Origin of the sequence: Devosia sp. MC532 (assembly GCF_016461625.1) — a bacterium.
In the GTDB taxonomy this organism is placed as follows: Bacteria; Pseudomonadota; Alphaproteobacteria; order Rhizobiales; family Devosiaceae; genus Devosia.
Genome location: NZ_JAEMNZ010000016.1, coordinates 1 through 41952 on the forward strand (window position 1 = coordinate 1; position 41952 = coordinate 41952).

Consider the following 41952-nt stretch of genomic DNA (forward strand, 5'->3'; position numbering starts at 1 on the left):
CAGCAAGTCCGGCCTTCCGGCAAACCTCGGCCACCGGCGTACCGTCTTCCGCCTGCTTCAAAATGAACGCGATCTGCGCCTCGGTAAACTTGGACGTCTTCATCGAAATCTCCATATCCCGACCAAGGGATCATAATTGGAAAATTCCAGTTCAAAATGGTCCGAATTAGTGGGAGCACGTCACGTCTCAACGCCTAGAGATGGCCGGGAAAGCAATGGCGTTGAAAGGGTGAATAGCTGCTAGCGTGCAGGACCTTCGAGCTCAGCGAGACCTGCTATCATGACAGCGTTAAGCTAAATGACGAAAGCGTACAACTTGTCGATCTCCTGGTAATCTTCTAGGGGAAAGCAGAAGGCGAAACGGATGCGACGAAGTCATTGCGATATAGACACTTTATAGCGGACTGCACGTCCCGCGCAGCGCGCTTCAAGTTACTCTCCAAAAATGAAAATCCTTGTCCCCGCGACAAGTATGGGGATAAAACCAAACACGGTTATGGCGCAGCGAAGCAAAAACTTCTCGCGCAATCGCCTTTCTACCACCCTGACAAGCAAAGGATAAATTGCCAGAAGTGTAAAAAGGGATACACGTTCCGCGGCAGCGCTTGCGAGCATGGCTGCCGCAGCTATGTTCGTGTGTAAAGCGAGAGTCACAAGTAATGCGATCGTGCTTCGCAAATTACGATGAGCGCGCTCTAAGAAAAAAATAGCCCCACAACAAACAGTCAAGATACCGACGTAGGCCCATTCCAATCGCGCGCCCGTTTCCACTCCGGACTTGGTATCACCACCGACAAAAATTGCCACCGGTATCAAAACAATTCCAGCAATAAATGCTACCTGCCGATATTTAGTGAACATTGGCATAAGAAAAATAAACACAGCCGCTACGTTGTGACTGAGCATTGATAGCAATGAAAATGCCACCCCTTTATATGACTTTCGATCATAAATAGCCGAAATAGCAGCAATGAAAAATATTGAACCAGCAAACTGTCGGTAAACATTCTGCATACCCATAATAAATGGGAAAAACGAAATTACTGATATATATGCATACTGAGGCAACCTCAGTCGCTTAAAGGAAAAAAACATTACAGACATGAGAACAACATCCATAACTACAAATGATATTACCTCCGAGCCCGTAATACTCCACAATAACCGATGCCCATACCAAACTACAGGCTCGCGTAGATAATAAGGTGCATCAAAAATGTAGTGCATACTCGCCGCATACACTGCCATATCCACATCAAATCCGCTAAGACGAATGATTACTGACAGTGCTACATAAGTCGCAAAACATACCACAGTGAATGTACCCGCGGATAAAGGGTTGGGCCTAACAGCTAACGCGCAAGCAAGTCCAACAACGGCGATATAAGCTGCAAGCTCCATTGCAAGCTCCATCATAGGAAAGGTGAGCTATTAAAAGCCGAGCCCGCGACATGAGATACTTTGACAACCATCTTCGATGACTAAATTTTCTACTGCTGATCGCGACAACAGAAATGGATCAACAGATGTTCATCAAATACCAAATTTTGCACTTGCTGCCCCTATCGCGCCACTATTGGCCAGTTTTCCGACGTCGCCACCCAACCACGAACGACCTACCACAAGCCAATAGCAGGAACAGGCCGCACGCAGCCCCTAGCGGTAACAGTTGCCTCATTATGGAGGTTGGCCGTGGCACTTCGCGGCTTTCTACCGCTACCAACTTTATCATGCCGGAATCCAGCCCCTTCAAAAATGCTCTGGCAGTGGCATAACTGTCAAAGGCAGCTGAGTTTTGGTTTATTAAGGGTGTAATTTCGTCCACCCAAGCCCTCGTTTGGTTCAACAGCAGCCCCTCGACTTCGGCGATAACCGCGATGACTGCCTTTTCGGAGCCTGCTTCCTGCACGGACAAGACTACCTGACTGGCGGCTCCGCTTGGGAGCACACGAGCCCCGCTTTCCATAGCCGTGGCACTTAGAATTTCAACGATCTGCACGTCGCTCCAAACAACGTTGCCACCAGGGAAGACCGAAAGAATAATCTCCTTTGACGGCGGAGCATCTCCTGCCCTCCACATGTACGCTGACCCGGCTAATCCCAGGATCAAGAAGGCTGCTGCCATCCATTTAAATGACCAAAGCCAATCTGCTATGTCATAAACATCGATATCTTTGTCTTGCGGCACACTTCCCTCCAAGCAAAACCTCACAGCTCATTCCTTACACACGAGCCTGCACCATCTCAACCGCACAAATCAGAGTTGGACGGCCCCAAGCCCGGTCGTCAGGCCCCACCTATCCTTGAGCAGAGGAAGCAGCTTATGAGTACACAGAGATTTACGCCAGAATTCAAATAATATGCCGTCAGAAGGGTAGTTGAACGCTGCTATCGTGTTCTGCATGTCTCGGCACGTATAGGCGTGCCGGCCCATAGCCTTCATAATTGGGTGAAGGCCGTTTCCCCCGCCCGATCCGAGCAGCAATCGCAGGAACTTCTTGAAGCCAAGAGCGAGGTGCCTCGCCTGCACTCGCAATTACGCCGCGCGGAGGAGGAGCGGGATCCCTAAGAAGCCGCGCGATACCTTGCCAAGGAGCTCCAGTGAAGTACGTCTCCATGAACGAACTACACCACGACTACTCCATCACGTTGATGTGCCGTGTTTCGCGGATGGCTCGCGCCGGTTTCTAAGCATGGCTGCACGAGCTGGTCAGCGATCATGCCAGGGAAGATGCACGCCTGCTCGACCTCATCCGCGCCCCTACCACGCCAGCGATGGCGTTTATGGCGCGCGCCGCATCTTCGGTGACTTGCGCGAAATTGGCGAAGTCTGAGGCTTTCCACCATGGCGAACGCATTATGGCTGACAACGTCAGCAAGCCGGTGCGCAGCTATAAGAAGCTTTGAGGCATTTCTGGCCGCCCTTCGATTGTAGCTCCAAGCCACCTGCAACGTTTCTTCACCGTGGGTTCACCCAACAAGGTCTGGGCCACCGACATAACCTATTTCTGAACCTGGCAGGGCTGGCGGTCGTCGTGGACCTGTTCGCGCTTAGGCTGGTGGGCTCGCCGATGAAGCTCTGCCTCTTAAAGGAACAAACTATGAATGTGCTGTTGATGGCCGTCTCGCGCAGAATGCCTGCTAGCAGCGTCCTTGCTCACTCCGATCAGGGAATCCAATATGGCAGCGACGACTTCTAGCGCATCTGTCGGGGCAATAACCTCGAACCCAACATGGACCCACTGGCCAACTGCCAGGACAATGCCGTCGCCGAGTCACTTTTCGTGAGCCTGAATGCGAGCGCATTTGAAAAAACGCATCTACAAAACACGCGACCTCGCCCGAACCGCGATCTTCGACCATAAGCGGTCTTCAACAACCGAGCCCGCCGCCGCTTGGGCCTGGGAGTTATATGCCAAACCAGGAGCCGTTCAGTAAGTGGCTCCCCGAAGGTAGGGGCAGCAAAACCATGAGTTACCTTGAGCCAAATCCACCCGCCAGAGTTACACCAGAACGCCTACTTCGAGCATTACAACCGAAACGTCCCGCATCAATGGCTCGATCGTTACCTCATTGAGAGTATCGATGAGGTGCAGGACATCGAAACACCTTGACTATGGCCCTACAAAAACAAACGGCCCAATATGGATATCGGTGGCATTACGCCCGCACACAAACTGAAAGTGTCCGCTCGAATTCAATCGCGGCTCCCCTCTAGAAACGGAGGGATTACCACAGGGAGCCTGATACTAGTCAGGTAAATGACAATGGCGTCTTTTTTCTTTAAGGCGCCGGAGCGGTACCATTTCACTGTTTTAGAAATCGAAGACGTAATGTACTTCGCTTCCCTTCGATCGCGAAGCACTTTATGGCCTTATATGAAATCTGTCACAGGAAGCATCACCCTTCCTCATCGTGGGTACGAGACAATGAGCACCAGAAAAACAGCCTTGATCACCGGCGTAACAGGCCAAGATGGTGCCTATCTCGCCCGCCTTTTGCTCGATAAGGGGTATATTGTCCACGGCATCAAGCGGCGCTCCTCTTCTTTCAATACCGGCCGCATCGAGGATATTTATCAGGATCCGCATGAGCAGGATCCTCGCTTCTTTTTGCACCACGGTGATCTTACGGATTCCACCAATCTTATCCGCATTGTCCAAGAAACTCAGCCCGACGAGATCTATAATCTAGCAGCACAAAGCCATGTTCACGTGAGTTTTGAAACGCCGGAATACACCGCAAATGCCGACGGCATAGGTACGCTCCGACTGCTTGAAGCTATCCGTATTCTTGGACTTGAGGGTAAGACCCGGTTCTATCAGGCATCGACCTCTGAACTCTATGGTCTTGTGCAGGAAACGCCTCAGCGCGAAACCACCCCTTTCTACCCACGCTCTCCTTACGCAGCTGCAAAGCTATATGCCTACTGGATTGTGGTGAACTACCGCGAAGCGTACGGCATGCACGCGAGCAACGGCATCCTCTTCAACCATGAGAGCCCCCTCCGTGGCGAAACGTTTGTCACCCGCAAGATCACACGCGCTGTCGCTGCCATCCATCTTGGCCTTCAAGCTCGACTGTATCTCGGCAACCTAGACGCGAAGCGCGACTGGGGACATGCAAGAGAATATGTCGAAGGTATGTGGTTGATGCTGCAACAGGACAAACCAGACGACTACGTTCTGGCCACAGGAGAAACGACAGCAGTTCGTGATTTCGTCGAGTGGAGTTTTGCCGATGTCGGGATCAAGGTCGAATGGCACGGCTCAGGTGTTGACGAGAAGGGCTTTGACGCCGCTACCGGTAAATGCCTCGTAGAAGTCGATCCGCGTTATTTCCGACCAACTGAGGTTGAGCTTTTGTTAGGTGATCCGAAAAAAGCCAAAGAAAAACTCGGATGGACACACAAGACAACCGTCCGCGCTTTGGCCGCTGAAATGGTGCAATCAGATCTAGCTCTGATGCAAAGTGAAAAGGCTGCCCGACACTCATGAGTTACGATTTAAAAGGCAAACGCATCTGGGTTGCTGGTCATCGTGGTATGGTCGGCAGCGCCGTTGTCCGGCGCTTGGCAACCGAAAATTGCGAGGTCATTACAGCGGGCCGCGATACTGTGGACCTAAAGCGGCAGTCAACAGTGGAGCGCTTCCTTGACGAAGCGCGACCTGACGCAATCGTCATGGCGGCCGCGAAGGTTGGTGGTATCTTGGCGAATGATACTCAACCGGCAGAATTCCTATACGATAACCTAATTATCGAGGCGAACATAATACAAGCTGCTCACGCTGCTGACGTGAATCGCTTCTTGTTTCTCGGCTCATCTTGCATCTATCCCAAACTAGCTGCTCAACCCATCAGTGAAGTTGCGCTTCTTACGGGGCCCCTTGAGCCAACCAACGAATGGTACGCTGTTGCCAAAATTGCTGGGATCAAGCTGGCCCAAGCGTATCGCAAGCAATATGGTCGTGACTATGTTAGCGCTATGCCGACAAATCTTTACGGCTCCGGCGACAATTTTGATCTCAACTCAAGTCACGTCTTGCCCGCCCTTATTCGCAAGGCGCACGAAGCCAAAGTCACCGGCGCGAAATCTATTACCGTCTGGGGTACAGGCAGCCCTCGGCGAGAATTTCTTCACGCGGATGATTGTGCAGACGCACTCGTGTTTTTGCTCAAGAACTACTCCGAGGCCGAACACGTCAATGTCGGATCGGGAGAAGACGTTACGATATTGGAGCTAACTCAGCTTGTGTGCGAGATCATTGGCTTCAAAGGGGAAATCGTGCACGATCTATCAAAACCCGACGGTACACCCCGGAAGCTGATGAGCGCTGACAAGCTGACGAGCCTTGGATGGAGGCCACACATCTCCCTACGGGACGGGATAGCAACCACCTATAAGTGGTACTTGCAGCAACTATAAAATTTTTCGTGGTCAGGTCAAAAATGCCAAGGGGGTAGACGGGTGAGCCCCTCCCTGAATATGACTTCAATTTGCTATCTTTAGAAATTTCTATCTTGCGTGCATGGGATTGCAGCACCCCATGCACGCAATCCCATCTGGTCAAACATTATTAAGAATTTCGAACACGACTAGTCATTCGCCCAATCAATCTAAAAAGTGTATTTCGCGTTACAGACAAAACTTGCCCCTCCCACCAGCGTTGACGAACTGCCTTCAAGACTGTTTTTCGTGCAACTCCGGCGGGCACAGCATAGCTCCCACATACTCCAACCGAGCACTGCCCGTCGTCGCAGAAATCTGACGCCGAAGCAGATCAGGGCAGCGGGTAGCTACGATGTGCAAATGGCCATTACCATCAGTGATGAGAGCAAAAATCTTCATCTGAGCCTCCCCTACGCCAGCTGGCCGAAACGACACCAATCGCCAATGGCGATGGGCCGATTAATCAAGCGAATGAGCGGGAGGAAGGTTTGGCTGCAGCAAGCATCCTTGGCACAGCCAATTGTGCCAGATTTGTGCCAGATCATGTGCGGAAGCGTAGCAAGGTACAAATTCACGGACTCACGAAATGCTAAAGCATTGTATTTGCGTGAGTATTTGGCGCACCCGGCGAGATTCGAACTCACGACCTCTGCCTTCGGAGGGCAAGATCCCGACTTTTACCGGCGCTCCGCCATACTCCATAAAGATCTGATTTCTCGGAACTTCCTGACTTTATTATGACGCATTAGCACTGAGCATCTTCCAATTTCCGGTCGCGGTGGTTACTATGTGGTTACGCGGGAGAGGTGCTTGATGGCTAGTAAGATCACAAAAAGCTTGGTCGATAAGGCGGAGATATCGGGAGCCGATTACTTCCTATGGGATACCGACCTTAAGGGCTTCGGGCTGAAGGTATCCGCTGGCGGTCGCAAGTCCTACGTCTGCAAATACAGGGTGGGCCGTGGAAGAGCTGCGCCCACACGCCGCGTGACGATAGGTGCCCACGGCTCTCCTTGGACACCAGACGCCGCTAGAGAAGAAGCACGCCGCATTCTTGGATTAGCCGCCAATGGGCGCGACCCTGCTGGAGAAAAACAGAGGTCGCGAACCGAGCTGACCGTGTCCGAACTTTGTGAACTGTACATCGAGAAGGGGATCGGGTCGAAGAAAGCCAGTACCATAGCTACCGACAAAGGCAGAATTGAACGCCACATTGTCCCGTTGATCGGCAAGCTGAAGCTGTCCCAGGTTACCAAAAGCGTCGTCAAAACCTTACTGGAGGACATAGCTAAAGGTAAATCTGCGGATGACGTAAAGACGGGCACCCGCGGTCGAGCCATTGTAACAGGCGGCAAGGGTACTGCGTCGCGGACAGTAGGCTTGCTGGGTGGGATTTTCACATTCGCAGGTGAGCTTGGCTTAGTCGACACAAACCCGGTGCACGGCGTGAAACGCTATCGGGACAACAAGAACCAGCGTTTTCTTACCCACGAAGAGTTCTTTCTACTCGGACGAGCACTCAAACAAGTCGAAACCACCGCGCATCCCTACGCGGTTGCAATAATACGGCTTCTCGCGCTCACCGGAACGCGCAAGGGCGAGATCGAAATGCTAAAATGGTCGGAAGTGGATCTAGTCACAGGCTACCTCCACCTCGCGGACTCCAAGACTGGCGCGAAGAGCTTGCCTCTCAACGACGGAGCGCTAACTATTCTCCAGCAACTTCCCAAAACTAACGGATACGTATTCCCTGCCACCGTTGGCACTGGCCATTATAGCGGCACCCCCAAGGTGTGGCGTCAGGTTCGCGACGCAGCAGGACTACCAAACTTACGGCTGCATGATCTCAGGCACAGTTTCGCAAGCGTGGCCGTGTCTCAAGGAACCAGCTTGCCTATTATTGGCGGATTGCTCGGGCACTCTGAGCCCAGCACGACTAACAGGTACGCGCACCTGCACAATGATCCGGTAAAAGCCGCGTCTCAAGCCGTTTCTGACGCGATAGCCAATTCCATCTTGTAATTGTTCAGGAGAACGCCATGAGCCCTTTAGAACTGGCATTAGCAACAGCCCTCAAGGTTCACCAGGGGCAGACAGATAAAGGCGGCGCTCCGTATATCTTGCATCCGATCAGGGTGATGATGCAGCTAGAGAGCGACGCCGAGCGCATCGTAGGCCTCTTGCACGACAGCGTGGAAGATTGCGTTTGGTACACGCTCGATAAGGTGGAAGATGACTTCGGCACCGAAATTCGCGCCGCGGTGGATGCGATTACCAAACGCGCGGGCGAGGACTACCCAGAGTATCTGCAGCGGGTGAAGGCGAACGAGATCGCCCGGAAGGTGAAGCTGGCCGATCTCAACGACAACTCTGACACCGGCCGCTTAGGCCGCGAGGTCGATGCCTCCGACCTTAAGCGTCTCGAAAAGTACGCATTCGCGCACACGTTCTTGAGCGCTTGAGCTCAGGCGACATTAACGTTCGCGCTGGTGTTGATTTTTTCAATCAGCTCGAACAGGCGGTCTGTATGCTCGATAGTGAAGACCTGTTCTGGGCCTGAGGGCGCAATGTCTTTGAACGGGCTTGCGTAAAGAAGGCGGGGATCCATCGTCCCTTTTTCAGTTAAGTGCTCTATGACGAGCTCAACGAATTCCACCTGATCTGCCGTTACCGTGCCAGAGGCGATAAAGTTACTGAATTCGGCCGCGACCGCAGCTCGCTCTAGCCCCACGAGTGAACGGATGAACCGCCCCAGACCGCTGCTCAGCTCGGCGGCCTTTTCTATCTGCGCCTTATCTCCGACACCTGCGGCCAGTAACAGCGCTTCAAGCTGCTCAAGGTCCACCTTCGTCAATGGGAGCCCCCTGCGTAGCTTCTGCAACGTCAGATTATCCTCATGCTCGAGCAAGAAGCGGCGTGCCTTGCGCTTGAAGCGAGCGAAATCAACCGAACCAATCTGTGGCAGCTCTATATTTACGTTTTGGCCGATCTCATCGGCAAAGTCGGAATAGACAATCCCGCGCTTTGATTTTTCAACGTGCTGCACAAGATTGCGAAGACGTAACCGCACCAGCTCAAGAAGTGGAACGGTCACACCTTCCCACCAGGCGTCTGTTTGAATTTCGAGAATAAATTCTTGCTGAGACGCTACCACCGGGATGGTGAATTGCTCTTCAAGCGCAGAGACAATCTCGAGAAGCTGTTTGCGATAGCGATCGAAGCTCTTGCTGGTCCGCAGCAGAGAAAGCTGTAGGTTGAGCATCAGCAGGTCGAAGCGCTTGGCAGCCTCGTTACCGAGTTTGCGATCGGTAGGGAGGCCTGCGACTTCGTCAACAAGCTCCTGTTGCGCAGCCTGGTCGATCGCGAGCCAACTCTCCGGACTCTGGAATTTCTCGACCGCGCGGCGATGCGGCCGCACAATGAAATTGTCGGGGTTCATGCCAGCAACGTAGTCGCGCAACGCATCGAGCGTGATGGCGCGAACGGAAGCCTCGTCATGCGGCGCGGGAGCGTCTCCAGCTGGACCGAGCGTAGCCTGCTCGCTTTCACCGAACTCTCTCCCACCCTCGCCTTTTTCCTTCTCGTCAAGAGCCATGACGAGGTCCAGTCGCGCCCCAAACAGCCGCTCGGACAGGCTCTTCCCAGTCGCCCCCTCGGTCGGCTTGGGATTCTGGCTGAAGAACTCTAGGTTCTGGCAGAAGTCAAAAACGTAGAAGCATTCCTTGTCCCGACCTGGTCCGAAAAGGTCCTCGCAAAGTCGCGTACCGCGACCGAGGATCTGCCAGAATTTGGTCTTGGAGCGGATCAGCTTGAACAGCACCAGATTGACCACTTCCGGCACGTCGATGCCGGTATCGAGCATGTCCACCGAGATCGCGATGTGCGGGTTTTTGTCCTTGGTTGAAAAGTCGTCGATCAGGTTTTGGGCATATTCGGTCTTGAAGGTGATCACCCGCGCGAAATGGCCAGCCAAGGCGGGGTAATTCACATTGAACCGCTTTTCGATGAACTCGGCATGCGCCTGGTTCTTGGCGAAGATGATGGTCTTGCCCAGCCGGTCGCCACCCTCCACCTTAAGGCCGTTGGTCATCACATGGGCCAACACCTTGTCGACAGTGTCAGTGTTAAACAACCACTTGTTGATTGCTTGCGCGTCGACGCTGTCGGGGATCTCATCCTCATCCCATTCCAGCATGTCCCACTGGTCTTTTTCCGCGTCGCTCAGGCTCTCATATTTGATGCCCTCGCGCTGGAATTTCAGCGGAACAGACACGGCCTCCGGCGGTACCAGATATTCGTCGGCAACTGCCTGCTCGAGGGAATAGTAATCCGTCGGCACGCCGTCCTCGAGTTCAAACAGGCTATAGGTGTTGCGGTCGATTTCGTCGCGTGGCGTCGCAGTCAGCCCCACCAGCAGGCTGTCGAAATAGTCAAAGATGGCGCCATAGCGCTGATAAACCGAACGGTGCGCCTCATCGATGATGATGAGATCGAAATGTCCCACGCCAAAATGGCGCCCCTCCTCGCGCTTCTGGTCGATCAGGCCCATCATTGTAGGATAGGTCGAAACATAGACGCGGCCTTTGGTGGATTTTTCGGTGACAAGGTTCACCGGAGCGGCATCCGGCAAGTGTTCCTTGAACGCAGCCACGGCCTGGTTCACCAGCGCCACACGGTCGGCAAGGAAGAGGATGCGCTTGGCCCAATTGGCTTTCATCAAGAGGTCAGCCAGCGCGATAACCGTGCGCGTCTTTCCCGAGCCGGTGGCCATCACCAGCAGGCCCTTGCGTTGGCGATCCGTCTCAAAACTCTGGGCGATGCGCGAGATGGCGCGACGCTGGTAATAACGTCCGACAATTGACTTGTTGATGTCGGCTTCGAGCAGTGGTCGACGTGAACGCCGCCGCTCGATCAGCAGCGCCAGCTCGTCCTTTTTGAGAAAGCCCTGGATAGCGCGCGGCGGATAGCGCGCGTCATCCCAGATCCAGTGCTCATAGCCATTGGTGTAGAAGATCACCGGGCGTTGACCGAATTTGGCTTCCAGCCCATCGGCATAGAGCTTGGCCTGTTGCTGGCCAACGCGCGGGTCGCGCTTGGTGCGTTTCGCTTCGATAACGGCCAGCGGTTTGCCGTCATCGCCCCACAGCACATAGTCGGCATAACCCACGCCCTGATTGTTGGGCATGCCATCGATGGGGTATTCGCGCTTTTCTGCGCTCTCCAGCGACCACCCCGCTTCATTGAGCAGCAGGTCAATATAGGCATCGCGGGTTTGCGCTTCGTCGTAGTCGTGGCGGATTGGTGCGGCTGCGTTTTCGCGCTTGGCCGCTGCCAGCTCGGCGCGCAGCGCGGCCAGTTCCGCGACAATGTCCGACTGCGCTTCAGCCGGAACGCTGCGCAATTGCTCGATCTGGCGGCGCAGCTCTTCATTGGCTTCGTCGCGTGCCGCAAGCTCGGCGTTGAGCTGTTGCAGCTGCGCAAAGCTGCGCTTGAGCACGTCATCGCGGCGCGTCAGCTCTGCAGGGTCAAATTGCAGATCAGCCCTTGGACGGGTCTTGCGGGCATAGGTGGCGGCGAGCCAGAAGGTGACGTGGAAGAGGTCGGCAATGGCCTGGCTTACCTGCGTTTTGGCCGGCTCTCTCGCCTCGTGCGCCGCCTGATTACCCAGCTTGGTGATGAGGCGGATTTTGGAAAACACCGCTTCGCCCACCAGCGCCTTGAAGCTGGGTTCGTGCGTTAGCGCCGCCAGATTGGTTTCATAGGGAAAGCGCAGCGAAGCGTCGTGCTTGTAGAGCCAGTGAACGGCGACCTCGACCGTCTTGCGCGCATAGATCGCCGCCGCCCCCGGCGCTGAAAGCCCATGCCGCTCCGCCTCCTTGGCCAGGGCGAAAATCTCGGGAAATTCGTCTGCAAGAAAGGCGAAGTTGCTCATGGGCGAATCTCGCTCAGGTTTGGGAAATGTTCGATCAGGGCATTTTTGACTAACTGCCAGTCATCGTGGTCGAGCGGCGCATTGCTGGAAACGGTGTTCAGGACTTCGTAGCCAGACGCCGTAAGTTCACGAGCAAGCTTTGCCTCTAAAGCAGCCGCCCGATTCCTAAATGCAACATGCCGAGTAAACGCGTCCCTATAGTGGGGTGCTTGACCATGGAGAAAATCCGGATGTCGTTCTACCTCTGGGAAGATGGGCCCTAACGCAATCATCCTGAACGTGTCGTAATGCCAGGTGTCTTTTTCTGGGTATCGTTTCCGAAGGTGCTTCAGCAGAGCGTTTGTGTTGTCCGCGTCACCTAGGTGCTGACCGAAGCGACGATAGACAGAGGACGCATACGGGCTGGAGTTGTCGCCAGTTCGCCCGACGTAATAGAGATCCTCGCCATCAACCGGAACTTGCCAAACATAAAGCCAGAAGCCTCTTTGCGTCATGCGTGCGGGCAAATCGACGACATAAGTTTCAGGCATTTTGCCCCCTCAAAGTTGACCAGAAAACGCGCGGTGTTGGAGAGAGGAAAACAAGTCTTGGATTACTGAAAGAGACCCGTTGTAACGGCTTTGCCGCGCCCGAATCCGCTCGACTGTCTCGGAATATCGTCTCTGAGATGCCTGATCCGGGATCAAAATCGGAATAGCCTGCATTTCTTTAGCATTAATGTTTGCCATCCCAACGATGCTCTTAGCCATACCCCTCAAGGTCTTCTTTCCGTGCGGCGAGTTTAGATAACCTGAAACATACTCGGGAGAAAATTCAGACTTAGTCCTGGCTCTAACGAGATAGCCGGCAAATGCGTAGGGTTCATCTCTGTCGAATACGGCCGTTTTGCCCACCAACTCTGCGCTGTTAGTGCGATTGAAGAGAATATCTCCCCGCCTAACTGTGTAGCGATCGATCTCGTCTTCCGACAAGTCGATGTATTTGAGATCAGCGTAGTCCATCTGGCCATTGTTGGTGAGGTTCCCCATTCGGAGCATTGGATAAGCCCCAATTTGCCCGGCCTTGCCGCTGCTGCCATAGGTAGCACTTTCAAGAAGGTCGCCTATCTTGCCTACTGGAAGCCCTAGCCGGTTATGCGCAGGGTCCCCAAACATCTCCACAAAGATCGACTGCGTCAGGCTGTCGAGCAATGCGATGGCGCGTTTGCGCTTCTGGCGCAGCGCATCGGCCTTGTCCAAAATCGCCGCAATCCGCCGCTGCTCGCCGAGTGGCGGGAGGGGGACCCTAGTTTTGCGTATCTTGTCTTGGCTTATATTGGGCTGCGCGCCCCCCGCAGCCATGCTGACTAGCTGCGGCACCTTTGCTTCTAATGCACGAAAAAGATATCTGGTGTCCGCGCTAGAGGGGTCAGGACGTATATTACAGATAGCTTGATTGGTCGCAGCGTCGCACCCGAGAATGGCAAGGCGCCCGACAGTGGCACCATACATAGCAACTAGCAATGCGCCCGCGGGAACTAGCTTTGCGGAGCTATTGTGCAAGCCCAACTCCGAGATATGCTCCTCGGTATCTAGGATAAGACCTTCTCGAAGTTCGCCTGACTTAACCCAGGGTATTTCACCACCATAAAATTCGTCTCTAGAACGATCCGGAGTTCCACCGCTGCCAGTTTGGCAGAAGTCGCCGATCGCAACTTCATTTGGCCAAAGACAGCTCACAGCATTGCCTCCAGCTCATCCAGCCCCAGAGCGATTTCCGCCTCCAGCATCTTCAGCTCCGCAATGATCTCCTTTGGCGCGCGGTGCTCCACCGCTTCGTGCACCACTTCTTTGTAGCGGTTGATGGAAAGGTCATAATCCGCCGCAGCAATGTCAGCCTTCGGCACCGCGAAACTCTGCTCGGTGCGGACGCGCTCCCGCTCGCTGCCAGCGCGCTGCCCCCAACGCGCCAAAACGTCCGGCAGATTGTTCTTGCCATGCTCTTCTTCTGCCAGCGCCCCCTCTGGCACCGGTCCAAATTTGTCGGCGCTGACCAGCATCTGACGCTTGTCATCTAGGCTCAGTCCATCGGCCTGCACATCATAGAACCAGACATGGTCGGTGCCGCCCGAATTGGTCTTGGTGAAGATGACAATAGCAGTCGACACACCCGCATAGGGCCGAAACACGCCCGAGGGCAGCTTGATGATGGCGTCAAGCTTGTGATCTTCCACCAGCATCTTGCGGATGGCCTTATGAGCAGTGGACGAGCCAAACATCACGCCATCAGGCACAATCACCGCAGCACGCCCACCGGGTTTGAGCAGTTTTAGGAACAGGGCCATGAACAGCAGTTCGGTCTTTTTGGTTTTGACCGTCTTGAGCAAATCCTTGGACGTCGTTTCGTAATCGAGAGATCCGGCAAACGGCGGGTTGGCAAGGATGAGCGAATAGGCGTCGGCATCATTCGCCGCGCCCTCGGCGAGGCTGTCTCGATAGCGCAGATTGGCGCCTTCAACGCCGTGCAAAGCCATGTTCATAGAGCCAATGCGCAGCATGGTGCTGTCGAAATCGAAACCGTTGAACATGGTCTCGTGGAAGTGCTTGCGCAGCTCTTCGTCGCGGAAAATGCCGGGGTGATGCTTGCGCACATACTCGCCCGCCGCCACGAGAAACCCGGCTGTGCCAGCTGCCGGGTCGACAATGACATCCTTCGGACCAGGCTCCATAAGTTCAACCATCAGCTGAATGATGTGGCGCGGCGTGCGGAACTGGCCGTTCGTGCCGGCGCTGGCGATCTTGCCCAGCATATATTCATAGAGATCACCCTTGGTGTCGCGATCGTCCATCGGGATGTCATCGAGCATGTCGACGACCTTTGCCAGCAGCGCCGGCGTAGGAATGGTGAAACGCGCGCCCTTCATATGCTCGGCATGGCTGGTTCCGGCCTCACCCATTTCGCGCAGGAAGGGGAATACATGCTCCGAGACGATGGTGAACATCTCGGCCGGTGCCCGCTCCTTGAACACGCTCCAGCGCAAATCGCGATAGGCGCGGCCGCGGCTATCGTTACCTTCCGGGTAGACAGCAGAAACCGAGGCAGTGCCAAAACGAGTTAGCTGACGCTCATAGTTCGTTTGCGCATCATCTAACCCGCGCACAAACAGCAAGTAAGTGATCTGCTCAATGACTTCGAGCGGGTTAGAAATACCGCCTGTCCAAAAGGCATTCCAAACAGCATCGATCTTTGATCGCAATTCACCGGTTATCACGGCAGTTCCTTAAGATATAAACTTGAGGGAGTTAAACCTGAGCACGACGGAAGCTCAATGGCGCATCGCTCCAAATATGCATTTATGCCGGTTCCAGAGTTGCCAAACCGTTCCGTGCGCCTAGATTTCTCGGAAGCGAGGAAATTAGTTGCCACGTTATTTAGAGAGCCGCAGCTTGAAGCCATGTATGACCGGCGTGAGGTCCCTCTGTCGCGAGAGCAATTTCCAATCGAGCACTTTCGCGACCTGCCACCGCGTGACAAGCACTACATAGCGTGGCTTTTTGCAGGGCCAGTGATCTTAGACGGCTTAGCACTGGCGAAATTCTCAAGTTATCTGCACGACCCCGTCAGCGGGATCCTAATGATGGTTCCGACCGAATATTGGAAGCAGGCTGGACTGGACTACCCGGTCGACAGCCGCATCCAAATCTTGGCGTCGCTATTTTACGATGCCAGCGTCTATGCCTCCGCTCCCCTGTTCCTCGTTCAGCAAGACCTTGCCGCTGCGTTTTCGAGCACCCCAAAAGCGCGGGCGGGTAGACAGCCCAAATACGACTGGGAGGGGTTCGCAAACCATTTGGGAGACCTCCTAGTGGATAGAGGGATGCCAATGGTTGGCGATCCAGGCTGGTCCTCTCAATCTGATGTGGAGACTGAAATGGCCAGATGGTGCCTCAGTGCTTGGGGGCAAGAACCTAGCCCGTCCGTAATTCGGCATTACGTAAAGCAATCCCTCAACAAGTTTTCGGCCGAGCGAACAGGCTGATAATCGATTTCCGGCAATTTCCGGCCAAATCGGCGGAATTGTCTCTACGGTCCGCGCATGTTCTCGGCGGTCTTCAACCGACACCACGAGATTGAAAATGAACGACTACAATGCGCTACTGGATGCCAAAGCCGCAGCGAACTTGCTCGCCCTCTCACCGTCCACACTCGCAAAACTGCGCATCTACGGTGGCGGGCCTCGCTACTTAAAATTAGGCCGCCGCGTAGCCTACGCACGAGAAGACCTGGATGCTTGGCTCGACCAGAACAGAAGGGCGAGCACTTCTGACCTGACGAAATAGGCTCATCAGCCGGGAGGTGAACTAAGCGCCTCCCGAACCTTCCTCTAGCGAAGGCCAAAAACATTGCCCCCAAGTAACCCAAACAAGTTTAAGCGTGATAACAGCCCTCCAGGGCCATTCGTATGGATCACCAGAAGCATGCTCGAGTCGGATGCATGGCATAGGTTATCTATTGCTGCCCACTCGATCCTTATGCGTATTGAAATTGAGCATCTGGCACATGGCGGTCAGGAGAACGGGCGGCTCACCTGTACCTACGACGATTTTGTTAAATTTGGTGTGCGCCGCAGAAGCATCCCCTCAGCACTGACTGAACTCCAAGAACGCGGCATCATCAGAATAACGAGCGCTGGACGTCGCTCTTCTGGGCTCATGCGCCACCCTAATCAGTACTACCTAACGTGGCTACCTAGCGCTGACGGTGAAATGCCAACCAACGACTGGAAGCGATACAGGCGACGTTGATGAGCTCAACGTATCCCTCCAAAATATATATAGCAGGGGCGGGAACGCCCCCAAGCTTTACTCTTCCTTGCGCTTACTGATGATGCAGTTAGGGTCACATTCGCCCCTAGCAGCAGTCAAAAACCGCCCCTAGGGGAACAAGTTTTGACACCACTACACGCGGGCGCGCGTAAAGGGACGAAAGTGCCCCTAGGGAAGCACCGCAAAGCCGTCCTGTATCACCCCCTAAAGAGCGCGCACCTATTCCCGGTAGGCGAGAATAAAACCGAAGAAGCCGCGCGGTGGTTACCATGTGGTTACTACGCGCGATTAGCAACGCACAGTGATCCAGCTAAGTCATTGAAATTATTGGTGCACCCGGCGAGATTCGAACTCACGACCTCTGCCTTCGGAGGGCAGCGCTCTATCCAGCTGAGCTACGGGTGCAGGCCGGAATCGGGAGGTAGACCCCGATGAATGAGCGGCAAACTAATGGAACTATGGCGCTTTCGCAACCAGCGATGTGGCCCCTTGGGTTCTCTCCACACCTCGTGGCGCCGAGGGGCATATCTATGGCACTTGGCTGGCCTTTATGGGCCTGAGCCTTGGCATCGGAATGGCCGAGCACGGGCCGCGCGCCCCAAAACCTACTGACAGCGTGTGCCAATTTCTGCAGTATGACCAAGGTGTTTATGGAATGCGAGGGAAGCGATGAGCCTAGTAACAGGCCCCGATGGTGCGCCGCGCTGCGGCTGGTGCGGGGAAATCGCCGAATTCATTCCCTATCACGACCATGAATGGGGTTTCCCCGTTGTCGATGACCGCAGGCTGTTTGAGAAAATCAGCCTTGAAGGGTTTCAGTCGGGCCTCTCTTGGCGGACGATCCTTAATAAGCGCGAAAATTTTCGGTGTGGCTTTGCCAATTTTGAAATCGACGCGGTCGCCCAGTTCACCCAAGACGATGTCGAGCGCCTTTTGCAGAATAGCGGCATTGTTCGACACCGGGGAAAGATCGAGGCGGTGATCAATAATGCGCAACGGGCGCAGGAGTTGATCAAAGAGGCCGGCTCGATTGCAGGCTTTGTCTGGCAGTATGAGGCGAAAACGCAGAGCCCGCCGCAGAGCCAGACGACATCGGCTGAGGCGATTGCCCTTTCAAAGGCGTTCAAGAAACGCGGCTGGAAGTTTGTCGGCCCGACGACCGTCTTCGCCTTCATGCAGGCGATGGGCCTCGTCAATGACCATCATGAAGGCTGCGTGACCCGCGCAAAGGCAGCTGAGGCCCGCGCCGCTTTTTCGCCACCACAAATAAAATAAAGGCGGCTCTGCGCCGCCTTTTGGGCAAGCCTAATTAGGCCTGCGCGCGCACTTCGACCAGCTCGACATCGAAAATAAGGTCTTTGCCAGCCATCGGATGGTTAGCGTCGACCGTGATGGTCTCATCATCCATATCGATCACGGTGATCGTCACAAGGCTGCCATCGGGACCACGGGCCTGCAGTTGCGTGCCGAGCTCCAGGGGGATGCCAGCGGGGACGAAATTGCGGCTCATCACCTGAACCGCCTCGTCGTGGTGGGGACCGTAGGCATCGGCCGCCGGAATGGTGACAGTGGACTTATCGCCGACACGCATCTGCGCAACGTGACGGTCTAGCCCCGGAATAACCTGACCAACCCCGTGGGTGAATTCCAAAGGTTCACGCCCCTCGGAACTGTCAAACACAGTCCCATCGGGAAAGCGCCCGGTGTAATGAATGCGAATGATATCGCCGGTCTGAGGTGTACTCATGGATCGGCCTTTCGGTATAGTGTTTCCAGACGGGCTGGAACGTTTAGGACTGTCGCGGCCTATCGCTTAACCCCTCTTTAAGCCTAAGGCCCTAGAGGGCGGGGCAGGTTCAATGGCTCGCAACGATGAAACCCATTAGGGTTTACTGGCCATATCCAAGACTCTGGGCGAGATCGTGGCCGCAAGAAGCGCCCGAATGCTCGGTCCGATCACACTTGCTGCGCTCGCGTGGCTCCGCCCCAAAGCCGCCGCGTTTTGCGCATACGGCATTTTTACAGACGGGTAATCTGGGAATGCGAATGACGGCACGGCCGCTTACCATCACCGCCACCTTGATCCTAGCCACTGTGCTGGCGGGGTGCTCCTTTGCTGGCATTAAGCCAATGGCGGGGAACCGAGCGGGACAAACTGCAGCTGCTGCACTCGAGCAGGCTGTGGCAACGCCAACGCCGGCCGGCCATGTGCCGAAAGCGGCGGCGGTTCCAACAGCACCTGCCGATGTGGTGATGGCCTATGCCGACACACGCGGCAAGATCAATGCGCTGGTGACCCATTACGCGGCCCAGTACAATGTGCCTGAAAGCCTGATCCACCGCGTGATCGTGCGCGAAAGCACCTATAATCCCGCAGCCCGCAATGGCCCCTATTACGGCCTTATGCAGATTAGCCACGCAACCGCGCGCGGCATGGGCTACCGAGGCGAACCCGCAGGCCTATTGGATGCCGAAACCAATATGCGTTATGCCGTGCGCTATCTGGCTGGGGCTTACATGACCGCTGGTGGCGATCCTGACCGGTCGGTGCAATATTATGCACGGGGCTATTACTACGACGCCAAGCGTCTCGGCCTCGTTGAAAAGGCTGGCCTGCGTTAAGTTTAGCCCTCGCGGCCCAAGAGTTTATTGAGAATAGTGTCGAGTTCGTCGAGCTGGTAGGGCTTTTCCAAGCGCGGTAGATCGCTGGATTGGTTGTGCGGCAGCTCGGCATAACCGGTGACCAAAAGAACCTTCAGGCCCGGGCGGAGCTTTTGCGCGGCTTCCGCCAATTCGATGCCTGTAATGCCGGGCATCGAATAGTCTGTCATCAGAACACTGATGTCAGCGCGTTCTTCGAGCATTTTCAGCGCCTCGGCGCCAGAATAAGCCTCAATTGCGATGTGCCCAAGTTCGGCAAGCAGATCCACCGTATTCATGGTGATCAATGCATCATCATCGGCCACCAAAATTGTAGCCTGCCCCACAGTCGTCGTCATAGGTGAACGCCCCCTCCTCAGCCATGCGCGCTCTTGCGGCGCATTAGGGCTAACACACTGACCTATAGCCTATGAGAGGCCGAGCTCTTCGTCTATGGGAAAATCATCCTGTTTTACAACGTGATAGGGCTTACTGACACGGTTAGGCATTTAGCAGTGCCAAGTCAGGCGTCCGCGGTTAAACTGGACCCAATCTCGAAACGGGAATCGTCTCATGCATCTTTTGCTCGTTGATGGCTCGGGCTACATCTTCCGTGCCTTCTTCGCCCTACCCCAGCTGAACCGCAAATCTGACGGACTGCCTGTCGGCTGCGTGCAGGGGTTCTGCAATATGCTGTTCAAGCTCACCCAGGATATGGAGGGGGACGATCGCCCCACCCATATGGCCGTAATCTTTGACGCCAAGGGCAAGACCTTCCGCGACCAGATTTATGATCAGTATAAAGCGCAGCGCCCGCCTGCACCTGAAGAGCTGGTGCCGCAGTTTCCGCTGACCCGTTCGGCGACCCGCGCTTTCTCCATCCCCTCCATTGAAATGGAAGGCTGGGAAGCCGACGACATTTTGGCGACCTATGCCCGCATGGGCCGCGAGCAGGGCTTTAAGGTCACGATCGTTTCGTCGGACAAGGATCTGATGCAGCTGGTTGAGCCCGATGGTTCGATCCGCTTGCTCGACACTATCGCCCGCCCCGGCCAGCCGCCGCTGCGCTGGATTGGCCCCGATGAAGTGTTCACCAAGTTTGGCGTGACCCCGGACAAGGTTATCGACGTGCAGGCGCTGTGTGGCGACACGGTCGACAACGTGCCCGGTGTGCCGGGCATTGGGCAGAAGACGGCTGCAGAGCTGATCAATACCTATGGCGATCTCGAAACGCTGCTGGAGAAGGCTGGCGAAATTAAGCAACCTGCGCGTCGCCAGAAGCTGATCGACAACGCCGAACTGGCCCGTATCTCTAAGCGCCTCGTAACGCTCTCGCAGGACGTGCCGGTGGAACTCGACATCGACGCCTTGGTGCGTCAGCCGATGGAGCCGGGCAACCTCTTCCCCTTCCTCAAGGCGATGGAATTTGCCACTATCACCAAGCGTTTGGCGGCTCATCTTGATGCCAACCCAGACGATTTCGAGGCGGACCCTGAGCTCCGGGCTGGCGGCGACACGCCGCTGGAAGGCGCGCCAGAAAAGTCCAAATCCCTCTCCGTGGCCAAGGCCAAACTTGCGGCAAATGCGGTCCCGGGCACTGGCCCAGAGCGTCACGCCGCTGAAGAGCATGCGCGGGTCAAAGCCATTCCGGTCAATTATGATGCCTATCGCATAATCACCACCGAAGCTGACCTCGCGGCGATGATCGAAAAGATCATCGACAAGGGGCTCGTTTCGATCGACACCGAAACCACCGGGCTGGATCCGCAATCGGCGGATTTGGTGGGCGTCTGTCTTTCGACCGAAATTGGCGAGGGCATTTATATTCCGGTTGGTCACAGCAAGGCTGGCGACCTGTTGGAAGGCGGCGGCCTTGTCGACGGGCAATTGCCGATCCGCACCGTGCTCGACATGCTCAAGCCGGTTCTCGAAAACCCTGCCATTCTCAAGATCGGGCAGAACTGCAAATACGACATCGAGATTTTAGCCAATCTCGGGATCGCTATGGCCCCGATTGATGACACCATGCTCATCTCTTATGCGCTCGATGGTCCGCGCTATAACGGCATGGATGTGTTGGCCGATCATTGGCTGGAGCATAAAACCATTACCTTTGGTGAGCTGGCGGGGACCGGCAAAAACCAGAAGACCTTTGATCAGCTCGAGATTGCTGCCGCAGCGCGCTACGCCGCCGAAGATGCCGACGTGACGCTGCGCCTCTGGCATGTGCTGAAACCACGTCTAGCAGCAGAAAACGCCACGACGGTTTATGAAACTCTGGAGCGCCCGCTGGCGCCAGTTCTGGCGCGTATGGAAGCGCGTGGGGTGACGGTTGACCGGCAAATGCTGGCGCGCCTTTCGGGCGATTTCTCCCAGCGCGCGGCAGCGTTTGAAGCGGAAGCCTATGAGCTGGCCGGGCAGAGCTTTAATCTTGGATCGCCCAAGCAGCTTGGCGAAATCCTCTTTGATAAAATGGGCCTCGAGGGCGGCACAAAGACCAAGACGGGCGCTTGGTCGACGGGCGCGGATGTGCTCGAAGACCTCGCCGCCAAGGGCATTCCGCTAGCCCGCACCATCGTGGATTGGCGTCAGCTCTCCAAGCTCAAGAGCACCTATACCGATGCTCTGCCGACGTTTATCAATCGGCGGACGGGCCGCGTTCACACCTCTTATCAGCAGGCTTCCGTGCTGACGGGTCGCTTGTCGTCGAACGAGCCGAACTTGCAGAACATTCCAGTGCGTACGGCAGACGGCCGCAAGATCCGTCAGGCCTTTGTCGCGCCCGAAGGCAAGACACTGATCTCGGCCGACTATAGCCAGATCGAGCTGCGCGTTTTGGCCCATATTGCCAATATTGGATCGCTCAAGGATGCGTTCGAAGAGGGCCTCGACATTCACGCGATGACCGCTTCGGAAATGTTTGGCGTGCCGGTGGAAGGCATGCCGAGCGACGTGCGCCGTCGCGCCAAGGCAATCAACTTTGGCATTATCTACGGGATTTCAGCCTTTGGCCTAGCCAATCAGCTGGGCATCGGGCGCGGCGAAGCAGGCGACTATATCAAGACCTATTTCGAGCGCTTCCCGGGCATTAAGGACTATATGGAAGCCCAGAAGTCGCGCGTCAAAACCGACGGGTATGTGACGACGATCTTTGGCCGGAAAATCCAGTTCCCCAATGCAAAGTCGAGCAATCCATCCGAACGCGCCTTTGTTGAGCGGGCCTCGATCAACGCGCCTATTCAGGGCTCGGCGGCTGACATTATCCGCCGTGCCATGATCCGTATGGAGCCCGAACTGGCGAAGGCCGGGATCGAGGCCGACATGCTGCTGCAGGTTCATGACGAACTGATCTTTGAAGTTCCAGAGGGCACTGAGGATAAGGCTATCCCGGTGATCAAGCGGGTGATGGAAACCGCATCAGAACCCGCTGTGCGCCTGACCGTGCCGATCCAGGTGGACGCGCACGCAGCCAAGAACTGGGACGAGGCGCACTAAGCGCCTCGCCTAAACCTCGAAGAATCAAATTTCGGGTGAGGGGCGATCCTCGCCGTGCGGGCGGCGTGGCAGCTCCCCCTTCCTCTGAATGAGATTGCCGATATGCGCGTAAACCAGTTCTGAGCGTCTAGCGAATGGCGTTTCGTCGGCCACATTATACATCGAGCCGTTGCGCAGCGATAAAAGAGCAACTGACACGCATCCATGCTCGCGCATCGGGCTGACAAAAGGCGCTAGGCAGGCTTTTACCATCTCTTCGTCCAGAGACGGCTTTATTGTGTTCCACAAGTGAACTGCGACCGTTCCGCCCTCTGAAACTACTCCAAAATTTGGTTTAAAAATAACAGAATAAAGCCCATCAGCGCTGGTGTATCGCGCTTCTGGCAGCTCAATAAAATTCATTGACCGCCCGTCAATCCAGCGATTTAGCGCAGTGATCCCAGTCAGTGCAGAAGCGCGTTCTGCAGGCTTCTTAATTTCCTTGATCTGTTCGAGAATTGTCGAAACTGGGACTTTCCCAAGGCAAAAGTCCGAACAAAGTGCGCGTAACCTCTTGTGAAAATCGTAACCTCCTCCGCTAGGCGCAAACCGCTTTCGTATCTCAGAAAGTTGAGGGCGCTCATTCAAATGAACGACCTTCAGAAATGCGGAAAACCCGAAGTTAGTCATTATTAGCGCCTCAAACTTCCATGAACGGAATTATTATGGACCTCAGCAAATAACAGGCACTTTCATAACACTTATTAAGTCGATTCCCAACAAAGAGAATTTCACACCACCAAATCACCTCCGATTAACATCAAATTCATGCAACGCTGTCTCTTTATTCAGAAATTTCGCAGTATCCTCCGGGGCATTGATTGGTTTTTGATGAGAACGGACGTCATCATGACAGTGACTGACGACACAATTGCCAAATGCAACGCTGTGACCTTTGCGGCCGGTCAGGCGACAAGCGAATTGATGGGCGAATTTGGCAAGAAGATCGGATTTCAAGAAACTATTGATTATCCGCGCTTTGCCGAGAATGAGGCCAAGGGGCTCAATTTCTTCCTTGTGCACGGATCGATCCCGGACGCCAATAAGCTCAGGCTTATTCGGGCCCTGCGCTCGCACCCCGATGTGATGCGCCGGTTTGCGCCGGTGGTGTGCCTGCTCTCCGGCGGGCCACGGCATCAGGTGGTGCCGCTGGTGGAGATGGGGTTTGACGAGGTGCTGTTCCTCGTCGACAGCGTCGACTCCATGCGCGCCAAGCTCAATGCTCAGCTGAACCACCGGCTGATGTATGTGCAGACGTCCAAATATTTTGGGCCAGACAGGCGGCGGATCGAACTTGTGGATCGCAATGATCCACGCCGCAAATATGGTGGCTCAGAATTTCGGCGGATTATGGTGGTGCGTAACCCCACCAGCGGGATCGAGACGCTGGAAGCGCTCTGATCAGAGCGTGAGGCGCACCAATCGCCCGTCCCCACCCTTGGGAATGCTGAGTGTGACCGTGAGATTTGCCGCTTTGGCAATATCGGGGGCGCGCTCGGCCCATTCGACCAAGACGATGGCGCTGGGATCGTCGAGCAGCCCCAATTCATCGGCTTCGCTTTCATCGGCGAGGCGATAAAGATCGGCATGCATGACAGGCCCCTTGGGCGTGTCATAGGGCTGGATGATAGCGAAGGTGGGGGATGGAACCTCCAACTCCGGATCACCGGCCAGAGCGCGGATAATGGCGCGGGCAAGAGCGGTTTTGCCAGCGCCGAGGTCGCCTTCAAGACGCACGATCATGCCCGGTTGCAGCTCGGCCGCAAGGGTTGCGCCAAATTCTGCCGTAGCCGCGTCGTCAGGAAGGAAGAGGTCCATTATTCGGCCACACCCGCCAAGGCGCTATCACGCGGCAGATTGACGATGATGCGGCTGCCCTTGGGCTCACGGCGTTCAGCCGAGATGGTGCCGCCATGCAGGTTCACAAAGGTGCGCACGATGGAGAGGCCAAGCCCGGCGCCGCGCTGACGGCCGCCAGCGGCAGGAGTATCCAGACGGGTCAGGATCGCCGACTTCAGCTCGTCGGTGAGGCCTGGGCCTTCATCTTCGATGACGAACAGCATGCGATTGTCGCGGCTGGTGACGGCCAAGCGGATCTCGCTGCCCGGCGGGGCAAAACGCGCCGCGTTGGAGAGAAGATTGTAGAGCACCTGCACAAGGCGCGTCCCGTCAGCAATAAGGGACGGCAGGTTGGGCTCGATATCAACCACCAGCTTTGCCGGCACGCCAGAGACTTCCGGCATGGTCGCCGAAATGCCCGCACGGGCCTTTTCGATGAGCGCGGGCACATCGAGCCGCTCAGGATTGAGCTCGGCAATGCCCGCGTCGACAGAAGCCAGATCGAGAATATTGTCGATAAGCACGCCAAGGCTGACCGAGGAGGCGCGGATATAGGAGATATAATCGCGCTGCTGGGCGGTGAGCGGGGAGCTTTCGTCCGCGGCCAGAACTTCGGCAAAGCCGATGATCGAGGTCAGCGGCGAGCGCAGCTCATAGGAGACGTTTTCAACGAAGGCGTCCTTGAGACGATCAGCGGCGACCAGCGCGTCGTTACGCTCCTTGAGCACCTTGGAATAGCTGGCGCTTTCGGTGACGTCGATAAAGGTCATCATCGACTGACCATCGGGCAGACGGGTGATCGAGAAATCGATGAGCTTGCCATCGGAGCGCGTGATGCGCCCCTTCTGGTCCGTGCGGGTCGGATTAAGATCGATGATGGCGCGCTTGAGATCACGCCAGATGGTGGCGCCATCATGGGGCAGCGCTTGCACGCAGCGGCTGGCGATCTGGTCGATATGGGGCGCGGTTTCGAGCTCAGACTTGACCTGCGACCAGAGCTCTTCAAAGCGCGGATTCCACAGGGTCAGGCGGCCATTGGTGCCGAACACAGCCACTGCTTCGGACAGCGCATTGATGGTTTCGCGCTGCACATTGGTGAAGGCCTTGTTGGTTGACGCCATGTTCAACCATTCGGTCATGTCTTCAAAGACATAGATCACGCCGCCTTCAGCGCCTGCGGGCGCGGAAATGACCTTGACCGTGCGACCATCCGGCAGGTGCCAAGGATCGGCCTCAAACGGCTCGGTGCGCTCATAGCTCTTGAGATGGTTGGCGCGCCAGGTGTGGTAATCGACCGTATTGGGGAGCCGGCCTTCAGTGCGCAGCTTATCGAGAATAGCGCGCTCATCGGTGCCGGGGGTGAGGAACAGACGATCCAAGCCCCAAAGCTTGATATAGGCCTCGTTGTACTGCACCAGCTGACGCTTGGCGTTAAAGATGGCAATCGGGGTGCCCAGATTGTCGATCAGGCCAGAGATCGGGGCAACGGCGGCCTCAGGGATCGGCGCTGGATTGGAGATCGACTTGCGTGGCGCCAGATAGCCACCAATGCCACCGGGCACGTCAAACTCAACCACATAACAATTGACCGCTGCAGCTAACGCATCGAGATCAAGGTTCTCGACCGACTTACCGCGCGTTTGCGCCAGATTGACCAAGGCTGGATTGGCAAAATCGAGCTTGCCATCTTCGAGGCGCAAGAAAGCGGGCTCGGGCATATGGGTGATAATGGCCTGAGCGCATTGCCAGTCGGCCGCTTCAACCACGGCAACACTTGCAGCCTCTCCCGGCTCTAAATAGGCGGGGCGCAAGCGCATGGCGATAGCGCCGCCCATGACCCAACCCGAGCAACGGACCTGACGACCATCGAGCGTTTTAAGGCTCGATGAGAAGCGATGACCATGCATCTTCAGATTGTCGAGCAGCTCTTGCAGGCGATTGGCTTCTGCAGGACCGAGCCAGCTGCGCAGATTAAGAACGCTATGAGGCTGACGGCCCACGGGCAGAACGGCCGAAGCATCGCCCAGAATGCGGGGTTCGGCTGGGGTCGCGCTCTCGTCGGTCCACAAGACGGTCAACTCACGCGAGCCCGCGATCAGGCTCTCATATTCATCGACCATGTTGCGCAAGTCAGCGATTTGCGAGGAGGCGCGACGACGCGCGGCGCGCGTATCGACCAAAATCGAGCGCACAACGGCCATGGCGATGAGCGAGAAAGCGCCCGCGCCGAGCACAACGGCCACCGGCGCAATGCCGCCGAGACTGACCGGAACACCGCTCTGAGCGACAGCCGGAGCTGCGGCGAGCAGAGACAGAGGGGCAGCGCTCAGTGCTGCGAATCCCAAGTGTTTCCGGAATCGTTCCGGCACCATGCCAAGCCTCATGTGTTCGTTGCGCCAAGGTCCGACCCACAGGGGCCAGTATGCAATTACTGCTTTGGCGGCGGCCTACGCGGAGAATGGCTCTCCTGCCGCTCGCTGATCCGAACACTTAAAATCAAAGTATCCGAATCACCCTGACATTAGCCGTGGTCGGAATCGGGCAAAAGAGTCTTCCTGCCTGTGAGGAGCGGGCAAATGGCAAGGAATGGGCTTGACTGTGAACGAAACAGAAACCTTTACGAAACGTAAAAGCCCGGGCAAATCACCCGGGCTTTCACATGTTTATTTCAGGCTAAGCGCCGGAAAATCTAAGCATTGCAAGGCTTATAGCGCAGTTTAGAACGCGGTCCAGTCGTTCGTGGCGTCGCGCGGTGTGTGTTTTGTCGCAAGCTTGGGGCGCGCAGCGCGTGGCGCAACCGCGTGACCAAGATAATCCATTGCGGCCTTACGTGACGGGTCCGAACCGGCCAGCTGGAAGACATCGACGATGCGATCGAGCTCGTTCGCCTGTTCTTCGGTCTGCTCGATCGAGGCGTTGATCTCTTCAACCAAAGCGGCGTTGTGCTGGGTCATCTCATCCATCTGACGAACAGCGGTGTTGACCTCGGCAATGGACGACGCCTGTTCGCCGCTGGCGCGGGCAATGGCATCAAGCAGCACCGTGTTGGCGCGCACGCCATCGAGAATACCGGCAAGCTTGGCCGCAGCGTCCGACACCAGCCTGGTGCCCGTGGACACCTGCGTCGCGCTCTGGTCGATCAGTACCTTCACGTCCGAAGACGCCGTGGCGGCGCTTTGCGCCAAGCGACGGACTTCAACGGCCACCACAGCAAAGCCCTTGCCAGCCTCGCCCGCACGCGCCGCTTCGACCGAAGCGTTCAGCGCCAGAAGATTGGTTTGGAAAGCGATGTCATCGATCATGCCGATGATGTTGGAGATTTTGGCGGACGACTCGGTGATACGGGCCATGGCCTCATTGGCATCGCCCATGACCGCCCCGCCCTGCTCCGCCGCAACCGAAACGTGGCCAGCCTTAGCGCTGGCATCATGCGCCTTATTGGCGTTTTCGGTGACGGTCTGAGCCAATTGCTCCATGGCCGCAGAGGTCTGCTCAATGGTCGCCGCCTGACGCGTAGTGCGCTCGGAGAGATCATTTGCGCCTGCGAGAATTTCGCTGGTCGCAGACTTGAGCGTGCCGGATGTGCCACGCAGCTGCAGAACGATCGAAGAAAGCTTGTCAGCCACTTCGTTGACGTCGTTCTTAAGCTTGGCGAAGGCACCACGATGTTCGCCACGCATGCGCGCGGTGAGATCGGTGTTGGCCAGCGCGGCGAGAACTTCGCCGGTTTCAACGACGCCACGCTCGACGCTATCGACCAGCGTATTGACCGAAGCGGCCAGTTGGTTGAGTTCCTGATCGGGGAAATCAGCGGTGACGCGGCGCGAGAAATCGCCATTAACCGCAGCATCGACAACTTCACCGAATGCCTGCTGGAGGGCACCCATGGTCTTCTTGCGTTCGTCCTGATCGGCAATGATCCGGGTCGCTTCCGCTTCTGTCATCTGCGAAACCTTGAGGCCATTCTGACGGAAGATTTCGACCGAACGCGCCATCGCGCCAATCTCATCGTGGCGCGAGACGCCTTCAACGACCAGATCGAAGTGGCCTTCGCTCAGCTCAACCATTTGCGCGGACAGACGATTGACCGGGCGCGTGAGGCTGCGGGCGATCAGCCAGCCGACCAGTGTCGACGCAGCGATCAGAGCCAATGCGATGGCAGTGCTGCTGATCACTTCTTCCCAGTAGAGCTCTTCAATATCGGTCTGAAGCACGCCAGTACCAACCGCCCAGCTCCAGGGCGCAAAGTTCTGAACATAGGTTAGCTTATCGACTTCAGCGCCGTTTTCATCGTTGGGATTGAAGCCGAAGGTTGTGAAGATGGAACCCTGCAGGCGCGCGCCATCGGTATATTCTTCGATAAAGCGCTTGCCGCGGGAATCCACACGGTCGCGCATATTGGTGTTGACGACATTGGGATTGGTGTTCGCCAGCATGACGTAATCATGGCTGACCACGAACACGTAGTCGTCACCCGAATAGACCATGGAGCCGACAGCACGCAGCGCTTCCGCCTGCGCGTCTTCGAGCGTCATCTCGCCAGACTGAACGCGGGCTTCATAGGAGCCGAGCACTGAGACAGCCGCTTCAACGACGCTGCGAATTTCGGTTTTCTTGAGTTCAGTGAGGTTTGTGCGGGTGTGGCTGAGCTGGAACCCGATTACGCCGACAAAGCCAACGATGAACAGGGCAAGAAGGATATACATTCGGCGCGAGATGCTGCCGATAAGGCGATCGAACATGGATAGTCTCAGGGAGAGAGGCGGGTGGGGCTTACGCTCACTCAGACATTTCAACTGCGGCTTAAAATTTAGATAAGGTTTACCATGTCTTACCCATAAAAAAGCCCGCCGAAGCGGGCTTTCTCATATCTGGTGGCAGAACCGAAAATTAGTAGCGGTACTCGCCGGACTTGAATGGGCCGTCGACATCGACGCCGATGTAGTCAGCCTGGGTCTTGTTGAGCTTGGTGAGCTTTGCGCCGAGCTTGGCCAAGTGCAGTTCAGCGACCTTCTCGTCGAGGTGCTTTGGCAGCACGTGAACGGCCTTGGCCATGGTTTCGCCCTTGGTCCAGAGTTCGACCTGAGCCAGCGTCTGGTTGGCAAAGGATGCCGACATAACAAAGCTTGGGTGACCGGTGGCGTTGCCAAGGTTCACGAGGCGCCCTTCGGAGAGAAGGATCAGGCGGCTGCCATCTGGCTTCTCGATCAGATCGACCTGTGGCTTAACATTGGTCCACTTGAAGTTGCGCAGACCGAGCACGTCGATTTCGTTGTCGAAATGGCCGATGTTGCAGACAATGGCCATGTCCTTGAGCTTGCGCATGTCATCGACCATCAAGACGTCACGATTGCCAGTGGCTGTGACGACGATGTCAGCGCGGTGCGCAGCGTCTTCGAGGGTGACGACTTCAAAGCCTTCCATCGCCGCCTGCAGCGCGCAGATCGGATCGACTTCGGTGACGAGCACGCGGGCGCCAGCGCCACGCAGCGATTCAGCCGAACCCTTGCCCACGTCGCCATAGCCGCAAACGATGGCGACCTTGCCAGCGAGCATCACGTCGGTGCCGCGACGGATCGCGTCAACGAGCGATTCACGGGTGCCGTACTTGTTGTCGAACTTGGACTTGGTGACCGAGTCATTGACGTTGATCGCTGGGAACGGCAGTTCGCCCTTAGCGGCCAGCTGATTGAGACGCAGAACGCCTGTGGTGGTTTCTTCCGAAACGCCACGGATGGCATCGCGGATCTTGGAGAAGAAGCCCGGGGACTTGGCGAGGCGCTTGCGGATGGTGGCGAAGAAGATTTCTTCTTCTTCCGAACCTGGCTTGTCGAGAACAGAAATGTCCTTTTCAGCCTTGGCGCCAACCAGCACGTACATGGTCGCGTCGCCACCGTCGTCGAGGATCATATTTGGGGTTTCGCCATTGCCCCAATCCATCATGCGGTCGGTGAATTCCCAGTATTCTTCGAGGGTTTCACCCTTGTGCGCGAACACGGGAATGCCAGCAGCGGCGATGGCAGCAGCAGCGTGATCCTGGGTCGAGAAGATATTGCACGACACCCAACGTACGTCCGCGCCGAGAGCAACGAGGGTCTCGATCAGCACGCCGGTCTGAATGGTCATGTGCAGCGAGCCCGCAATGCGCGCGCCCTTGAGCGGCTGAGCAGCAGCATATTCAGAGCGAATGGCCATCAGGCCCGGCATTTCGATCTCGGCAATGCTGAGCTCCTTGCGGCCGAAATCTGCAAGAGAGATGTCCTTGACCGAATATTCAGTCGCTGGGTTTGTCATGGGTCGGCTCCACAGGAGAAAGGTTTTGTCATTCCTATACGGAATGGAAAGGCACGGATCAATCGGGATATAAAGATTTGTTTATATCCCGACATCGACCGGGCGTTATCCAGTGTGGCGCGGCGCTGGTGTGCGCAGGAAGCTCTCCAGCATTTCGCGCGACATTGGGCGGCCTAAGGCATAGCCCTGAAGAATATCGCAACCGAGGTCTCGCAAGACCGCTGCGTGCTCCATGGTCTCGACGCCTTCAGCGACGATATCGATGTCCATGGATTTGCCGATGTCGACGATGGAGTCAACGAGGCGGCGCTGACTCAGGCTGTCGACGATGGGGGCGACCAATTGTCGGTCGATTTTGAGGCGGCGCGGACGCAGCTTTTGCAAGGAGACGATGGAGGCGTAACCGGTGCCGAAGTCATCGATTTCAATATCGATACCGAGCTGCTTGATGCGCTCGATATTGAACGAAACAACGCTGTCGCTTTCATCGAGATAGATGGATTCCACCAGCTCGAAGGCGATGCGCCCCGGCTCGATGTCCAGCGCCTTGAGGCTATCGCCCAAGGTCTCATCATTGAGGCGACGCAAAGACACGTTCACCGAAGCATGGGGCACGTGTAGCCCGATAGCGTCCCAGCGCTTGAGATCTGCCAGCACCTGACGCAGCACCAGAGAATCTAGCGCGCTGACGACATTGAGTTCATCGGCGATGCGCATGAAGCGATCGGGCGTCAACAGACCCTCAGTGGGGTGATGCCAGCGCACCAGCGCTTCAACGCCGGTGACGGCCAAGGTGCGGGCATCGACCTGCGGTTGATAAAAGGCGATAAACTCGTGGTTTTCGAGGCCGCTGAGGATTTCGTCGGCGATGCGCTTGGAACTGATGACCTCGCTCTGCAGCTCTTGGGTGAAGAACTCATAGCGATTGCGCCCGCGCGCCTTGGCCCGATAGAGGGCAATATCGGCATTGATCAGCAGCTGTTTCACATCGGTATTGGCTGAGCGGCTGACGGCAAGCCCGACGCTCACACCAAAGCGGCATTCATGCCCTTCGTGCAGCACAGGCTTGCGCATTTCGTGCACGATCTTGTCGGCCATGGCGGTAAGGCGATCATCGCTCGCGCCAGCGCTCGAGACGATGACAAACTCATCCCCGCCAATGCGGGCAACAAAATCGGTATCGTGGCAATTGAAGCGCAGCACTTCGGCGGCGTGGACCAGCATGGCATCGCCTGCGGCATGGCCAAGGGTGTCGTTGATCTGCTTGAAGCGATCAAGATCGATATGGAGGAGCGCGATCGAGCCGGCGCCATAGTAGCCGTCCTGCTGATGTTGCTTGAGCATGTCGTCGAGGTAACGACGGTTCGGCAGGCCGGTGAGACTATCGTGGAGCGCGTTGTGTTCGATGGAAATACGCGCCGCTTCGAGATCCTTATTGCGCGCCTCGGTGAGGCTCTTGGCGTTGAGCAGCGCCTGATGCATTTCGACGTCGGCGGTGATGTCAAAATTCACCCCGATAATCGCGTCGGACCGGCCTTCTTCGCGGAAGAAGGCGCCAACCGAGCGAACGTAGCGAATGCCGCCGTCTGGCCTGACCACGCGATAGGTGGACTCTGATCGCCCCTCGGAGACCATGTCCTTAAAATCACTGCTGGCGCGTTCGCGGTCTTCTGGGTGGACCGCCGCCAGCCAATCTTCATTGCGTCGCGGTTTGCCATCATTAGGCGTGCCATAGAGAAAATTGGTGCGGGCATCCCAAGTCTCGAGCCCGCTTTCAAGATCGATCTCCCAGACGCCGACCTTGGACACATCCAGTGCCAAGTGGAAGCGGCGCGTCAGGGCGTCCAGCTCTTGGGCGTGGTCGGCGATCTCGCGGATATGGTTTTGGCGCTGCTGCACCATGCGACCGGTGAGGAGAATGGGCAGCAAAATCAGCGCGCCGGCAATGCCCAACATAACGCGCAAGGCCCATGTGGCAGCGGCGTTTGGAACCCAACCGTTTTTGGGCACGACGGCAAAGCGCCACTGGCCATCGGTGAGATTGACATCGGCATAGACCGGATTGCGCGGGGAGAGGTCCTGACCAAAGATGCGCTGCCCGCTCGGTTGCTCGCGCGTGTAGAGCGTGAGGGAGAGGTCGAAGTCGCGGTTTTCGATAATACCGCTCGCCATGAGCAGCCTTGGACCATCAACGACCGCCGAGACAATGCCCCACAGACGCGCGGTATTGGGATCAAAAATGGGGTAACGAGCGACGAAACCAACGCCGCCTTGCACCAAAGCCAGGGGGCCGACAAAATGGGACTCACCGCTGGTGAGCATGCGTTGAACCGCAGGCCATTGCTCGGGCGAGGTGCGGTAATCAAAGCCGATGGAGTCTTCATTGCCCGTGCGCGGATAGGCCCAGCGCACCACCATGTCAGGGGCTAAGGTGACCGCGCGGATTTGGCTATTGCCGTCGAGCGTCGCCGCTGCCAATTGCCTGAAGCGGCTTTCGTCCAGCTCAACATCGGCGGCAATGGCGGAGGCCATGCCTTTGAGCAGTTGGAGATTGCTCTGAATATTGCTTTCCAGCTTGGTGCGAATGACCGAGAGCTTTGAAATATATTCCGCGCGCATACGCGTTTCGGCAATCTGTTGATTTTGCTGTTCGATAAGAAACGCAAAGACAGCAAGAAGTGCCAGAGCAATAAGGATCGGCACCACAACAATGCGATGCCAACCAATCAATTTCCGGGAGTATTTCATTCCGGTTTTGCTTGAGATTTCCCCACCCCGCTCAAAGCGACGAGGGGAAGTAGATCATCATCAGATTAATAGATTCAAACGATTTTTGACTTAACTCGGGACCACATCTGGTCTTAGAGCGCTGTAGGGACGATGGTTTTAACAATTGAGGCGTCGAGCGCTTCATAGTCGTGCAGGCCAATGACGTCGTAGAGTTCTTGGCGCGTCTGCATCTCAGGCAGCATGGCCTTGGTGCCGCCATCGCGCTTGATGGTGGCGTAAAGCTTTTCCTGCGCCTTGTTGGCGACGCGCAAAGACGACACCGGCCAGATGACCATGGAATAGCCCAGAGCCTCAAATTCAGACGCCGTCTGATAGGGCGTGCGGCCAAATTCGGTCATGTTGGCCAGAAGCTTAACGCCCGGCATCGCCTTGGCGAAGTCGCGGAACATGTCGATGGTGGTGAGCGCTTCCGGGAAAATCGCATCAGCCCCGGCTTCGACGTAAAGCTTGGCGCGGGCGATGGCACCATCAAGGCCTTCACTGCCAGCAGCGTCGGTGCGGGCGATGATGACCATATCGCGGCGCGCCTTGGCAGCAGCGGCGACCTTGGCCGCCATGTCATGGGCATCGGCAAGTTTTTTATCGTTGAGGTGGCCGCATTTTTTCGGCAGCAGCTGGTCTTCGAGGTGGACTGCCCCTGCCCCAGCTTCTTCAAAAGAGCGGACCATGTGCATGACGTTGAGCGCTTCGCCATAGCCCGTGTCGCCGTCGACCAAGAGCGGCAGGCCGGAGGCCCGAGCAATCTGGCGGATGAAGAAGCACACTTCATCGACGGTGATGATCCCGAGATCGGGAATACCCATCGACGCGGTCATGGCCGCGCCCGAAAGATAGAGCCCTTCAAAGCCCGCATTGCGGGCCTGAATAGAGGCTTGGCCATTGTGCGCGCCGGGAAGCTGGAGGATCTGCGGGCGATCCAAGAGGGCCCGAAAGCGAGACCCCGCGCTTTCGCGCGGGAGTTCAGCACTGATGAGATAGGGCATGGTTCAAGCCTCCTTGCGATCTTTGAGCGGCACGAACTTGAGATCTTCCGGGCCGATGTAATTGGCCGAAGGGCGAATGATCTTGCCGTCCTGACGCTGCTCGATGACGTGAGCGGACCAGCCGGAGGTGCGCGCAATGACAAAGAGCGGGGTGAACATGGCGGTTGGAACGCCCATGAGATTGTAAGAAACGGCCGAGAACCAATCGAGGTTCGGGAACATTTTCTTGGCGTCCATCATCACCGTTTCGATACGCTCGGCGATATCGAACTGGCGTTTCGCCCCGGCTTGCTCCGCGAGAGCTTTTGAGACGCGCTTGATGACGACATTGCGCGGATCGGAGACGGTATAGACCGGGTGACCAAAGCCGATGATGACTTCCTTATTCTCAACGCGCTTGCGGATATCGGCTTCGGCTTCATCTGCCGAGGCGTAGCGCTCTTGAATTTGAAAGGCGACCTCATTGGCCCCGCCATGTTTGGGACCGCGCAACGCGCCGATTGCCCCAGCGATGGAGGAATACATGTCCGAGCCCGTGCCCGCGATGACGCGGGCGGTGAAGGTCGAGGCATTGAACTCATGCTCGGCGTAGAGAATGAGCGAAACATGCATGGCCTTAACCCATTCCGGGCTCGGGGCTTTGCCGTGCAGCAGATGTAAAAAATGACCACCAATGCTGTCGTCGTCGGTTTCAACCTCGATGCGGCGACCATTATTGGCGTAGTGATACCAATAGAGAAGGATCGAGCCGAGGTTGGCCATAAGGCGATCGGCAATGGTGCGGGCGTCGGCCGTGTTGTGATCGCTCGGCTCTGGCAGAGTGCAGCCCATGACTGATACGCCGGTGCGCATGACATCCATGGGATGGGCACCGGCTGGCAGGGCTTCGAGCGATTGGCGGACGGCCAGAGGCAGTCCACGCATGGCCTTCAAACGCGTTTTATAGGCGGCGAGCTGAGAGACCGTTGGCAGAGTGCCGTGGACCAGAAGGTGCGCCACCTCCTCGAACTCGCAGGTTTCTGCGAGGTCGAGAATGTCATAGCCGCGATAATGAAGATCGTTGCCTGTGCGCCCAACGGTGCACAGGGCGGTGTTGCCAGCGGCAACACCTGAGAGAGCAACGGATTTCTTTGGTTTGAACGTCGTTTCCATGACGTCCTCCCTCAGAAAATGCCGGCAGGAGCTTCAGGACCGAGCTGGTCCGTCGTCACCACAAAGTTAAGCTGGCGCACTTCTGCAGCGGTAAGGCTGGGCAGACGCTCGACAAGAGCGAGGAAGCGATCCTGCTCCTCTTTCGAGACGATGCCTTCGCAGAGCGTGCGGAACTTTTCGATGTAGTTCGGGCGGCTAAAGGGACGTGCACCATTGGGGTGTGCATCCGCGACGCCAAGCTCATCAACGAGCGTTGTGCCATCTTCCATGGTGATGATGACCTGACCACCATAGGCCATGTCTTCGCCCTTGGCGTGATAACGCTTGGTCCAGATCGGGTCTTCTTCGGTGGTGATCTTGTGCCAGAGAGCGACGGTTTCCGGACGGTTGGCGCGTTCGGGAGCGTAGCTCTTGACGTGGTGCCAGCCGCGATCTTCGAGCGCCACCGCAAAGATATACATGATGGAGTGGTCGAGCGTTTCGCGGCTCGCCTTAGGGTCCATCTTCTGCGGATCGTTCGCACCCGTTCCGATGACATAGTGGGTGTGATGGCTGGTCTTGATCAGGATCGACTTGATCTTGGAGAAGTCGGCAATCTTGGCGCCCATGCGCTTGGCCAGATCGATAAGCGCCTGGCTCTGATATTCAGCCGAATATTCCTTGGTGTAGGTATCCATGATGGCGCGCTTGGCTTCGCCCTTTTCCGGCAGCGGCACGTAGTAACGCGCAGATGGGCCGGAGAGGAGGTAGGCGATAAAGCCGTCTTCCCCTTCATAGGCTGGAGAAGGTGCGCCTTCGCCGCGCATAACGCGGTCCACCGCCTCAATGGCCATTTTACCCGCAAAGGCAGGGGCATAAGCCTTCCACGTGGAAATCTCGCCCTTACGCGACTGGCGCGTGGTGGTGGTGGTGTGGAGCGCCTGCTGGATCGCCTGATAGGTGATTTCGGTCGAGAGCCCCAGAAGCGCACCAATGCCACCAGCGGCCGAAGGGCCAAGGTGGGCGATATGGTCGATCTTGTGTTCGTGCAGACAGATGCCCTTTACGAGATCGACCTGAATTTCATAGCCCGCTGCAATGCCGCGCAGCAGAGCCTGTCCGTCGAGACCCTTTGCCTGCGCCACCGCGAGAATGGGTGGGATATTGTCGCCGGGGTGGGAATAGTCAGCGGCGAGGAAGGTGTCGTGGAAGTCGAGTTCGCGCACGGCCACGCCGTTGGCGTAAGCGGCCCATTCGGGCGAGACTTTGACATTTTCGGGCAGACCAAAAACCTGCGCGCCACGCGGGGATTGGTGACCCAAGGCCTGAGCCCGGGCCGAACGGATGGGACCGCGCGCAATCGAGGCGGCAGCCACAGAAGCGTTGTCGATGATACGATTGCCAATCATCTCAATGACGTCGGCGTCGAGGGCGACCGGATCGGTAGCAACACTGGCGAGCTTCCACGCCAATTGGTCCTCGCGAGGAAGATGCTCAGCCGATTTATAGGTGCGTACTTCGTGGGTCTTCATGCTGGCTCCTCTTCCGGCACTAATCTATTTGCTTGAGCATAGACCTCTCCAAGGTCAGGTCCCAAGCGGAGAACTGATGCGTTTGCGGCAAGCCCCCTTGCCCTTTACGTCAAGCGGGCTCGAAGTTTGGTTCGTCGGGTGAAATTGGACGGCACCCTTGGGCGTAGCGTCGTGCATTTTGCACGTAGCGCTCGGCCGATGCGGCAAGCGCGGCGACGCCCTCGGCATCAATGTCGCGAACGACTTTGCCGGGCGCGCCCAAAACCATGGAATTGTCAGGGATGACCTTACCCTCGGTGATGAGGGCATTGGCGCCGATGAGACAGTTTTTGCCAATAACCGCTCCATTGAGCACGGTTGCGCCCATGCCAATCAAGCTGTTGTCGCCAATGGTGCAGCCATGAACAATGGCAGCGTGGCCAATGGTGACATTCTCGCCGATCACCAGCGGATGACCGGTATCGGTGTGCAGAACACTATTTTCTTGAATATTGGTGCGCCGACCAATGGTGATGCGCTCAATGTCGCCGCGGGCGGCAACGCCGAACCAAATGCCGACATCGGCCCCGACAACAATATCGCCCACCAGAACAGCAGTTGGTGCGATCCAGGCGACCTCAGGGTCGATTTTGGGCGCGACGCCATCAAGTGCATAAATCGGCATTGTTGTAGTCCTCCCTGACCGCATTATGCAGGTCCGGGAAGACGCAACAAGGGCTTGTACGTCGCAGATTTAAACGATGACGTTATAGGCGGCGCGCATCTGGGCAATGTCTTGCAGCGTTTGATGAAAGAGTGACCAGTCATCGCTCTGCGCAATGGGGGCCCAGATGGCTTCCACCTCATCGATGAGCATGGTGCGCGGCTTTTTCTGGGCAAAATAGGCGTGGCCGAGGTTCACATCATCCGATGGCCCATAGCGCTCCAAAAGATCGGCGAACGGCCGAAAAGCCTCGCTGGCGTAAAGATCAGCGCTGGGGCTGGTCGCGGCGCGATCAAAGCTCAAGACGCCACCACGCCAATCAAAGAAGAACTGCTCATAGGGTGCTTTGCTGGCCGTGAGGAAGGCGAACATGGCGGCAACGAGGGCGGTGTCTTCGTCCACGTCACGCGGTTTTAGGCCGAGGCGGCGGAGCACCTGACGGCCCAATTGGTCGCGGAACTGCGGCCAGATGGTGTTGAGCGCGGGCTCTAGCTTTTCGATCGACGACAGCGGGACGAGACATTCGGCGAGGCGGGTCAAATTCCAGGCGAGCGTGTCGGGCTGGCGACCAAAGGCATAGAGCCCGGTTTCGTCGAAATAGGCAGCGGTGAAGGTGGGGTCATAGGTTGGAATGAACCGCCACGGACCGTAGTCAAAGCTCTCGCCGGTGATGTTGATATTGTCGGTATTGAGAACGCCATGGACAAAGCCGGCGGCGGTCCATTGCGCACCAAGGCGAGCGACTTCGGCGACGACGCGTTCGAGCAATGCCGCCGCGCGGTCTTCTGCATCGGCGAGGTCGGGATAGTAGTGGGCGATGGTGTGATCCACCAAACGCTGGAGATTTTCCTTATCGTCGAAATAGGCAAAGCGCTGGAAAGTGCCGATGCGAATATGGCTGTGGCTGAGGCGCGTCAGCACTGCCGAACGCGTGGGTGACGGCTCGTCGCCACGATGCAATTGCTCGCCCGTCTCGACCAGCGAGAAACTTTTTGACGTATAGACGCCCAAGGCTTCGAGCATTTCGGTGGCGAGCACTTCGCGCACTCCACCCTTGAGCGTCAGGCGACCATCGCCGCCGCGCGACCATGGGGTTTTGCCAGAGCCTTTGGTGCCGAAATCGAGCAGGCGCCCATCAACCGGGTCGATGCATTGGGCAAACAAAAACCCCCGCCCGTCGCCAAGATCGGTGTTGTATGACCGGAACTGATGGCCGTGATAGCGCAGCGCCAAGGGTTCGGGGAACGACCCCTCAAACGGCTCAAACCGTCCAAAATGATCTAACCATTTGGAATCACTGAGTGCGTCCAAGCCAATGCGTTCGGCCCACCGATGATCGCGGTGGCGCAGAATGGTTTTTGGAAAATCGGCAGGAGCCACGCGATCAAAGAAGGCATTGCCAAGGGCCTGATGCGTTTGCACGGGTCTAAACTGGGTCATGCTCTACCAATGCTCGCACGAGGGGTTGAGTTCGACACGCAGGTCGGGCTTGCACAGCTGTCGCTTCCGTATCGGCAAATTTCAGCATATAGCGCAATCTATGATGCCTGATCTCGATAGTATTCGCCTGACGCCCTTTCAAGCCGCCATCTTCGACATGGACGGCACCCTGCTCGACACCGAGATGTTCTTTAAGACCATCGTCTATGAAGTGGCCGATGAGCTTGGCTATGTCATGACCCATGATATCCATCGCGGCATGGTTGGATCGAGCAACGAACACACCAAGCTGTGGCTGCAGCACTCCTATGGGAAGGAATTCTCGTATGAAGCCTTCAACAACCGATGCCTTGAGATGATCGATGTCATGGGCGCGGATGGAGTGCCGGTGAAGGCCGGTGCAATCGAGTTTCTCCGTGAGATTCGCGAGCGCGGTATTCCAACAGCGGTCGCGACCTCCTCATCGCGCAAGCATGCGCACCACCATTTGGCGAGCTCGGGGCTGATTGATCTGTTTGATACCATCGTCACCCGCGACGATGTCATCAACCCTAAGCCCGACCCAGAGCCCTATCTGTTGGCAGCCAAGCGCCTTGGTGTTGATCCGACGCTGTGCCTGGCGCTCGAAGACAGCAATGTTGGCGTCCGTGCGGCCCACGCAGCTGGTATGCAGACGATTATGGTGCCGGACATGGTCGGCCCCGATGAACATATCCACAGGCTGGGTGTGTCTGTGATGGAAAGCCTAAACCACGTTCATCGTGCGGCATTCCACGGCGAATAAGGGGAATCCGGGCGTCGCCCGGATTAACCATTTTCGGTAATAGATAAATCTTTATCGAATAGCGTAAGCACTCATTCAGCATCCCTAAAACTCAGCGAAATCAAAGGTTTCCATAAGGCCTTCGGGCCTTTAACTATAGCTTAAGTTGCTAATTGCTATGGTTAAGCAGCCGTAAATTTCGACTTCCATCGGGCGCCATCCTTGGCTAGTGTAAGGACAACGACCGATGGCCGCTTAGGCGGACACGGAGAAGGCTCACCGGCAACGACCGGCTGGGCTCAGGGATAAGGACGGGGCTTTGAAGAAAAGCTGGCAGCAAAATTCGACCCGAGCGTTTTCAGCCGCTCTCGCCGTTGGCGCCTTTGCGCTCACTTTGCTCGTTACCTTTTCGCCGGCCCGCGCCGAAACCGCAGTTACCCTTCCCCACGCCATTCCTGAAGCATTGACCGAGCTGCGCCAGCAGCCTGCTCTGGGCGCGACGCTGAACATCCGTCCGGGTGAACAGCCGCTGACCGAAGCGCTCGTTGCCAATTATGCCAAGCGCCAGCAGGAGCTGCGCTCCGTATCGGTAACACTGGCTGGCCCACAGGCGGAGCTGACCGATGACGTGCTGATGGGCTATATTTCGCGCGGCTCTGTCGGCGAGCCCCACACCGCGCTTTCGGCCATCGCGAGCTTCACCGCACCGGTGCCAGTGTCCAAGAACACCGTTTCGAGCGACATCCTCGCGTCCTATCTCGAAAATGGCTATCAGCCGACCGAGAAGCGTCTGGCAACTGCCAATGCGGAACGCGAATGCCTCGCACAGGCGATTTATCACGAAGCCCGCGGCGAAACCGCAAGCGGCCAGCTGGCTGTGGCCAATGTGATCGTCAACCGCGCGCGTTCGGGCAAGTTCCCGGGTTCGCTCTGCGGCGTGATCTATCAGAACGCCAATAAGGGTCTTTATCGTTGCCAGTTCACCTTCGCTTGCGACGGTCGTGACGATACGCCAACCGAACGCCGCGCATGGGCGAACTCGCAGGATCTTGCCCAGACCATCTATAAGAAATTTGCTATCGGCAAAGAGATCGGCGCTGTGCCGGGCAAGACACTTTACTACCACACCACTGCCGTGCGCCCATCTTGGGCAAACACCTTCCATCAGGTGGCAGCGGTGGATAGCCATATTTTCTACGCGCCAAACTGAGGCGGGTCAGAGTTGGGATTTTAAAGAGGCGCCTTGAGCGCCTTTTTTGTTGGGGTTTTGTGGGGCTGTTCGGCAAAACGCGCGTGCTAGTGCTGGTCCATCACCCCACCCCGGCCCTCCCCTCTGGGGGAGGGAGGTATAGCGGTGTTGGGGGAGGGAACGAAGTCGGGCGGGTGCTGTGCAGGCAGAGGCTGGGATGGAAAGGGCGGAGCTTTGGGCGGGTGCGATGTGGTCCAAAATCAGCGTTCAATCACCCCACCCTCGATCCCTCCCCCTCAAGGGGGACTGTTCATTTGGGACTCCTTATGAGGTGTCTGTTGAAGAACAGATTGAGCGTAATCTCGAGCATCTGCACTGTTTTGGAGACGCGCTTTGTCCGCCGATTGAACCGCGCAAGATTGTCCCT

General features: G+C 56.6%; 32 protein-coding genes, 2 tRNA genes and 3 pseudogenes. 15 read left to right on the forward strand and 22 right to left on the reverse strand.

Going from position 1 to position 41952, the window contains the following annotated elements:
• Nucleotides 1-103 (reverse strand): transposase (locus tag JHC09_RS15890; protein WP_199532109.1); only part of this gene is annotated, 103 nt, incomplete at its 3' end.
• Between the two features lie 82 nt (nt 104-185).
• Between JHC09_RS15890 and JHC09_RS17010 the strand changes: the two are divergent.
• A pseudogene (locus JHC09_RS17010) lies at nt 186-333 on the forward strand (IS3 family transposase); the annotation flags it as partial.
• Between the two features lie 99 nt (nt 334-432).
• Here the strand turns inward: JHC09_RS17010 and JHC09_RS15895 are convergent.
• Complete coding sequence (locus JHC09_RS15895) at nt 433-1401, reverse strand: EpsG family protein (RefSeq protein WP_199532790.1); 969 nt, start codon at nt 1399-1401, stop codon at nt 433-435.
• Between the two features lie 172 nt (nt 1402-1573).
• Entirely contained in the window at nt 1574-2188 is a 615-nt protein-coding gene (locus JHC09_RS15900) for a hypothetical protein (RefSeq protein WP_199532791.1), read from the reverse strand.
• A 135-nt stretch (nt 2189-2323) separates the two neighbouring features.
• Between JHC09_RS15900 and JHC09_RS15905 the strand changes: the two are divergent.
• From JHC09_RS15905 to JHC09_RS15915, 4 genes and pseudogenes are all read left to right on the forward strand, one after another.
• A pseudogene (locus JHC09_RS15905) lies at nt 2324-3473 on the forward strand (IS3 family transposase).
• A gap of 6 nt (nt 3474-3479) precedes the next feature.
• Entirely contained in the window at nt 3480-3614 is a 135-nt protein-coding gene (locus JHC09_RS17115; protein ID WP_282567707.1) for a hypothetical protein, read from the forward strand.
• A gap of 315 nt (nt 3615-3929) precedes the next feature.
• Nucleotides 3930-4997, forward strand: coding sequence for a GDP-mannose 4,6-dehydratase (gmd, locus tag JHC09_RS15910; RefSeq protein WP_199532792.1), 1068 nt, complete (start codon nt 3930-3932; stop codon nt 4995-4997).
• Nucleotides 4994-5926 (forward strand): GDP-L-fucose synthase, encoded by a 933-nt coding sequence (locus JHC09_RS15915; protein ID WP_199532793.1) that lies wholly within the window; start codon nt 4994-4996, stop codon nt 5924-5926. Before gmd ends, JHC09_RS15915 begins: the two co-directional genes overlap by 4 nt.
• Nucleotides 5927-6566: 640 nt before the next feature.
• On the opposite strand, the gene JHC09_RS15920 is transcribed toward JHC09_RS15915, so the two are convergent.
• Nucleotides 6567-6637, reverse strand: a tRNA-Arg gene (locus JHC09_RS15920).
• A gap of 126 nt (nt 6638-6763) precedes the next feature.
• Here JHC09_RS15920 and JHC09_RS15925 point away from each other — a divergent pair.
• Both JHC09_RS15925 and JHC09_RS15930 read left to right on the forward strand, forming a co-directional pair.
• Nucleotides 6764-7972, forward strand: a complete 1209-nt coding sequence (locus tag JHC09_RS15925; RefSeq protein ID WP_199532794.1) for a site-specific integrase — start codon at nt 6764-6766, stop codon at nt 7970-7972.
• Between the two features lie 17 nt (nt 7973-7989).
• Complete coding sequence (locus tag JHC09_RS15930; protein WP_199532795.1) at nt 7990-8412, forward strand: HD domain-containing protein; 423 nt, start codon at nt 7990-7992, stop codon at nt 8410-8412.
• Between the two features lie 2 nt (nt 8413-8414).
• On the opposite strand, the gene JHC09_RS15935 is transcribed toward JHC09_RS15930, so the two are convergent.
• Genes JHC09_RS15935 through JHC09_RS15950 form a run of 4 tightly spaced genes read right to left on the reverse strand, consistent with a single transcriptional unit; the run spans nt 8415 to nt 15132 of the window.
• The gene (locus tag JHC09_RS15935; protein WP_199532796.1) at nt 8415-11882 is read right to left on the reverse strand and encodes a DEAD/DEAH box helicase family protein; all 3468 of its coding nucleotides are present in this window, start codon (nt 11880-11882) and stop codon (nt 8415-8417) included.
• Nucleotides 11879-12412 (reverse strand): hypothetical protein, encoded by a 534-nt coding sequence (locus JHC09_RS15940; RefSeq protein WP_199532797.1) that lies wholly within the window; start codon nt 12410-12412, stop codon nt 11879-11881. Before JHC09_RS15940 ends, JHC09_RS15935 begins: the two co-directional genes overlap by 4 nt.
• Before the next feature lie 9 nt (nt 12413-12421).
• The gene (locus JHC09_RS17225; protein WP_199532798.1) at nt 12422-13600 is read right to left on the reverse strand and encodes a restriction endonuclease subunit S; all 1179 of its coding nucleotides are present in this window, start codon (nt 13598-13600) and stop codon (nt 12422-12424) included.
• Nucleotides 13597-15132, reverse strand: coding sequence for a class I SAM-dependent DNA methyltransferase (locus tag JHC09_RS15950; protein WP_199532799.1), 1536 nt, complete (start codon nt 15130-15132; stop codon nt 13597-13599). Before JHC09_RS15950 ends, JHC09_RS17225 begins: the two co-directional genes overlap by 4 nt.
• 57 nt (nt 15133-15189) lie before the next feature.
• On the opposite strand from JHC09_RS15950, the gene JHC09_RS15955 reads away from it, so the two are divergent.
• A complete protein-coding gene (locus JHC09_RS15955; protein ID WP_199532800.1) occupies nt 15190-15900 on the forward strand; it encodes a hypothetical protein in 711 nt (236 codons plus the stop codon).
• A gap of 97 nt (nt 15901-15997) precedes the next feature.
• Complete coding sequence (locus tag JHC09_RS15960) at nt 15998-16201, forward strand: helix-turn-helix domain-containing protein (RefSeq protein WP_199532801.1); 204 nt, start codon at nt 15998-16000, stop codon at nt 16199-16201.
• 814 nt (nt 16202-17015) lie between these two features.
• Here JHC09_RS15960 and JHC09_RS15965 read toward each other — a convergent pair.
• Nucleotides 17016-17092: transfer RNA gene (locus JHC09_RS15965), tRNA-Arg, on the reverse strand.
• Between the two features lie 264 nt (nt 17093-17356).
• Between JHC09_RS15965 and JHC09_RS15970 the strand changes: the two genes are divergently transcribed.
• Nucleotides 17357-17962: a DNA-3-methyladenine glycosylase I gene (locus JHC09_RS15970; RefSeq protein ID WP_199532802.1), complete on the forward strand. Its 606-nt coding sequence runs from the start codon at nt 17357-17359 to the stop codon at nt 17960-17962.
• A gap of 34 nt (nt 17963-17996) precedes the next feature.
• Here the strand turns inward: JHC09_RS15970 and JHC09_RS15975 are convergent, their stop codons facing one another.
• Nucleotides 17997-18434, reverse strand: a complete 438-nt coding sequence (locus JHC09_RS15975) for a peptidylprolyl isomerase (protein WP_182394735.1) — start codon at nt 18432-18434, stop codon at nt 17997-17999.
• 533 nt (nt 18435-18967) lie between these two features.
• Here JHC09_RS15975 and JHC09_RS17025 point away from each other — a divergent pair.
• Nucleotides 18968-19309, forward strand: a pseudogene (locus tag JHC09_RS17025) (lytic transglycosylase domain-containing protein); the annotation flags it as partial.
• A 2-nt stretch (nt 19310-19311) separates the two neighbouring features.
• Here JHC09_RS17025 and JHC09_RS15985 read toward each other — a convergent pair.
• Nucleotides 19312-19686 (reverse strand): response regulator, encoded by a 375-nt coding sequence (locus JHC09_RS15985; protein ID WP_199532803.1) that lies wholly within the window; start codon nt 19684-19686, stop codon nt 19312-19314.
• Nucleotides 19687-19900: 214 nt separating this feature from the next.
• On the opposite strand from JHC09_RS15985, the gene polA reads away from it, so the two are divergent.
• Complete coding sequence (gene polA / locus JHC09_RS15990) at nt 19901-22822, forward strand: DNA polymerase I (RefSeq protein WP_199532804.1); 2922 nt, start codon at nt 19901-19903, stop codon at nt 22820-22822.
• 24 nt (nt 22823-22846) lie between these two features.
• Here polA and JHC09_RS15995 read toward each other — a convergent pair whose 3' ends face one another.
• The gene (locus JHC09_RS15995; protein WP_199532805.1) at nt 22847-23491 is read right to left on the reverse strand and encodes a hypothetical protein; all 645 of its coding nucleotides are present in this window, start codon (nt 23489-23491) and stop codon (nt 22847-22849) included.
• A 219-nt stretch (nt 23492-23710) separates the two neighbouring features.
• On the opposite strand from JHC09_RS15995, the gene JHC09_RS16000 reads away from it, so the two are divergent.
• Entirely contained in the window at nt 23711-24262 is a 552-nt protein-coding gene (locus JHC09_RS16000) for a hypothetical protein (protein ID WP_199532806.1), read from the forward strand.
• Here the strand turns inward: JHC09_RS16000 and tsaE are convergent, their stop codons facing one another.
• From tsaE to JHC09_RS16050, 10 genes are all read right to left on the reverse strand, one after another.
• On the reverse strand, nt 24263-24679 hold the full coding sequence (tsaE, locus tag JHC09_RS16005) for a tRNA (adenosine(37)-N6)-threonylcarbamoyltransferase complex ATPase subunit type 1 TsaE (protein WP_199532807.1): 417 nt from the start codon (nt 24677-24679) through the stop codon (nt 24263-24265).
• Nucleotides 24679-27072, reverse strand: coding sequence for an ATP-binding protein (locus tag JHC09_RS16010; protein ID WP_199532808.1), 2394 nt, complete (start codon nt 27070-27072; stop codon nt 24679-24681). Before JHC09_RS16010 ends, tsaE begins: the two co-directional genes overlap by 1 nt.
• Before the next feature lie 345 nt (nt 27073-27417).
• On the reverse strand, nt 27418-29442 hold the full coding sequence (locus JHC09_RS16015) for a methyl-accepting chemotaxis protein (protein ID WP_248309053.1): 2025 nt from the start codon (nt 29440-29442) through the stop codon (nt 27418-27420).
• Nucleotides 29443-29590: 148 nt separating this feature from the next.
• Nucleotides 29591-30994 carry an adenosylhomocysteinase gene (ahcY, locus tag JHC09_RS16020; protein WP_169196953.1) on the reverse strand — a complete coding sequence of 468 codons (1404 nt, stop codon included), beginning with the start codon at nt 30992-30994 and terminating at the stop codon, nt 29591-29593.
• Between the two features lie 105 nt (nt 30995-31099).
• Nucleotides 31100-33742 (reverse strand): EAL domain-containing protein, encoded by a 2643-nt coding sequence (locus JHC09_RS16025; protein ID WP_199532809.1) that lies wholly within the window; start codon nt 33740-33742, stop codon nt 31100-31102.
• A gap of 113 nt (nt 33743-33855) precedes the next feature.
• The gene (prpB, locus tag JHC09_RS16030) at nt 33856-34767 is read right to left on the reverse strand and encodes a methylisocitrate lyase (protein WP_199532810.1); all 912 of its coding nucleotides are present in this window, start codon (nt 34765-34767) and stop codon (nt 33856-33858) included.
• Between the two features lie 3 nt (nt 34768-34770).
• Nucleotides 34771-35919, reverse strand: a complete 1149-nt coding sequence (prpC, locus tag JHC09_RS16035; RefSeq protein WP_199532811.1) for a 2-methylcitrate synthase — start codon at nt 35917-35919, stop codon at nt 34771-34773.
• 11 nt (nt 35920-35930) lie between these two features.
• On the reverse strand, nt 35931-37430 hold the full coding sequence (locus JHC09_RS16040) for an MmgE/PrpD family protein (protein WP_182394724.1): 1500 nt from the start codon (nt 37428-37430) through the stop codon (nt 35931-35933).
• 109 nt (nt 37431-37539) lie between these two features.
• Nucleotides 37540-38094 carry a gamma carbonic anhydrase family protein gene (locus JHC09_RS16045; RefSeq protein WP_199532812.1) on the reverse strand — a complete coding sequence of 185 codons (555 nt, stop codon included), beginning with the start codon at nt 38092-38094 and terminating at the stop codon, nt 37540-37542.
• 69 nt (nt 38095-38163) lie between these two features.
• A complete protein-coding gene (locus JHC09_RS16050) occupies nt 38164-39573 on the reverse strand; it encodes a protein adenylyltransferase SelO (protein ID WP_199532813.1) in 1410 nt (469 codons plus the stop codon).
• A gap of 100 nt (nt 39574-39673) precedes the next feature.
• Between JHC09_RS16050 and JHC09_RS16055 the strand changes: the two genes are divergently transcribed.
• Entirely contained in the window at nt 39674-40357 is a 684-nt protein-coding gene (locus JHC09_RS16055; RefSeq protein WP_199532814.1) for an HAD family phosphatase, read from the forward strand.
• Nucleotides 40358-40655: 298 nt separating this feature from the next.
• Nucleotides 40656-41546 (forward strand): cell wall hydrolase, encoded by an 891-nt coding sequence (locus JHC09_RS16060; RefSeq protein WP_199532815.1) that lies wholly within the window; start codon nt 40656-40658, stop codon nt 41544-41546.
• Nucleotides 41547-41952 lie beyond the last annotated feature (406 nt).

Bases quoted from the DNA above. Each gene is read 5' to 3' on its own strand.
- ahcY (WP_169196953.1), bottom strand. From the start codon at position 30,994: ATGACAAACCCAGCGACTGAATATTCGGTCAAGGACATCTCTCTTGCA.
- JHC09_RS15925 (WP_199532794.1), top strand. From the start codon at position 6,764: ATGGCTAGTAAGATCACAAAAAGCTTGGTCGATAAGGCGGAGATATCG.
- JHC09_RS16040 (WP_182394724.1), bottom strand. From the start codon at position 37,430: ATGAAGACCCACGAAGTACGCACCTATAAATCGGCTGAGCATCTTCCT.
- JHC09_RS16015 (WP_248309053.1), bottom strand. From the start codon at position 29,442: ATGTTCGATCGCCTTATCGGCAGCATCTCGCGCCGAATGTATATCCTT.
- JHC09_RS15895 (WP_199532790.1), bottom strand. From the start codon at position 1,401: ATGGAGCTTGCAGCTTATATCGCCGTTGTTGGACTTGCTTGCGCGTTA.
- JHC09_RS15960 (WP_199532801.1), top strand. From the start codon at position 15,998: ATGAACGACTACAATGCGCTACTGGATGCCAAAGCCGCAGCGAACTTG.
- JHC09_RS16055 (WP_199532814.1), top strand. From the start codon at position 39,674: ATGATGCCTGATCTCGATAGTATTCGCCTGACGCCCTTTCAAGCCGCC.
- JHC09_RS15970 (WP_199532802.1), top strand. From the start codon at position 17,357: ATGAGCCTAGTAACAGGCCCCGATGGTGCGCCGCGCTGCGGCTGGTGC.
- gmd (WP_199532792.1), top strand. From the start codon at position 3,930: ATGAGCACCAGAAAAACAGCCTTGATCACCGGCGTAACAGGCCAAGAT.
- JHC09_RS16050 (WP_199532813.1), bottom strand. From the start codon at position 39,573: ATGACCCAGTTTAGACCCGTGCAAACGCATCAGGCCCTTGGCAATGCC.
- JHC09_RS15915 (WP_199532793.1), top strand. From the start codon at position 4,994: ATGAGTTACGATTTAAAAGGCAAACGCATCTGGGTTGCTGGTCATCGT.
- prpC (WP_199532811.1), bottom strand. From the start codon at position 35,919: ATGGAAACGACGTTCAAACCAAAGAAATCCGTTGCTCTCTCAGGTGTT.
- JHC09_RS16000 (WP_199532806.1), top strand. From the start codon at position 23,711: ATGACAGTGACTGACGACACAATTGCCAAATGCAACGCTGTGACCTTT.
- JHC09_RS16025 (WP_199532809.1), bottom strand. From the start codon at position 33,742: ATGAAATACTCCCGGAAATTGATTGGTTGGCATCGCATTGTTGTGGTG.
- JHC09_RS15955 (WP_199532800.1), top strand. From the start codon at position 15,190: ATGGCGCATCGCTCCAAATATGCATTTATGCCGGTTCCAGAGTTGCCA.
- JHC09_RS15985 (WP_199532803.1), bottom strand. From the start codon at position 19,686: ATGACGACGACTGTGGGGCAGGCTACAATTTTGGTGGCCGATGATGAT.
- polA (WP_199532804.1), top strand. From the start codon at position 19,901: ATGCATCTTTTGCTCGTTGATGGCTCGGGCTACATCTTCCGTGCCTTC.
- prpB (WP_199532810.1), bottom strand. From the start codon at position 34,767: ATGCCCTATCTCATCAGTGCTGAACTCCCGCGCGAAAGCGCGGGGTCT.
- JHC09_RS16045 (WP_199532812.1), bottom strand. From the start codon at position 38,094: ATGCCGATTTATGCACTTGATGGCGTCGCGCCCAAAATCGACCCTGAG.
- tsaE (WP_199532807.1), bottom strand. From the start codon at position 24,679: ATGGACCTCTTCCTTCCTGACGACGCGGCTACGGCAGAATTTGGCGCA.
- JHC09_RS15935 (WP_199532796.1), bottom strand. From the start codon at position 11,882: ATGAGCAACTTCGCCTTTCTTGCAGACGAATTTCCCGAGATTTTCGCC.
- JHC09_RS16010 (WP_199532808.1), bottom strand. From the start codon at position 27,072: ATGGTGCCGGAACGATTCCGGAAACACTTGGGATTCGCAGCACTGAGC.
- JHC09_RS15940 (WP_199532797.1), bottom strand. From the start codon at position 12,412: ATGCCTGAAACTTATGTCGTCGATTTGCCCGCACGCATGACGCAAAGA.
- JHC09_RS15930 (WP_199532795.1), top strand. From the start codon at position 7,990: ATGAGCCCTTTAGAACTGGCATTAGCAACAGCCCTCAAGGTTCACCAG.
- JHC09_RS15975 (WP_182394735.1), bottom strand. From the start codon at position 18,434: ATGAGTACACCTCAGACCGGCGATATCATTCGCATTCATTACACCGGG.
- JHC09_RS15995 (WP_199532805.1), bottom strand. From the start codon at position 23,491: ATGACTAACTTCGGGTTTTCCGCATTTCTGAAGGTCGTTCATTTGAAT.